Here is a 56,089-nt window from a genome sequence, read left to right as displayed (position 1 = left end):
ATCCGGTATTGACAATGCTCGCATGCGTTGGCGGGAGGCGGCGAGCATGGTGTCGTCCATGCCGCTGCGCTTGAGCGCCAGATATTCCTCTTGAGGCGCGAGCCAGTCCGGCACAAACAGCGACGCAATCGGCGCACCCTTGGCGACACGTTGCATCGGTGCGTTGGCATACAAGCGGTCGATATAACCCGTCACGCGCGACTGAACCACGTCGGCGAGCGACTCATCGAACTGCGTCGTGCCGATAGCCTCGAAGCCGGTTGCCACGTCGACGCGGCGTGCGGTCGCGTATCGAATGCCGAGGTTTTGCTGGAGACCCGGATCGATCTTGATACCCGTTGCACCACTTCCACTTTCGTCCGCGAATACGGGTTCCAGTTGCATGTCCATGAAGGGCGACTTGCCGGGTTTATCGAAGTGCTGGTTCGGCTTCATTGGGTCGTGCCAATAAAGCACTTTGCGACCATCCACTTTTTCGCCGCCTGGCGATGCTGTCGCCGTAGTCGTTGTTGCATCGGCGCGGTGGGTTCCGGCCACGTATCCCAAGGCAAGCAACGCTGCCGCCGCGAGGACAGCGAGACTCATGTGTTTCTTGTTCATCGTTTTCTCACTGTCAGTAGGTCATGGAAGGCGGCACGACCTGGTACTCGAGTTGAGCCCAGGTGAGCGATACGTCGCGTTGGAGATCGAGCACCTGCAATCGCGCATCGAGCACGGCGCGCCTGGCGGCGAAGGTGTCCGCCAGCGATCCGGTGCCGGCTCTATAAGCCGCGGTCGATAGCTGCAAGCGCTGGTCTGCTGCCGGCACGAGCGATGCGGTCAGGTTGGCGATGCGTTCGCGCCCACTGGTCAATGTCGCGGACAAGTTGCGGATATCGGCATCGACCTGCCGCTGCGCGTCTTCGTACATCAAACGCGCCTTGGTGCCCAACTCGGCTTTTTCGGCGGTATCGCGGTCTTGCCGGTCTCGTCTGTTCAGCGGAATGGGAATGCTGACGCCGACCGACACCATGTTCGAGTACTGACCGCCCCGCTGCTGGTACGCGACTTCCCAGGTCCAGTTCGGGCTGCGGTTGCTTTGGGCGACTGCGGTGCCGGCATCGGCAACGGCTATTTCCGACGAGGCATTGATCAGCGCAGGCTCGACACGCCGAAGCTCCTCGGGCGGCAGCGATGCAACCACGGAGTGCGGCGCGGGCGGCTCGCCCGAGACATCGGCAACGGGTGCTGCCGTCCATCGCGACAAGCCGATAAGCGCCGTCTGAAGCGATTGCTGCGCCTTGAGCAATTGATCCCGCGTCTGCGCGAGCATGAGCTGCGCTTGAGTCACATCGACGGCACTGGCTTTAGCGCTCCGATAAGACGCCTGCGTCGCCGACAACTCGTGCGCCATGTGATCGACCAGTTCCTGCTGCAGCAAAAGCGCCTTCTTGGCGTAAGCCGCGGTGAGCCACGCGGTTGCAGTCTGCTCACGCACATTGACTAGCTGAGCGAGATAACCGGAGCGTTCGCGGTCCACTTCCTGATTAGCCAACTCGGTACGCAGACGCCGTTTTTCCGGCGACACCCATTCCTGTTCGATGCCGATACGCCGCATCGTCATGAAATCCTGGCCGATGGTGAACGCCTGCGAACCATTAATGGGCAGGTTATCCACGCCGGCTTTGAGCATCGGGTCGGGTAACTGCCCCGCTCGAACAGCGGCCTGCGAGCTTGCGCGAACAGACGACTGCGCCGCCTGCATGGAAGCGGAGCGGTCGGTCGCGGATAACAGAGCGGCGTCCAGCGTCAGAGCGCTTTCCTGCGCCTTAACTGCTGCGCCGCCGCCAAGCAGGAATAGAAGTACGGCAAGCGCGGGCGCACGCGTGTATCCGCGCCGGGATACCGGCGCGGTAATAGATGAATGCATTTCTCAACCCCAAACGGTCGATTCCATAGGGAATCACGTCCTGGATGCAGGACGACCTCACCGCTAAAGCGGCGAACCTGTGGCGAAGGGAGTTAGAGCGTGCGAGGGGGTTTCCACAAGCCGTCAGGCTCGCGGACAAACAGCGACTGGATGTAGTGAAAGAACATCGGCCGATAGGCGCCGGCAGTCCGGGTGATGCCGGGTGCGGACACCGGAATGGTCATGCAACCCATCTGGCATTGCACGGTCATCTTGCACAACGAGTCCTTCGACTTGCCGTCCTGACCGGGCGTTGTTGCCATCGATTCGCAGCCGGGCATGGACTCGGACATCGCGCTACCGGAGTCCGCTGTCATGGACTGCATGGGACATTGTCCGGCCGAGCCGCTAGCTGCCAGCCCCGCAAGGGGCAGCACCGCGCAAAGCCACAAGACGAACAAGGTACGCAGGATTTTCACGACGGCAAGTATAGCTCAGCGCTTAATTCTGCATATAGCCCTAAGTTCCCGGCCTAAGCGCTTAGGCGTTGAATACCGGTTTAGCGGCGGAAGCGGTGACCGCGTCTTGCGGTTTTTGCGAGCACGCTTAGCCGCGCGGCGAAGCGCGCCTTCCGCTTTGTTCCACGCTTTGTTCCACGCTTTGTTCCAATTAAGCTTGACGTCGGGACGAGCCGAATAGTGCGTCGCGATTGTGTCCGCTAGCGCTCCAGGTCCGGGGTCGGCGGAAGGATCGAGCTGGGCGCCAAAAGCGGGTAGCGCCAGCTTTCTATGGCGTGAGCACGGACCGCGCATGGAGATCCGGCTGCATGACGGGCGGTCGGGGCAGGCGGTTGGCTTTGCTTGAGGGGGTGCGCGCTGAAAGCGAAAACCGCCTCACGCACACTCCCGGTCACGCTCCTGATGACGCGCACGAACCGCATGCTGATAGACTTTTGCACGCTCAGCCGCGACCAATTCACGCTTGTCTTTCAAGGTTGCGCTCTTGAACCTCGGATCACCCAAGGTGGTGGGCGTCGGGACTCGCTGCCTGGTCCTGTTGATGATCGACGAACTGGGGAAACCCATGTTCCTCCAGATCAAGGAGGCACGGCCATCGGTGATCGAACAGTATTTCGATGCCGAGAGACTGGACCATGCCGGCGAACGTGTGGTACGCGGCCAGCGGGTGATGCAGGCAGCCAGCGACATCTTCCTTGGCTGGGCGACCGGACCCTCGGGACGCCATTTCTATTTCCGGCAACTGCGGGACATGAAGCTGTCGGCAAACATTGAATTTTTCGATATCGACGTACTGGAGGGCTACGCCCGGCTGTGCGGCTGGATACTGGCGCGCGCTCATGCAAAAGCGAGCGGCAAGGCTATCGAGATCAGTTCCTATCTGGGCCAGGGTACTCAGTTTGCCGAAGCGCTGGTCGCCTATTCGAAGGACTACGCGGAACAGGTCGAACGCGATTTCGACCTGTTCACTCAAGCCGTCCGGACAGGCCGGTTAGTCGCGCGGACTGACGAGGATATGGTCGCAGACTTCCACGTTTGATCGCCCGGCAAGTCCGATACCAACCCGTACTTTAAGGACGCTTGATGCACATTCGCTCATGCACATACGGTCGCCGCGGCTGGCTTCAACTAGTCGCTTGTACTGTATTCCTAAGCTATACCGCGGGTTCTTATGCTGCGAACCTCGGCTTTCTGATGAACACGCCGATCAGTTATATGAAAGAGCGCGATTTGCAGCAGCTCAATGGTGCTGCGCGAACGGCTCTGGAATCGAAACAGGACAGCGAGGCGCTTGACTGGAACAACGACGGGACCGGAAATCCCGTTCACGTTGCGGGCACGATAACGCCCCCAGATACAAAGAAGGATGGTGACTGGAGTTGCCGGACACTTGCCATTGTCGCTAAGGCGAAAGGTTAGACGCAGACATGGTCGCCGACCGCATGCAAGGACGGCGGCCCGAATAGCAAATGGCAACTGCTTAAGCAGTGAAGCTCGGCGCGCCAAGAGCATCGCGCGCGGCAACGGCAACTAGACCGCGGATTTGAACCGCGCACGCAAGCAAAAGAGTGAGCGCAGATGACATCGATTTTTAAAATCTTTGACCTACACTAAATGCGTGTCTGAAGGACCTTTTTACAAGCGAAATCCATCGTGCAAAAGGCGACGTGTTAGCTGCACTGCAGCATGGATTTGCAGAGGTAAACCGCCCAAATCCACGGCATGGCGCGTTCATGCTGGGTGGGCGGGTGAGGCCTGCTGACGACGTCGGTAGAACCTATAAACCGTAAGCTAAAACTCCAACAGGATCGTATATAAAAAGGCGAAACATCTCGTTTGACGCAATGTCAGTTAGAGCAGTCTGGCCAATTCGTATTGAAACCGTTAGGCAAACTTGGATAGCACATCATGCGATTACAACAACGTCTCGCTGCGGAAATGTTTGGCACGTTCTGGCTAGTTCTTGGCGGTTGTGGAAGTGCGGTTCTCGCAGCTAAATTTCCTGGTACCGGAATTGGATTTGCAGGCGTCGCGCTCGCGTTCGGATTGACAGTCCTGACCATGGCCTACGCGCTTGGACATATATCGGGTTGCCATCTGAATCCGGCGGTCAGCGTGGGCCTTACCGTCGCGGGCCGCTTTCCTGTCAAAGACCTGGTGCCCTATATCGTGGCGCAGGTCATTGGCGCGATCATTGGCGCATTCGTGCTTTATCTCATCGCTTCGGGCGTGCCTGGATTCGACGCAGCCGCCAGTGGATTTGCCTCCAACGGATACGGCGCGCGTTCACCCGGCGGTTATTCGATGACAGCCGCCCTGATCTGCGAAGTCGTGATGACGTTCTTCTTCCTGATGGTCATTCTCGGTACAACCGATGGACGCGCCATCTCAGGTTTCGCGCCGCTCGCCATCGGCCTTTGCCTGACGCTGATTCACCTGATATCGATCCCGGTGACCAATACGTCGGTGAATCCCGCACGCTCGACCGGCCCGGCGCTTTTCGCCGGTGGCGCGGCGCTCGGACAACTCTGGCTTTTCTGGGTGGCGCCGATCATTGGCGCGGCTATTGCCGGCGCTTTGTATCCGCGCCTCTTTCCGGACAAGGTCGAGGCGATTGCCCCGGCCCCTCTTGCCATCGATGCCCCCTGAGCGCGTGGGCGCCCCGCAGCGCCCTCACCGCGTCTGCCGCACAAAAAACGAATGGCCCGCCTAGGCGGGCCATTCGGTCATGCTATCAAGCCGTGCTGTAACGAATTACAGCGGCTGGATGTTCGATGCTTGCAGACCCTTCGGGCCTTGCTTCGCTTCGTAGCTTACTTTCTGGTTTTCCTGCAGTGTCTTGAAGCCTTCCGAGCGGATCTCAGAGAAATGCGCGAAAAGGTCATCACCGCCGCCGTCCGGCGTAATGAATCCAAAGCCCTTCGCATCATTAAACCACTTCACAATACCTGTTGCCATTTGCTGATTTTCCTAGAAGAGACGTAATTCCGTTTTGGTAGCGCCACCAGCCGTCAATCGGCCAAGCGTTGCTGCCTCCTTTTACCACGCGAAAATGACAGTCGGCAATTGGATTCTGCCCGATGTTTCCAAAACAGAGCTCCAAAAACCTGCGCGTACATGGTGCAGAGACGCTTGACGTTCACCGTGCGGAAGCACAGATAATAAATAAAACATTTGGTAAGACAAAGAAAAAAATCTATTTTTAGCAAGCATTGAGGGTCCTGAGAGCGCCAGATCGATGAAAAAAGTGCTGGATATCGACATTTGCAGCGCCGTTATTGTCTCGGAAGCGCTATCTGGTACGGCCGATGCGGCATGCAGTTCGACTGCGCCGACGACAGGAACAAACGTGGTTTGCACCGGAGCTGGCATTCTTCCGGTCGCGGCGGTGGCCGGTTCGAGCGCAGTCAGCATCGGAATCGATTCCACGGTCGCCGCCGCCCTGTCCCGCTCGAGCGCGCCGGTTGCATTCAGCGTCGTGCGCGCGAGCACCATCGCGAATAGCGGCGGTTGACGTTCACCGGCGGCGGCGGGTCCGGAACCAACCGCGGCGCCGTCCTGCTCGGCACGGGCGATGCAAACCAGCTGACGAATGCATCGACGGGAAAAATCACCACGACCGGCGCCTACAACGACGGTTTGGCCGCCAACGGCAGCGGCAATACCCTGGTCAATAACGGCACCATCGCCACATCCGGGCCGAACGCCTACGGCATGTCGGCGGCCTGGGGGCAGACAAATGTAGGGCAGTTGAACAATACGCTGACGAATACCGGCTCCGTTTCCACGTCGGCAAGCAACGCCCGCGCGGCGTCGATCATCGGCGGCAGCGGGACGATCAACAACAGCGGGAGTTTATCGACGTCAGGGGCGAGCAGCCCCACGGCCTACCTGCAGGGCAACAACGACACGCTGATCAACACCGGCACCATCACCGCAACCGGCACGGATTCGGACGCGGTCTTCTCGAATACTGCGGGCTCCAGTTTTGCGGCAACTATCGAAAATCGTGCCGGGGGCCAGGTTTTCAGTCAAAACGCGGCGGCCGTCAGAACCCTGAACGGTGCCAGCACGGTCATCAACGCCGGTCTTTTGCAATCGGGCGGCGGCACGGCAGTTTCCATGGGCAACGGCGCCAACACGTTGATTCTTCAGACGGGCTCGCAAATCATCGGGGCCGCTGACGGCGGTGGCGGCCCGGGCTTAAGTACGGTGATTCTCCAGGGAACCGGTACTGCATCGAATCCGTTCAGCCGATTCAAGACTTTGCGCCTGTCCGGCAACGCCTGGACATTCAGCGGCACGGGCGACTTCAATCTCGCGGAAGTACAGACCGGCACGCTGAACCTGACCGGCCTGTTCGCGCCGACGACGTTCGCCTTGGTCGATGCCGCCGGCACGCTTTAGGCGACCGCGCAAAACATGCCGTCCACGGTCACCGATAACGGGCTGGTGCGGTTTGCACAATCCACCGATGGCAGCTACACCGGCACCCTTTCAGGCGCTGGCGCCGTGGAGAAAGACGGCGCCGGCACGCTCACGCTCGCCCCGGCTGCCGCTGGCGGCAATACCTACTCCGGCGGAACGACGGTCAAAGCGGGTACGTTGGCTATCGCAGCCGATAGCGCGCTCGGTGCGCCGACGGGCGGCCTCACGCTCGATGGCGGTACGCTCAGCCTCAACAACGCACTGGATCTGGCGGCAACGCGTTCCATCGTGCTTGGTGTGGCGGGCGGTGTTATCGATACACAGACCTTCGATACAACCGTGGCGCAAGGCATCTCAGGTGCGGGTTCACTGACCAAGCTCGGCACCGGGCAACTGCTGCTGCAAGCGCCCACAACCTTCACCGGCGGGACGACGGTCAGCGCGGGTACGCTCGCGGTTGGTGATATATCACATTTCAGCGCGACGCTCGGCGGCGGCGGCCCCGTTTCGGCGGCGGCCCCGTTTCGGTGGCGGCCCGTTTCGGTGGCGGCCGGAGCGAATCTTGGCAGGTATGGAAGCGTAGTCGGCGATGTGACGAACAACGGCACTATTTTTGCGGCTAACGCGCTTCCGGGCTTCGCATCGTCTGCATCCGGGACATTTAACGTGCAAGGCCAGCTCACCAATAACGGACTCGCCCAGATCGCCGGGACGGGCGTGGGCAATCGGCTTGTGGTCGCGGGGAATTACGTCGGGCAGAACGCCAGGGTCGCGCTCAATACGGTTGTCGGCGCCGATAATTCCGCGTCGGACCGGCTCGTTATCAGCGGTGGCAATGCCAGTGGGTCCAGCACGTTGCTGGTGACAAACGTTGGTGGCACGGGGGCTACGACCGCCGCCGATGGCATACAGGTGGTGCAAGCGACGAATGGCGCGACCACCGCCGTTGGCTCGTTTTCGCTCCCTGCGTCCATCGAGGCAGGGGCGTATTCGTACTATCTCGCCAAAGGCGGCGTGACGGCCGGGACGAGCGAAAGCTGGTATCTGCGCAATACGGTGGCTGCGGCGCCCGCGGTCGCGCCGACACCACCCAGCGCTCCAGCGGGTCCGACAACGCCCGGGACGCCAGTTGGAACAGCGCCTGGGGCGCCGACGGGTACTTCACCGGGCACGCCTAGCGGCACGTCGCCCGGCGTGCCCACGTCTCCGGGCACACCGCCCGAGACAGGGGCTAATACTTAATACCGGCCCGATTGCCGCCGCCGGTTCTCCGCCCTTGCCCGCGCCGCCGCCGGCCGGTTCCGCGCCGATTCCCCTTTACCGCCCGGAAGTGGCGCTTTACGCCGCCATTCCAATGGTCGTCAGGCAAATCGGCATCGAACAAATCGATAACTTCCACGACCGTCAAGGCGACCAGTCATTGCTCACCGGGACAGGTGCGCTGCCGGTCGCGTGGGGACGCGTCTGGGGCGGACATTCGGTGACGAGCCAGGACGGCGCCGCCAATCCCGAGTTCGATGGCTCGATCTTCGGCGTGCAAATCGGCCATGACCTCTACTCGGATACGACTGCATCGGGTCATCGAAACCACTACGGATTGTTCCTTGGCTTCGCCCGGGCGGTCGGCGATGTCAATGGTTTTGCGCTGGGTTTCCCCAACGTCGATGTCGGCCATCTGGCGGTGAACTCCTATAGCCTTGGGGGATACTGGACGCATGTCGGCCCGTCGGGCTGGTACACGGACGCGGTGCTGATGGGGTCGTCCATCACGGTGGACCCGTTATCGCGTCAGGGAACCGGAGCGGGGACGCATGGCACGGCGGTGACGGGCTCCATCGAGGGCGGCTTTCCTATCGCGCTTGGCGCAGCATGGGTCGTCGAGCCGCAAGCGCAAATCATCTGGCAGAACCTGTCCCTCAACGACTTCAACGATGGCGTGTCCTCTGTGTCGTTCGACAACGGCAACACCTACATCGGCCGCTTAGACGTGAGGGCGCAACGCACGTTCAGCGGTGCGGGAATGACCTGGCGACCGTACGCGCGCGTCAGCATCCTGCGGGCATTCGGCGAGAGTGGCAGCACAACCTTCGGTGGAACAACCGTGATCCCGGGCAGTATCGGACAGACGGCGGGGCAATTGAATGTGGGGCTGGTTGCCCAGGTCACGCGCTCAGGCAGTGCGTTCATCACGGCGAGCTATCTGACGAATCTGGGCGGATCCCGTCAACGGACGATAGGCGGCAATGCGGGCGTTCGATGGAAGTGGTAAATGAGCCTTAGTGAGCCTTAGTGAGCCTTAGCGCTTTCGGCCACTTGTGGCCACGCGATCTAACCTCACCTGACGCCGGAAGGCCGGCGTCAGGCTCGATGCTCAAGACACGATTACTTCGATGCAGCCGTGACCGGCGTGCCGGTGAAGTGCAAACCATCGAGGTGCTTGGCAGCGTCATCCGGCGACTCCAGCGACGGGACGATGCGTCCCACCAGAAGGCCAAGGCCGACGCTGGTTTTCACGTATTTCGTCTCGCCGGCATCAAGATGGAACGACACCGACTTCTCGGTTTCCGTGGAGGTGGATACGACGTACTGGCCTGCGGGTTCATCGACGAAGAAAAATCCGCCGGGTTGCGACTTGCCGACCACTTGATCATTCAACTTGATTTCCGGCTGGATCGCTGCGCCGAACATTGAACCCGAGCGATAGAAATACACACGGCCTTGTGCTTCCTTCATGGTCGGAATGCTTGACGCGACGTCTTTGTATTCCGGTCCGCTCGCGCACCCTGACGCGGTGACGGCGACGAATGCACAAACTGCCAAGGCGCGAAAAAGCTTAGTCATTGATACCCTCGATTGTTATTGGTTGAGATGGTGCCAAAGGCGAAAAGCGAGATTCACCGGGCAAATAGAAGCCCACCACTGCGTTCTGGCTAACCACCAGATAGGCCTCGTGAACCTGGCGGCCTTCTATGGTCAGCACAGTACCGACAGGTTGCAGGACCAACCCTTGAGGAACCTGTCCCACCGGTCGCCAGAGAGAGCCGCTTGCCAGCCGTCGTGAATAACCCGTCGACAGCTTCAACACGACGTTTTGCGCGAGCCGCATGCGCGGTTGCGTCGAGGTGAGCGGCGAGAGTTGTGCACTCTGAACCGGTATCGATGGAGCGCAAGCGGATAAAGCGAGTGCAGCCGCCAAAGCGGCTGCCGGGACGTGAGATCTGAACAAGGTGTCGGATTCCTTTTATTGTTGCCGGCGACGGTTTATCGGCAAGGAATCCGCAGACTTTAGGTTAATAGACTGAAGAAATGGAGCGTCAGGGTCTTGCTCGACCATACGGTCGAGCAAGACCCCGCGAGGTTGCGCGTTTGTTATTGCTGAGCGCGTTTCGGGGCGTTGCAGTCGGGCGTGCCGTTACTCTTGAGAAGCGGTGTAATGCCCTGGCTTTCTGCGATCAGATAACGGCAGCCTGTTTCGTGATCCGTTTCCACCTGGAGGTTGATGTCCTCGGTGGTCTCGCGAGTGAACCGCGAAGAGTAGGCATTGGCGGGCGGCTTCGGTTCAGCGTTCTGAGCATGTGCGCTGTATCCAACCAACGTTGCCAGCAATACGAGTAGCCACTTCATTCTTTGCACTCCGTGAGTCTTAGCGATAAAGCACCCTAGTGTACGAGTGAATCGGGAATGGTAAAGCGCCGGGGCGTTTCGGCACCGACGCCTGGAGGGGATAAGCCGACGAGCTCGGGCCCGTCGACTTATCCCCCGGCGGTCCTACTTCGTACCGCGCTCGCGCAAATAGTTCTCAAGTATTTGCAGGACGTCCGGCATATTCCGTCGTCCCAGGCCGATACGGACATGCGCGTTGCCGTGATCGAGCAGCGTGCTGGGAAGCAGAAGCACGCCTGTTCGCTCAAGGACTTCGGCACAGAAACGCTCAGCGCCTCCGCGCCTCAGACGCGGGAAGGCAACCGTCCCTGCCGACGGCCGGCGCCATTCCAGAATCTCGTGATGCCGTGCGAAGAAAGTATCGAGCACGGCGAGGTTGTTTCTGATGATCGACATATTGCGTTCGATCAACGCAGTGGTGTTACGCACCGCGATGGCCGCAAGATACTCGCTGGGCGCGCTATTGCTGATGGTCAGGTAGTCCTTGAACGCGCTCATGCCCGCGAGCACATCGCGATCCCTGGTGGCGACCCAACCCACGCGAAGGCCGGCCAATCCATGCGACTTCGATAGCGCCCCCAGCGATATCGCCTTCTCATACAGATCGCACGCCGCAGGCAAACGCTCGGCGGTCTCATGCTCGAGCCCTCGATAGACTTCATCGCTGAAGAGCCACAAGCCGCGTTGCCGGGCGAAGTCGACGACCGCATCGAACTTCTCCCGATCAGGCAGATAACCGGTCGGATTGTGCGGAGCGCAGATCAGCACGGCCTTCGTTTCCGGGCGGACGAGCTTTTCCAGTTCGTCGGGATCCAGCGCCCAATTCTCAGATTCTCGTGCTAGCCACGGCGACACCGACACACCAATCGCTTCAGCGATCGAATAGTGTGACTGGTAACCAGGCATGTGGACGATCAGATGATCGCCAGCCTTGAGCATGGAGTTGACGAACGAGAAGATCGCTTCCTGAGCGCCGGTGTGCACAATCAGATTGTCGATATCGATTGATTCGTACAACGTCGCAAGTTCTCGCCGAAGCTCAGGCGCACCCGGATATTCGGTGTATCCCAACCATGTGCGGCCCAGACCTTCCATCGATCCCGGCTCGAACGCAAGCAGGTCCGCGATCGACAGGGATTCCGGGTCGGAACTGCACATCAAATAACGAGCAGTGAATTCGTGAGCGGCGAAATAACGCTCGAGTTGAAATGGAACTGGATTCATGATTTTTTGCGTAAGACTGAAGCGATGAGCCGACCGGCTGGACTGGCGATACCAACAGGCGTAGTCTGCCCCTCGTCTTCACATAAAAGAAGCTAACTTTCCTAATGCGAGTTAAATTTTACTAATGTTAGATTACGCCTTGCTCGATGCCCTCGGAGCGGTCGTTCGCCTCGGCTCGTTCGATCGCGCCGCGCGCGAACTCAACGTGACTCCATCGGCAGTTTCACAGCGAGTGAAACTGCTGGAGGAAAGAGTCGGAAGCGTGTTGGTCAAGCGCGGCCAGCCGTGTATTGCCACGCCGCCAGGCGCGCTGCTTTGCCGCCACATCGAACGCGTGCAGCGCCTCGAAACCGAACTCGGCGGCCAGTTACCGACCCTGCCGGGCATGCTTGCCGAGTCGTGGCCTACCTTGCGCGTGGCGGTCAACGACGACAGCGTCGGCACCTGGTTCATCGATGCGATCTCCGGCTTCTGCGCCGAACGGGAAATGCTGCTCGACCTGGTTATCGAAGATCAGGAATACACGGCGCAGCAACTCCGCGAAGGCAGCGTACAAGGCGCCGTCACCACCCAGGCCGAGCCGGTGCAGGGTTGTCGCTCGACCAAGCTCGGACGCATGCGATATCTGCCTGTCTGCTCACCTGCGTTCTTCGATCGTCACTTCACCGCAGGGGTCACGCGCGATGCACTGCGCCACGCGCCACGCGTCGACTTCACCCCGAAGGATCAGATGCAGAAGCGCTTCATGCGACGCATCACACGCGCGGAACTTGATCCGCCACGGCACCTCATTCCGCACGTAGCGGGTTTTGTGCGCGCGTGTCTTTCCGGAATGGGCTGGGGCATGTGTCCCACGCAGACGATCGGATCGATGCTCATATCCGGCGAGCTGGTTGAAATGGTGCCGGGTACACATATCGACGTCGATCTGTATTGGCAAAGCTGGCGGCTCTCCATCGGCTGGCTCGATGACTTCAGGGCCATGCTCCAGCAGCGCGCGACAGCGTTTCTCGACTGACTGACTCGCTGATCACGTCATGGCGCCTTTGCATCGGTTCACGTAAAAGCGCGATGCAGTCAGGCCATCTATCATGTCTCTCAACTGCGAAGGGCTCGCGCCGACGAGCTGGCGGCATCCAGGGAGGATGGCTGACATGAAAAAGCTCATCAACGACGTCGCCGAGGTCGTGCCCGAGATGCTGAACGGACTCGCCGCGCGCAATCCGGGCTTGTCGTTGCTGCAGGGCAGCATGATCATCGTGCGCGCCGATGCCGAGGCGGCAGCGGCGCGCGACGATTAAGCAATTAAAAAGGAGACGATAAAAATGGATCTGAATCTACGCGGCAAGGTGGCGGTATTGACGGGCGCGAGCGTGGGCATCGGGCTGGCTGTGGCTGAAGCATTCGCTGCGGAAGGCGCGAACCTGCTGCTCGCCGCACGACAGGAAGAGCGGCTGACCGAAGCTGCTACGCGCATCGCGCGGGAGTTTGGCGTGACGGCTGTGGCGGTCGCTTGCGACGTCGCTACGGCTGCTGGCGTCGACAAGATCGTTGCTGCTGCGAGCGCGAATTTCGGCGGCGCCGATATCCTCTTCAACAACGCCGGCACGGGCAGCAACGAAACCATCATGGAGGCGCCCGATGAGAAGTGGCAGTCCTACTGGGACCTTCATGTGATGGCCGCCGTGCGCCTCGCGCGCGGTCTTGTACCCTTGATGAAAGCACGTGGCGGTGGCGCGATCCTGAACAACGCGTCGATCTGCGCGACGCAGCCGCTCGGCTACGAGCCCATCTACAACGTGACAAAAGCTGCGTTGATGATGTTGTCGAAGAATCTGGCAAGTGAGCTCATCAAGGACAACATCCGCGTCAACACAATCAATCCAGGGCTTGTGCTGACGCCCGACTGGATCAAGACGGCCAAGGAACTGACGCGCGATTCGGGAGGCGACTGGGAAGCCCATTTGCAACACGTCGCCGACGAACACGCGCCTATCCGCCGCTTCGCCACGCCTGCCGAGCTCGCAAGCTTTATAGTCTTCCTGTGTTCGGAGCGTGCGAGTTATAGCGTGGGATCGACTTATTTCGTCGATGGCGGAATGCTGAAGACTGTGTGAAGTTCGCGGCCTCTGCAATCAGCCGTCTTTGCGGCTTACCGGCAACGCATTCGCCCGCCTGATCTCGCGAATGAGCGCGCTATGGTCGAGATCGCCGTCGCCGTGATCGACCATGGAAGCGAACAGCGCGTCCACGATGTGCCCCACCGGTAGCTCCAGTCCGAGAGACCGTGCCCGCGCCAATGCGGTGCGCGTGTCCTTCAACTGATACTTCGCGGCGCCGCCGGGCGCGAACGTTTCGTCGATCATGCGTTGCCCGTGCATGCGCAGGATGGGCGAATCGGCGAACCCGCCAGCAAGGGCTTCGATGACCTTTGCCGGATCCGCGCCGCCGCGTTCCGCGAACAGCAACGCCTCGGCAACGGTAGCAATGGTGCTTGCCACAATCAGCTGATTCGCGAGCTTCGTCTGCTGCCCTGTTCCAACGGGGCCGACGCGCACCGGACGGCCCATCGCGCCGAGTAATTCGCGGGCGGACTCGAAGGTGTCGGGGTCGCCGCCTGCCATGATTGCAAGCGTTCCATCGATGGCTCCTCGCTGGCCGCCCGACACCGGCGCGTCGATATATCGAACGCCGCGCTGCGCGCTTATTCGCGCCTGTTCGACAGAGGTCTCCACGGGGATCGAGCTCATCACGATCAACGTTGCGTCGGGTGCGAGCGCCGACAAGACGGCCTTATCGTGGAATAGCACGGCGTCGCAAGTCGGACCGTCGCTCAGCATGCAGATCAGCGTGTTCGCGCCTTGGGCGGCTTCTGCGGGCGTATCGCAGGCTGTTGCCCCTTTTTCTGCCAGCGCGGAGGTCTTCTCCTTCGAGCGGTTCCAGACCCGCACGCGATACCCGGCCGCGAGCAGATTACGCGCCATCGGCTCGCCCATCAGGCCGGTACCCAGAAATGCAATCACCTCGTTCTTCATGCGTCACCTCGCTGTTCGGTAGTCACTATCGGCATGGTCGCCGATCCCGCACGACGCAGCAACAGCAGCGCGATTCGCGCTGCTTAGAAAGCTTCAACGCGCTTCGACGCGCTTCAGCTTGTCGCGCACAAAGCTATGGATAACTTCGGCATAAGTCATTGAACGCCTGTGGGCGGAATCTTGATAACTCCGGGGTTGTGCGCAAAGCGTGCGAAGTTATCCTTCGGCCGCCCGCGCCTTCCACATTTGATACGTGAGTTACCTGTCCGCTAGAGCGTTGATCCGATGCAAGATAAAGTGCTTATCCACAGAACCGGGCGATGCTTGTTAACTATTACTATGTATACATATCACTTAATTAAAAAACTAAAGGATGCATATGCGTAGCGGATGGAGCCTGCCGCTTTTCGATGCATTGCTTCCTCCACCCTCAAGCGCCAATCCGGTAGAAGGCGATGGCGTTCTGCGAGAAGACTCTTCCGATCGCGAGGTCATCGTAGTCCGCCAATGCGCCGAGCACCGTTTCGACGATCACGCCAAAACTCGCGCTGATCGATGAAACGGGCAAGTTACTTGCGAACATCGCCCGCTCCGTGCCGAAGACCTCAACTGCATCGCGAATCACGCGGCGGTTGCTTTGATCGTCCCATCGGCCGCCCGCGAGACCGAACTCGGAGAGCTTGATGAACACGTTCGGGTGTGCGGCGAGCGCCGCCAGACCCCGTCGCCACCGCGATAGCCCCTCGTCGGAGCGATCCCACGGCAGACCGGTGTGATTAATCGCGATTCGGATGCGCGGGAAGGCAGCGGCAACTTCCGCCGCTTCCGCAAGATGCCAGAACGGTACGCGCAGATCCCACGAAAAGCCGTATCGTTCAAGCGCCGACAATCCTTCAAGCCAAAGGGGATCCTGCATCGTGCCCGCCTGGCCTCGGACGCTTTCCTGTGGTGAACGTGCGGTCACGGGTTTCGACCGGATGCCACGCACCTCGGGATAGCGAGCGTGGGACGCCAGAATATCGTCCCGGTCAGCCTGTATGAACGACACGTGCGGTACGACAACGGATGGCAACCCTGTCCTGTTCCGTACCTCGTGCAACCAGTGTGTTTCGTCGACCTGCTCAGTTCGCGAGCGCTCCGCCTCCACGTGCACGCTCGCGATCACGTTGTAGCCCGACGTGTCGCGCAGGTATTCCGGTGACAGATAGTTGCGACGCAAAGTTTGATACTCACCAAGGAAGAATGCTGCTCCCTGATACTCGTCCTGCAGCCATGGGTAGTGGCCTGCCGCGAGATCCCACAGGTGATGATGAGCGTCGACGATGGCCAGCTTTGTCCGCTCGCGCAGTGAAGGCAAGGTATGCATGATCGTCTACAGATCGCACTTTTTGGGCAGCGTGATTGCGATCGCCCCCGCGAGCACGAGTGCGGCTGCAAGGCTATAGACACCGATGCTCGCGTCGTATTTCTGAATCAGCACGCCAACCAGATAGGGGCCGCAGAAGCCACCAAGATTGCCGAGGGCGTTAATCGCGCCGCGCGCACCACCCGCCACTTCCGCGCTGAAGAGCTTTGGTGGAATGGTCCAGAATACGCCGGCTGCCGCTTGAAGAAAGACGCCGCTGCCGATCAGGAAACAATACGAAACCCAGGGACTGCTCTGAAACCGGACGGAACAGAACATGCAGAGCGCAAACGCGAGGATCGGCCCGACAACGAAAACCTTGCGCCGGCCCAACCGGTCCGAAAGATTCGATACCGCCAGCATGCCGATCATGGTCCCGACATACGGAAGAACAGCGAGCATGCCGACTTTGCCCATGCCGCCGTGCATCAGATTTTTCAGGATCGTCGGTAGCCAGAGGGTGTAGCCGTAGATGCCCATCTGATAGAAGAAATTCAGCCCGATCAGCCGCCACATCACACCATCGCGGAACACCTGGCCGAGAGACGCGCTTTTCGCCCTCGTCTGGCTCACCCGTTCCTGCTCGGCCCGGAGCTCGCGAAGGATATGTTCCCGCTCGGCTTCGGAGATCCATTTCGCGTCGGCGGGGCGATCACTCGCAAGGTTCCACCACGCGAGCAGAAACACCAGCGACAGGACGCCCTCGATGATGAACAAATAGCGCCAGCTCAGCGTCGCAATCAGGAAACCCGACAGCGGCGCGGTGATGATCCCCGCTATCGGTACGAAGAGAATCACGAGTGCGTTGGCGCGTCCGCGTTCCTTGTCCGGGAACCAGTTGCTCACCATGGTCAGCACGACGGGCAGCATGCCGCCTTCGGAGACGCCCAGCAAAAAGCGCAGGACCAGCAGTTGCGTGTCGGTCCTGACAAAGCCGGTAAGCACGGAAAGCACCGCCCACGCCACCAGCGAGCCAGCGATGAATTTCTTTCCGCTCCCATGCACGGCAAGCCGCCCAGCCGGAATCTGCAGAAACAGGTAACCAATAAAGAAGATGCCTCCGGCCAGCCCGGCCATGCTCGAACTCATCCCGAGTTCGGCGCTCATCCCGCCAGGCATGGCGAAGCCGATGTTGACGCGGTCCATATATGAAATGATGCAAGCCATCAGGATCGGCGGAATGATCCGTAGCCAGCGCCTGGCGGGAATGCTCGCCTGCGCGTGTTGCACCGGTGCGGCACTGCTCAACGTATCCATTTTTGCCTCCTTCTCCGCGCCGTCCTGGTTGTTTGTTTCGGGACTGGCGACGCTGTCTGTCGAATTGTCGAGCTGCCGAACTACAGTGCGAGTATTGCGAGTCCGTCGGGCTCCTTGCCGGTCGAAAAACCGTGCCTCAGGGTCAAGCTCGACAGATCCAGGACTCCCACGCTGTTATCGTTCAATGCGACGTAGGCACTCTGCCCGTCCGGATGAATCGAGACAGCGATCGGCTTCGCCACCGTATCGACACGACCCAGCGCTTCGAGCGAGCGGGGATCGAAGACGCGAATGCTGCGCTCGCCGTAATTGACTACCAGCAGCCGGTTGTCCGGCGTGAGGTAGATGCGCGTCGGGTCTTCGCCCGTGCGCACCGTTCGCATGACCTTCATGCTCCCAGTGTCGATCATCGACAGGCTGTGGTCGTCGCGGCTTGCTACGAACAAGACCGTTTCATCGCGATTGAGACAGCAGCCTTCCGGACGCCCTCCCGCATTGACAGCGGCGGGCGGCACGCATGCATCGTAGGGATGCACGCGTGTCACCGTATGAGAGAGCAGGTTGCTGATGTATGCACGCTCGCCGTCCCGTGAGACGACGAAAAGATGGCTCTTGATGCCGCCCGCCGGGACAGCGCGGTCCGGCACTTGCCGCGCGTGCGGGTCTTCGAATACCAGAAGCGTATTGCCGTGCTCGCTCAGGGCGTACACGCGATTCCGCGTGTCGATCTGCAAGCCATGGATGCGTGAGTAAGGCTCGCAATCGAGTGTCAGCACGTGCTCGCCACGCGCGATGTCGATCACAAACACCTCGTGGCCGCCAGCGCCGGCGTGCGCGAAGGTCTGAACCCCATAGTGGCCGACATAGCCAAAACGGCCTTCTCGATCCACGACGAATTCGTGTGGATATTGCGGTAACGCAACGCTGAAGCGTTGTTGGCCGGTGGTGAGATCGTAGCCACTGAATGCGTGGCCGAATTTTTCTACCAGAACTGCGGTGAGTCTTGGTTGCATGCTGTCTCCTGACACTGCTTGGATATTGTTGTAATGGGCGCGGAACGGGGAAGATCAAAAACATTCGCCGATGACAGCGCCACCGATTGAGCGAAGTATCGGGAAATTCGACATGACCGGCCATTGAATAATTTGGATGCAGCGATTCCCTGCGGTTATCGCTCGCCACGCATGCACGGGCGCAACCTGCACGGCCGGTCTTGACCTGCTCCGACAACACGTGGACTCTCGGTATTTAACATATGTTGTAATTTATATTGATATGGCAACATATGGTTATCGGTGCTGCGAAGCGCTATTGATAACCAATGGAAAGACTGAGGAATGCCATGAACCGGTACACAATGCTCGCAGCCGCCGCGATGGCCGCTGTGTCCACGGGCGCCTTCGCGCAGGATGCTCAACCCACCTTGGCCAAGATCCAGGCCACCAATACGGTTGCAATCGGGCACCGGGAAACTTCGGTCCCCTTCTCCTACATCGATGCCAACAATGAGGTCATCGGTTTTTCGCAAGATATCTGCAACAAGGTGATCGATGCGGTGAAAGCGAAGATCAAGAAACCCGATCTCAAGGTGCGTTTCATCCCGGTCACGTCGCAGAATCGGATTGCGTTGGTGCAGAACGGCACGGTCGATCTTGAATGCGGCGTCACTACGAACCTGAAAGCGCGTCAGGCTCAGGTCGCCTTTTCCGACACCTTCTTTGTTGCGACGACTCGTCTGCTGACGCGCAAGGACTCGGGCATCAAGGACTTCCCAGACCTCGCCGGCAAGACGGTGGTCACCAATCAGGGAACAACGTCCGAGCGAATTCTCCGCAAGATGAACGAGGAGAAAAAGATGAACATGCAGATCATCAGCGCGAAGGACTATGGCGAGGGCCGTCTGACACTGGAAACCGGCCGTGCGGTCGCATACATGATGGACGATGTGCTTCTGGCTGGTACGCGCTCGCTGACGACCAATCCCTCGGACTATGTGCTGGTCGGCACGCCGCAGTCTTCCGAAGCCTATGGTTTCATGCTGAGAAAAGACGATCCGGAGTTCAAGAAGCTGGTGGATGACGCCATGAGCGAAGTCATGAAGGGACCGGAAATCAAAACCATGTACGCCAAGTGGTTCATGAAGCCGGTGCCGCCGAAAAACATCAGCTTTGATTTCCCGATGAGTGATGCCCTTCAAAAGCTGTACGCCAATCCGAACGACACCGCTTTCGAGTGAATATTCGTAGCGCGTAAAGAAGCCACCTTCGAGGTGAGGTGGCTTCTTTTATTTGGAGCGCGTTATTCCGGGAACGGTAATGTGGTCTGCCCTTCGGCGCGCATGCCGAACGTGTTCAGGGTCATCGCGACCAACGCGTAGTAACCGAGCAATCCGACCAGATTGATGACAACCGCATGCTCGAAGCGCGCAACGGCTGCTGCGAACGTCTTATCCGATACGCGCCTGGTTTCGTATAACTCCGTTGCGAATTCATAGATGAGCGCGTCGTCGGCGTCGTCGAACGTGGGACGCTCGCCTCGCTGAATGGCGTCGGCAACTGCCTTCGGAACCCCTGCGTCCAATGCGATGGGATAGTGGATGAACCACTCCCCTTGGGATTGCCAACGTGCGGCTGTGACGAGAATAGCCAGCTCGGACAAGCGCAGTGACAGACCCGTCTTGTATCGACAAAACGCGCCAAGCCGTTGAGCATGGTCCGCCAATTCCGGGCTGTGAATCCACCCGAGGAACGGACCGTTCAGGTTGCCGCGCGGACCGCTCAAGATACTTTGAAGAACGCTCTTCTGTTCGTCAGTAGCATGAGCGATGTCGAAATTTGGAAGACGATTGGTCATAGGTTATCCAGGGTTTAATTGTCACTCTTAACGGCGAGCGCGCCGATTGACGTCAATGCCCCGTCTATCGCGTCGGCAAGGCGTGCGCCGATCTCATCGATTTGTCTTGCCGTCGTGATGAACGGCGGAGCCAGAAGTACATGGTCGCCCGCCACGCCGTCGACCGTGCCGCCCATCGGATACACCATCAGTCCGCGCTTCATCGCTTCGCTCTTGATCACTGCGTGCAGTTTTTTGATCGGATCGAATGGCCGCTTTGACGCGCGGTCCTGAACCAGCTCGACACCGATAAACAAGCCTCGGCCACGAATATCGCCGATGAACGGATGCTTCGCATAATGCGCGCGAAGCAATCCACGAAGCTGCTCGCCTCTTGCCTGCACATTGTCCAGCAGCTTCTCGTCCGCGATGACGCGCTGGACTTCCAGCGCTGCCGCACAAGCCGTCGCGTGGCCAATGTAGGTATGCCCGTGCTGGAAGAAACCGGAGCCATCGACAATGGTGTTGTAGATCTCGTCACTGACCAGCGTCGCTCCAATCGCCTGATAGCCGGCGCCCAGGCCCTTCGCGATCGTCAGGAGGTCCGGAGCTACCCCGTCCTCGGCGCAGGCGTACAGGTGGCCGGTACGCCCCATTCCGGACATGATTTCGTCAAGGATCAGCAATACGCCGTACTGGTTGCACACCGCGCGAATTTTCTTGAAGTATTCGCGCACCGGCGGCACTGCGCCGGCCGTTGCGCCCACGACCGTCTCGGCGACGAACGCCGCAACCGTGTCGCCACCGAGCTCAAGAATCTTTGATTCGAGCTCGTCCGCTAATCGCTGCGCAAAAGCTTCCTCGGTTTCGTCGGCACGCTGCTCGCGATATGCGTAGCACGGACTCACATGGTGCGCTTCAATGAGGATAGGAAGAAAGGGCTCACGCCGCCACGCGTTTCCACCGATGGCAAGCGCTCCGAGCGTATTGCCGTGATAACTCTGGCGACGAGCGATGAAATGACGCCGCTGCCCCTGACCCTTTTCGACGAAATATTGCCGGGCGAGTTTGAGGGCGGCTTCTATCGCCTCGGAGCCGCCGGATGTGAAGTACACGTGCCCCAAGCCTGTGGGCGCGTCCGCGACCAAGCGGTCGGACAATTCTTCCGCGACGGTCGTCGAAAAGAAAGAAGTGTGAGCGTAGGGAAGCTGCTGAGCCTGCCGCTTGATGGCGTCGATGACCCGCTGATTGCTGTGGCCCAGACACGATACGGCGGCACCGCCCGACGCGTCGATGTAGCGCTTACCTTCCGAGTCGATGAGCTCGATTCCGTCGCCAGCGACTGCAATAGGGAGTTTGGCTCGCGGGGCGCGATGAAAAACGGTTGTCATTCCGACCTCGACGTTGATGACGACGCCCGGGCGCTCGTCTCTTGGAGAATAGGGTTCTGAGCCGGCGTTCGCCTTGTTGACGACGCCCTCCTCCAGCATGGAGGTCAGGTGACGACAACATCACGCCCAGTAACATGCGATGCGTTATTCTCCATCGTTACAACATATGTTGTCAACACGGATATTACCGGCTTTAGAACGCGTCGATGAATTCTTTATGGCTGGGAGAACCGGGCGCACGTTGACGCAACGGCGGGGGCTTTCCACCTCCGCGCGCTGCAACGCGGCTTACGACGAGTAAGCGCCCTTTGCATGGAGCGCGGATTCGGCTTCTTCCAGCAATTTGACGGCCGATCGCCCTTCGAGCGCAAGCAGATGCGCTACCAGCGACTCTACTATCGCCGACGCTGCGACGAGCGACGGAAAAAACGAGGGGCTTTCGTGCGAAAAGATGAGGACATGGTCGGCGTTAAGGGCCAGGGGTGACACGGCGCTGTCGGTGATGGCGACGAGCTTGCAGCCCTGCTCTTTTGCCGCTTGAGCGACCCGCACGGCTTCGGCTGAATATGGGGCGAAGCTTGTTACGACTGTGGCATGCCCTTTGGCCATACCGCGCAACTGCATTTCCAGCGTCCCGGCCTCGCCGTTGACCAAACTCACCGAGGACCTGAATAGCCGATAGCCGTAGACAAGGCTGAACGCGACCGGATAACACGAGCGGAATCCCGCAACGTGGACATGCGGCGCTTTGCGCAGCATCTTCGCGACCTCGACGATCTTCATGCCGTTCTGCGCGAACGTGACTTCGAGGTTGTGGCTTTGCGCGATCGCGAGTTCTTGATCCAATGACTCACCCGAGCCACCTTTGACTAGTGTGCGCGCTTTGGACGTGAGCGCTTCCGGCCGGGTACGAACGCGCGCGACGAAGATTTCCCGAAGCTCGTTCCAGCCAGGGAAACCCAGTTGCTGCGATAACCGCACGAGGGCCGCCGGTTGAACGTTGGCTCGTTCGGCGACCTTTCGCATTGAAAGAACCGCGACCTCGTCGGGGAAGTTCAGCAGGAACCCGGCGCCCGCCTGGAATTGCGGGCTGAGTTCGGGAAACTTCGCGCGTATCGATGCAACCAGGTCTTCGAAATTGGACGACACGAAACAAGCCTCGTAGGTTGACAACATTTGTAGTTTAACGAGGTTGCTGGAACGGAGGGCTGTTGTGGGAGGATGAAGGTCCGATGACCGTCGTTTCTCAGACGGTGTCAGCTTCTGCTTCCGGCCATATAACCTCGGAAACAGATAGTCGCCTTTGCGGCGTTGATCGGCGGCGATCAGATGCTCATGGTAAGCAGTCTGGCCGCGAGCGAAGCCGCGCATCGGAGACCATAATCCTTGCGTCAGTCCGAGGTCATGACGACTATTGTGGCGAGTTTTTGTGCGGAGAATTCAGCCAAAAAATCAATAAAATACAGATAGATAGCCGATTCATGGCGAATCTTATGGCGGATCTTTCGGCGTGAAGACCAACTGCGTTGGCGCGTCGCAACGCAAATAGGAAGTACTTGTGTCATCGGCTTTATCGGCCGCCTGACACAAGTACTTCCATTCGCCAACTCTTACGGACCGCGCGCTTGCTGCGACGCAACCAGATCCCCGCGAGCCGAGCAATGCTTACCAATTATTTCAAACCCTAAAGAGTTTGGCATGCCGGTCGTTAACACGTTGCGCTTGCCGCGCGAGAAACGACTGGTGACCGCGAACATCCGATAACCGATGCCAATTCGCGATGCGGTCGTGACCGACGGATATCCGGGATGTTCGTTAAGCAAGCTGATTCTTCGCAAACTTGAAAAGTCGACTTCCACCTTCCAAGGGGGCGTGCTCATATCAATCGACTTCGGTGTCTTCATGCCAAACATTGCTCGTTTGCTTCGTCTATTCCCAGCAGAGCTTGCGCTCGACGTGGGCACTGCCAATACACGTATTTATGTACGCGGATCGGGTCTGGTCCTGGACGAGGCATCCGTCATTTGCGTTCACCAACCGGATCCGCTAGTCGCTGGAGCAAGACCCACGCAATCGGTGGGAGCCAAGGCAAGGGAGATGCTTGAGCGTTTGCCGCGGCATATCGAAGCCATCTGTCCGATCCGGGGCGGTGTTATTTCGCATTTTGGGGCGAGTCAGGAAATGATCCGGCACTTCTTCGGTCTTGCACATCAAGGTCGGCGGCTTTCGGCGGCACCTCGAATCACGATCACCGTCCCAAGCGGCGCCACTCCGGTCGAGCGGCGCGCATTTAGAGAGGCGGTGCACGGGGCCGGTGCATCGCGCGTCTCGCTTCTGGCGCGGCCCATAGCTGCGGCACTCGGTGCCGGGCTTACGATTTCCGATGCGATTGGCTGCATGGTCGTCGACGTCGGTGCCGGGACGACGGAAATCGGCGTCATCGCTCTGGGTAACGTGGTGCATTGCCTGTCTGCACGAGTGGGAGGCAACAGCTTTGACGAGGCAATTATCAACTACGTCCGACGTACACATGGACTGCTTATTGGGGAACACACAGCACAAAAAGTGAAGATGGCGATCGGAGGCGCGATGCCCAGGGAGACGGAATGTCACGTGAAAATCACCGGGCGTCACTTGTCGGAAGGGGTGCCGCGGACCTCGCTGCTATCGAGCCACGAAGTGTTGGAGGCGCTTACCGATCCATTGGCAAAGATCGTCTCTTTGCTGAAAAAAGCGCTCGAGAGTACGCCTCCAGAGTTGGCGTCTGACATTGCCGACCGGGGCCTCATCCTTACGGGAGGAGGCGCCCTTTTGCATGATCTCGATCGCCGCCTTCGCGAGGAAACGGGTTTGCCTGTGGTCTTGGCGGATGCTCCGATGACATGTGTTGTGCGCGGCACGGGCATGGCAATGGAGACGCTTGCCACGCATTTCTTTGAGTGAAAGAAGCCCGTTGGAAAAGCGCGGCGAACGAGCAGATGATTTGTATCAGAAGCAGAACATAAACATAGAGGCGGATCCATGAATATGAGAATGTTTAAAACAATAATAATCGTTTCGAGTCTGGTTGCATCGGGTGCTCACGCACAGACTACGGGTCCTGTAGCATCCGACGCTGCAGACAAAACCGCAACGCCGTCGTCGTTGCCAGCGGCGGCTCTCACGATCGGAGATGTGCCGGTTGACCCTTCTGCGGGAACGGCTGCCATCTTTAAAGGTCTCGAGGAGCGCGGCAGTATTACCGGGCTTCGGTCATCAAGCTCGGGGGACTATCGCGCTGATCTGTCATTCTTCAAGGAAGGCCTGACTTACTACGTTGTACTTGCCCAGAACAATGCGTACTGGCGCGTGATCGCAACGGCAAGCAAGCAACGCGCTGAAGCGGTGTACGCGAGGTTTGTCGCACTCACCGTGCGACTGTCGAGCGAACAACGTCGACAGATCGAACTGGAGGCGACGAATGCCGCGACCGAGCGCTCGATGTTGCAGGCACAGCGGCAAATTCAACGGTTGCGGGCGGATTCCGATATCGCAAAAGCTCAGCAAGACGAAGTTACAACGCGACTGGAAGAAGTGTCTGAACAAGTGAAAGCGCTTCAATCCCGAAATCAGGATGCGCAGAATCAACTCACTCAAGCGACGCGTCAGGTTGCAGCGCTTCAGGCCTTGGTTGATTCGGACCTCCCCGGAAAACGACCGCCGCGGCACGGTAAGAAACGAAGCGCCCTCACTGCGAAAAGCGCTGCTCGCACGCATGCCGTACCCGGCACAGTTCCCTCCGCCAGTTAAGCTTCGACCGCTTCGGGCCACGATTCAAGGCGATTCCGGCAGACCTTGATCGCGCTACGGCTGGTCGGCCCGATCGGCGAAGTTATCGACTTTATTGCCGGGCAGTCGCACGTGCGGCTGCCCGAAGCAGTTGAGGATCAGGAGCGCAGGTTGAGGGAGGCTGACTCGGAGCCAATCGAAGGGGAATTGCGCCGCGTTGGGCAGCTGCGCAATGCTCTCTATAGCGCGATCATTGTCTTCGACTGCATCATCGATGGTCACACCCCGTTTGCGACCAAACACCACCAGTTCGTGACAATAAAGTTGAGAACTGCAGCCCCTGCGGTAGAAGGCTCGCGTCGATCTAAGTATCGCAACGTCTTGCTTTAGAGTTGCGAACAGCGCGGGTTCAATCTGCTCCATCTGCTTCCCTGAAACAATAAAGTTGAGAACAGGATACCGCAGGCTTGTGGCATACGAACGACCTGTGTCGAGTGGATCTGATTGTCGCTTCGCGACCCACCGGCGCCATTAGCGTCGAATCAGCAGATGACCGCTTCCAACGCAGGTTGAGACGGTGACAGTCGGCGCCGGCTAATTCGCCTTCTCGAACCGCACCACCGTCAGTAGTGGGGCCGTCCCCTTTTCGATAGTGCGACGCTCAGCTCAGTTTCGGCCAAATGTATCTCGTGGAGGCCGGAATAATCGGCCGACTTCTCCTAACGCCAGACCTAAAGGGCATAAGAGCGTTGCTGTAACGCCCTTACTCGCGTTTCCGCTTCGGAAATCTCGCTTTATCTTCTTTTGGTCTTAATGGACAATTTTTTATTATTAACGGTTATGACATATTACTGTCATATTTACTTAGGACAAACCTAACGACAAAAGAAAAATGGCTAAAACAACTATTGTGGCAACCATCGGGCCAGCATCTGACAACCGTTCAACCCTGTTGGCTTTACACCGTGCGGGCATGACCGTCGCACGGCTAAACGGGTCACATAGCAGTCTGGACTGGCATAAAGCCACCATTGCTCTTATCCGGGAAACGCTTCCCGAACTACCGATCCTCTTAGATATACCCGGACGCAAAATCCGAACAATTCAACTGCGCGTGGAACCCTCATTTCACGTTGGTGATCGTGTGATCCTCACGACCGACCTGTCCCACGACGGTAGCGAGAAAGTACCTGTTAACTACGATCAATTTCATTCGAAAATTCGTGTAGGAGTACGTATCTATGCGGATGATGGCACGCTGTCGTTCCTAGTCGAGGAAGTGAGTGGGAGGGACGTAAAAGTTGTCGCCGAAACGGCGGGAACACTCAAAAGCCGGAAGGGGATTAACGTTCCAGAGATCGACCTTGGGCAAGAATTGGTAACGCTACGCGATCGAGAGATGATCACGTTCGCCAAGAGCACCGGAGTCGATTTTGTTGGCATTAGTTTTGTAGAGTCTTCCCAGCACGTAGAAGCGATTCGTAGCCTCATCGATGCTGCCACGCCTCAAATCGTAGCCAAGGTCGAAAACCAGGGTGGACTCGACCATCTTGATGAGATTGCCAAGGCAACGGACATCATCATGATCGATCGTGGTGATCTTTCGGTTGAAACCAGCATCGACCACGTATCGATCTATCAAAAAAAGATCATCTCTCAGGCCCAACAATATGGAAAACCTGTAATCGTCGCGACCGAACTGCTTCACAGCATGATCGAGAGTCCACTGCCGACCAAGGCCGAGATCAGCGACGTGACGAATTCGGTTATCGACGGTGCGTCTGCAGTAATGCTTTCTGGGGAGACGGCCGTCGGCAAATTTCCTGTAGAAGCCGTTGCTCGTCTGCGCAGCATCGTGACCTTGGCAGAAGCACACAGGCACGCGTCAGCTCCGGCACTCGCGAACACAGCTGCCAGCCATAACGACCTGCGAGCCGCAACGCAAGCACTGGCCCGCACTCTTCCCATCTCGAAGATCGTGGTGCTGTCGCGAACAGGCTATGCCGCACGGCTCGTCTCTATGGCACAAATTCAGCAGCCAATCATTGCAGTTGGCAACGACACGGCTCTTGTGCGCTCCTGGAACTTATTGCCCGGCACGGTCGGGGTCCATTTGCCGCATGTGAACATAATTGCTGACAGCGCGGGCACCATCGCACTCGAAGCATTGTGGATCTCTGGTCACATCACACAGAGCGACGTTGTCCTCGTAGTCCTGGCGACCACTAACGACGCCGACGCGTCACTGAGTTTTCTCCAGACCGTGCGCGTGGGCCAACTTGCAGAGCAACAAGCTTGGCCAATTGCTGAGCGACTGGAGGCGGCATAGCATGCACGACGTCTATCAGCTCTCGATAATCATCGCCTTGCTGGCGGTAGTCCAATCCATTTTTGGGATGGGCATCCTTGTGTTCGGTACTCCGACGTTGTTGCTCCTCGGATTCGACTTTACGACGGTGCTCGGCCTCTTGCTTCCTTCGTCGATGGCGATCTCCTCGATCCAGGTGTGGTCAGGGCGCAATCTTCCATTGCCGGCGCGAGAAAGGGTCAACATGAAGATCTGCGCGCTTATCGTCGTGGCGTCGCTGGCGATACTGATGTACACGAATCTTAAGGCACGGGCCGATATTCTTATCGGCCTCACTATGCTGAGCGCTGCGGTAATCCGCTACTCCCGACGACTGCAGACGCGTTTGCAGGGGTTCGTGCGGCGCCGAGGCCGCGCCTACGTGGGCGTGATGGGACTTGTCCACGGGCTAACCAACATGGGCGGCGCTTTGCTCGCCGTCTACGCGGTAAATGGCTACAGCGAGAAGGACCAGGTGCGCTTGGCCATCGCCCGCTACTACTTGATGTTTGGCGCCATCCAACTGTGCACGCTCGCAGTCCTGAGACGATCCGCATTGAGCTGGGAAGGTTTCGGAATCGCACCGATTGCGGTCATCGTTTACTTTTCAGTCGGCAACCTTCTATTCAAACGCGTGGGTGCACCGTTGTATGAACGCGCCATGACCGCGTTTATCGGTGCCTACGGTGCGGTTGTGTTGGTTAAGACGTTCATTTAACGGAGAGCGCCATGCAAAGTGTCTTTACAGCGCTCATCCCGATCTTTGCCCTCATTCTCTTGGGTTTTGTCCTTCGCCAACGACGAATGCTGGCCGATGAGTTTTGGCTACCGTGCGAAACGCTCAACTACTACTATATGTTTCCGGCGTTGATGTTCAGCCAGGTAGCGAAAGCGAACTTGACGCAGTTCCCGATTCGCCCCATAGCCATTGCGATTCTCGGAGCGGTCGGAACCGGCGCACTGGTGCTGTACGCTTGGCGCATCTGGAGCAAGCAATCGGGCGCAGTTTTTTCCTCTGTGATTCAAGGCGCACTGCGACCAAACACCTACGTGGGCGTCGCCGCAGCTGCGGCGATGTATGGAAGCGTTGGTCTGACATTGACGTCGATCAGCATTGCGGTCGCAATCCCGTTGCTTAACGTGGCATCGATCATCATTCTGATGCATTACGGGAGCGGCGGTGCCCCAACGAGCCGGCAAATCATTAGCGCGTTGCTGAAGAATCCCGTGATCATGGCGGTGTTGCTTGGCGCGCTCTTCAATGTCAGCGGTCTTGCACTGCCAAGCACCCTTTCGAACATTCTTTCAATTCTCGGAGCTGCTTCATTGCCATTGGGTCTCCTCGCCGTCGGTGCCGGGCTTGATATGAAAGCGGCAAAAGACGCCCGAGGGCCTGTTCTGCAGTCGTCGTTTATCAAACTATTGCTCGTCCCGCTGTTTACTCTCTGGATAGGTGTGAGTCTCGGAATCCACGGCCCGGCGCTGACGACAATCGTTTTGTTCAACTCGCTGCCATGCACCCCGTCCGCGTACATTATGGCGAAGCTATTAGGCGGGGATCACCGGTTATCGGCGGGAATCATTACCGTTCAGACGGCGCTGGCGGCAATCACTATGCCACTCGTGCTATTCATTTCGCATCGGTAAAACAGTGTGCTAACCGGTCCCGGCAAGGGACAAGGTGGCATGTCCTTTCGCTGTCGCTGCTGCGTTTAAAAGCAACGCGAGATTGTCTCGACCCAATTAAACCGTAATCAACAAAGGGGATCGCCCTGTCGTTGTACCTACCATCTAACTGCGTGCTTTTGTCGTAAATGATATGAACAAGAACTCTGACGGAACAGGACATGCGTCGCGCGCAAGTGTCGAAGGGTTAACCGAATTGGCAGCCTATTTAACCGATCTCGTGTCGCGCGGAACGTTAGATGCAAGCTTTGCCCACAGGCTTGTGCGAGAAGTGAGGACAGAGGCTGGCCCAAGTGAAGTCGACAACGAGCCGGGTTGGATCGAGCTGCAACATGCTTTAAGCTGTCTTGATGCGGAGGTAAACAAGGCAAGGGCCGATGGTTTTATTCGAGCACTAGCTAGGCTGCGCGAAGCTGACCAAATGCTAAAAGGAGGTTGATCAACGTCGCTCACCGGCCGGCTGCGATGGCCCATTCGTGCCTGTCTCTGAACGGCGACGGAGGATACGTCGCGGCGCTCCGACGTGGTTGGGAATGAAACACCGTTCGTCCGCGTCAACGAGGCCTCATTGACTTCACTCGCAAGCTCCGCTTTTTTCCCCAATTTAACCGGGCAAAGTTAAGGGAATATTTCACTTTCCGTCACTTGCGCCGATCTGCGCGTTCCACTCTCTTCGCGGAAAAATCGCTTAAATCCAAGGATAGGCTTTTCAGGAATCGTGGCAATGAGCAGCTTTGAACGGATCGGGGCATCCTGCCACGTAGGCAGAACAATCGTCAGTTTCGCACCCTGGCGGGCGACATTTCAAGCGGCTGCCGATAGCAATTGTCCTTGGCGGCATTGACTACCTCTGGAAGTCTTATGCCCGCGAGTATGGACGTCCGCAATGGGCCAATGAGCTGCCATTCCGTGCGGTTCGGTGACTGTCGCTTCATGGCCGGCCCCTGCCTTACAGAGACAGGAACGCGGCGATGACCAATGCAGCAGCTCCGACGATGGATGCCACAGCGCCGACCCAGTTTCCGAAATAGACAAGGCCACCCAGGCCGGCACCGCCTGAGGACAAACCTCGCTCGCCAGTCAGTGCGGCCAGCGGAGTGGAGACGCAAAACCCGTACGCCGACACAATGAACGCGATGACGATCACCCAGGCCAGCGCCGTCGAGACAGTCATTGAGGGCAGCAAGGCGGCCACAGCCAGCATCAACGTTGCGCCGATCGGCAGGCTCAGGTGCGCCACGCGCCAGGAGTTCACGATATTCGGTGGCGCACCGCGCTTGATTGCATTAGCGTAAGGGCCGCCGAGCAGCAAGCCGAAGAGAAGGACTATCGATCCGTGGAGTACAAGATGACGCGCGGCGGTGTGCATGCGGTTCAAGACGGCGTGTAGCGGGCCGGTGGCCGCGCAAGAATTTAGAAGGGAAGTCCTATTGTGGTGCCACTTGTCTCAGTCTTTTGCTAGTGCGTCGTCAGATCCTTTGTTCGCGACATCGAAAACATTCAATATCACTTGTGCGTTAATTAGATACGCAACAACGCCCCTGATTATCGATGATTCCGGGTGCCGCGTCGACTGACCGTAACTGGCCGGACCCGGTCCGATGGCGAACGGCGGGAGTCAACCCTGAACGACCTTCATGGTCTCCAGCGGCGGTCCGTCGCGAAACGCAGATCGCATCCCGCATAGGGGCGATTCTTCAACGAACTCACTGCCGGAAGTGCCTGAAAAAGCTACGAATGTCGGCCGCGAGGAGTTCAGGTTCTTCCATTGCCGCGAAATGGCCACCACGCGGCATGTCGGTCCATTGCGCGACATTGAACGTTCGTTCCAGCCATACGCGTGGCGGGTGGTTAATCTCTTTCGGAAAGTGCGCAAAGCCGACCGGCGGTAATACACGTTGTCCAGTGGCGAAGCGCATGGGTTGAAGCCTGTTTTCCCAGTACATTTGAATTGCTGTACCAATGCTCTGGGTGTACCAGTAGAGCGATAAGTTGGTGAGCAGCTCATCTTTTGAAAATCTGCGCTCGATAACGCCCTCGCAATCGCTCCACGCGCGAAACTTCTCGCTGATCCACGCAGCCAGCCCCGCCGGCGAGTCGTTAAGCGACGCGGCTAACGTCCTCGGCCTCGTGCTGTGCATATGCGCATAACCGCCCTCGAGCGCAGCCCACTCACCCTTCTCTCGAAGGAAGTTTTGTTCTGCGACGGTAAGCGGCGAATCAGCGGCGTCGATTGCGGGTGCGTACGATCCCGGCAGAAAGTTGAGATGAATTCCATCGACTACCTGTGAGTGCTGCAAGGCGAGCGCGACCGACACCCCCGCGCCCAGGTCACCACCCTGAGCGCCAAATCGCTCGTACCCAAGACCTCGCATCAGCGATGCCCACAGATCGGCGACCTGAAACGCGGAAGTGCCAGGGGTGGCAGGCGCCGGCGAAAACGCAAAGCCCGGCAGTGAAGGAATAACGACGTCGAAGGCATCGTTCGGGTCCGCACCGAATGCAGCCGGGTCGCACAACCGATCAGCCAACGCATGAAATTCGAAGAACGATCCGGGCCAACCATGCGTGATGACCACCGGATAGGGCCGGGGTCCAACGCCACGCCGATGAACGAAGTGCACGCGCTGACCGTTCACGTCGGCCATGAATTGAGGTTGCTGGTTCAGACCGCGTTCCGCAGCCCGCCAATCAAAACTGTCGGCCCAGTACTTCACCAATTCGCGCAACCATGTGGTGTCTGTGCCTTGTTGCCACGACTCGGACGGAGTCGTGGATGCCCACCGGCTGTCGCGCAAACGCCGGCGCAAGTCGTCGATCTCAACATCGGACACGGAAATCTGAAATGGTTCGATATTCATAGCACCTCCTCTGGAAGGGTGCAGTCGATTCTCCACGATCTAACTGGCGGCGTCGAACGCCCACAATTGGCCGGGCTTGGTCTGATGACGAAGTTCCGTAGACCCGGAGCCGTCATTCGGGGCATCATGTCGGCAACGGCCGCTTTCCAGTTCCGAATGGACATCCGTCCGCATTACATGGCCGCTGTGACTTTGCCGTGATGTGCCGTTATTTGAACTTGACGAGATCCTTGAAGATCAGTTCAGCCCAGGTATTGCCCCTGGCCTGGACGAGCGAGCCGCCATCCTTGAGCGGCCCTAGCGCAATCGGCGCGAAACCGAGTTGTTCGGCCAGAACCGCGACCGGCGCCACCGCATTTTCGTCATCGCTCGACAAAAACACGACGCGGCTGCCGCTTTTCACGCTCGGATCAGCGGCCAGAACGGCAGCGGGCAGGTGGTTAAAGCCCTTTACGAACCTGGCGCCGGTAAACGCTTTGGCGACAACTGCGGACGACGGCTGACCTTCCAGCTCTTCAACCGGAACACCGAAAGCATTTGTCGTGTCGATGATCGTCTTGCCCTGCCAGGTTGTGATCTGCTTCGCGACTTCGCGATGTTCCCAAAACGGAACCGCCAGGAAGATCGTGTCGGACGCGATTGCATCCTGCAGCGTCCTGGGGACAACGGTGGGGCCGATCGCTCGTGCCTGCTGCATGAACCTCTCGGGAGGGCACCGGCTGGCGACGGTCACATCGATGTTCTTTCTTGCAAACGCTCGGGCGAGTGCCTGGCCTACCGCGCCAAATCCAATAATCGAATAGCTCATGCGAACCCTCCATTCAGGGGACGTTTTGATCAACCACGGGCCCATGTCAATTGGTAACCAGTCGCGCGGGACCGTTGCCCGCGTTAGGCGGTTCGCTGCGCGCGATGCGCCCCGCGAGCCACGGCAGACACGCGGAGCCGAGCGCCATCACCGCCGTTTGCAGCGACGGCAGCGCGAGCAGACGTGACAATACCCGCTGGACAATCACCGAAATCAATCCCGTTTATTGATAAGGATTCCATATTTATCGACACAACTCGGATCATCTTCGTCAAGTTGACAGGGCCCCCACGCGCTTTTCGGCGCGATTTCAGATGGCCGAGGTGCCGCCGTCGACATACAACTCCACCCCATTCACGAAGCTCGAATCGTCTGAAGCAAGAAACAGCGCGACCGTCGCAATTTCCTCAGGATGACCCATCTTTCCCCGCGGGACCAGGGATTCGAAGTACCGCTTCGTCTCCTCGTCGAAAAGTTGCTCCTGAATCGGTGTGGCGATCTGCCCCGGGCTCAGCACGTTCACCCGGATATTCCTGCCCTTGAGTTCGTTGAGCCACGCGCGTGCGAATGAGTGCAACGCCGCCTTGCTCGCCGCATACACGCTGAAACCAGGAAAACCTTTCACCGAAGCAATTGACCCGGTCATGAAGATCGATCCGCCATCGTTGAACAGCGGCAACGCCTTCTGAACCGTAAACAGCGTGCCGCGCGCATTCAGGCCGAAGGCCGCATCGAAGTGCTGCTCGGTAATCTCGCCCAGTGGGACGGCTTCGCCCGTGCCGGCGCTCGCGAACAGGATGTCGATCTTGCCCTTTTCCCGCTTGACTGTATCGAACAGGCGGTCGAGGTCGTCGAGATTGGCCGCGTCGCCGCGCACGCCGGTCACGTTCCGGCCAATCAGCTTGACGGCCTCGTCGAGCGCCTCCTGCCTCCGGCCCGTGATGAAACATAGGCGCCTTCTTCAACGAACCGCTCGGCGCTCGCCAGCGCCATGCCGCTCGATCCACCCGTGATGACTGCAACCTTACCCTCAAGCTTTCCCATGACATCTCCTTTCGTGGTGTCGGACAGCGTCTCTGTTCCCATTTGCACAAATGCGCTGTATCTTATGGATCACTGATCCAGATCCCGATTGAAATATATGGATCACTGATCCATTTGTTAAGAAAATCCATGCGAGCCGACGCCAGAAAAAATTACAGCCATCTCCTTGCAGTCGCGCGTGACGTCGTCACCGAACATGGTGCCGATGCGTCCATGCGAGATATCGCCCGCCGGGCCGATGTCGGGTTGGCCACACTGTTGCGCCATTTCCCGACGCGAGAAGCCTTGTTCGATGCGTTGCTGCGTACGAATCTGGACGCACTGACGCAGAAGGCAGGCGAACTCGAAACGTCGAATCCACCTGACGAATCGCTCGTGTCCTGGTTTCGCGAAGGGGTGGCATTCGTTCACAGCTATAGCGGCGTTGTTGCCTTGATGGCGAGCGCCCACGCGGACCCGGACTCCGCGCTTTACGCTTCATGTACAGCGGTACACTCAGCGGGCGCGCGACTACTGCTCCGTGCTCAGGCTGAGGGAACGGCGCGCGCCGATATGGATGGGCTCGACCTGTTCGCCCTGATGTCGGCGCTCGGCTGGCTCGTCGACCAACCCTCGTTCGCGCCACGGGCCGATCATCTCTTTCACGTTATCGCGAGCGCCATCCTGACAAATCGGTCGAGCGACGATGTCAAGAAGGCGACGTAGCAGAGTGCGGCTGGTCGAGTCGGGAATTTTGAGCGGCTGTTGACGAAGGCGATGAGACGTTGAAGCGGCTGAGCTGTCGTACTGCCCAGCGATCGCACATGGCCGCACTCTGCCTTCTGCCGTCGGCTCACTTCGACCCACCACAGCCATAAAGACGAGACGGATGAGCGTCCGCTTCCTGTGGGAAATGCGCCCTCGATCAACGATGTCCGTCAGAGGAATCGCCCACGCATTTAGAGAATGCTTACCTTGGCGGATAACGCTTACGCGGCAAGGGGACAACACGCTTGGATGCGACTGACGAGTCTTGAGCACCGCCCCTCAATTCGGCGTTCGTCTGGCGAAGGATTTTGACGGCAGAGGTTAAGGCGAGTATCGACATGATTGCGGCGATGGCCAGATCCGGCCATCCTGCTCCTGTTCCGAACACGCCCAATGCGGCCAAAAGAACGGCGACATTCCCTAATGCGTCATTGCGCGTGCAAAGCCAGACGCTGCGCATGTTGCTATCGCCGTCGCGGTAGGTGAACAGAAGCAGCGCAACAACGCAGTTTGCGATGAACGCGCTCAAACCGACGATACCCATCGTTGGTGCGCTGGGCACAACTTCTGAGGTCAGATTCCAGATCGCAAGGCCAATCACCCAAACGCCAAACGCCCCCATCGAAAACGCTTTGATCCGCGACGCGTTAGCGCGCACGGTTACGCTCAACCCAAGCACCAGAAGACTGATACCGTAGTTCGCGGCGTCGCCCAAAAAGTCTAACGAGTCGGCCAGCAACGACACGGAACCGCCGCGCATACCGGACAGGACCTCGACGACAAACATCGCTAAGTTGATCGCAAGGGCAACCCAGAGTATTCCCCGATACCGACCCCGACGGGCACTCGACTGCCCTTCACAGTGATTACAGCAGCCTCCAGCCATGGTCCATCCGACACGAGATTGGTCAAAGTAATATGCTGAACCCTGTAGCCACTACAGAGTCAAGCAATGAGCGCCACTTACTCGATTGGTACGTTGAGCCACCTGTCCGGCGTGAATATCGAAACAATCCGTTATTACGAACGGGTGGAACTGTTGCCCGCGCCGGTGCGCGGCAATAATGGGTATAGGCGCTACGATGCCGCCGCCGTGCAGCGACTGGCGTTCGTGCGCCGAGGCCGCGAACTCGGCTTCACCGTGGACGAAATTCGAAGACTGCTGGAACTGGCCAACCATCCCGAGCACCCCTGTGCCGGCGCGGACGAGATGGTGGTTGAACATCTGGCGGATATTGAAGGCAAGATTCGTGACCTTCGACGAATGCGTAAAGCCCTCCGCGAACTCGCGCTCTGTCATAGTCAGACGGCGGCGCACTGCCGACTAATACAAGCACTAGGATCACGGGGCAGTGATTGACACCAAATCGGGCCGAAGTGGGACGCTTACGAATGGCCGCTGCGACATGAACTACAGCCATTCCCGGTGGTCGTGCAAACGGCTCTTGATGACCGGACCCGGGCCGATGCCAAACTTCCGAAGTCGACCCTAGGCGACGATCACCCGCGATCACTGACGGTATGAAACGCAAACACAATTGGTCACATCAGAGCAGCTTCTTTTCAAACCGGCGGTGGGCGTATGGCTCAGCGTTGAACGCATCGACTTCAACGTATCCGGATCGCCGATCGCCGTTAGAGCGCGTTCACCTCGATCAGAGGATCGTCGCTGAGCCCTGGCGCGGCGCGCAACGTCGTATTTCTGCACCGCTGCCGGCTGAGAGCAGGATCAGTTGAACAAAACTAGACCTGATGATCGAGTCCCACGATACCGTCAATGTGCCGTGTCGCCGTCGCGAACCCCACGCCGGCGTGCTGATGCAGCGTTTGTTTCAACCCAGTGAGGCCCGACGAGGCAAGGGCAAACGGATGCGGCGTCATCCGCGAAATCAACCGCCGCAGCGAACCACGCTCACGATGCAGGCACATCTGTCTCGTTGGACGCGTCAGCATTGTGATCGGACAGGATAGCGACGCGCTCCCGTTCAAGAGATCTCCGTCGTTCGAACCGAAAGGCAGCGTGGCAGGGATATCGCGGTTCGTGCAGGTCAGGTCGATGCCAATCTTTCGGCTGCCCCGTAATGTCGGGCTGCCGTCGATGCCGACCAGCGACAGCAAGGTTTCACTCGCTGACCGGTCCGTCGTGAACTGGCCACTCCCGCTTGTCAGCCAGTACGGGTCGAAATGGCGATGCGATCTACCGTGACGCAGCGCGTGGTAGGGCGGCATGTCGGTCTCTGTCGTGCCCGCAGCACCCTGCTCCGTTACGTACACGCGATCGATCGAATAGACTTCTGCCGTCGATGCTTGCAACGATTGCGGCACCACCGGATATGCTGAATAGTTTCAAGGTCGATGTCGTCAGCTTTTCCAGCGCGCGTGCGGCCTGCGAGTCCGCCGGGATATTACGAACGACCAGATGAAGTGTGAGTTCCTGGGAAGGACCGGCTGCTCGCGCGAGCGCGGCAAGGTCGACGTCCACAAAATTGAACTTGTCCGGAAAAGCGAAATAGTCGAGCAGCAGACGAAACCCAGGAGGTGATCCGTCAGCATCGCCAATAAGAGCCTCGCTATCTGCAAAGCCTGCCGCATGCACCGGAATTCCCGACAGCGCTTTCCAGGTGCCTCGACTATCGGCTTCAACGAAAGCCGAGGCCGCGTGCATCAGCAAAGTGTCCGTAAGCGCTCCAACCAGCGGGAGCTGCCCATGGAGGTGGAGTCGCGTCGTGCCCGTTGTTCGTGACCCCGGCGTGCCGGATTCTGTTGCAGATGCGAACGTGATCGATATCAGGCCCGTCGCGTCGGAGGGCAGTCGTGCCATAGGGGGCGTGACCTCAAGGACGAGAGCAAGAAGTCAATGTTCGAAAGGACGTTGGCAAAGCTAGGGCCATTGCAAAGTGGAGAGATTTACGCGTTTGAGCCCGCCTTAGTTTCCGGCGGTCGCATGACGGTGGATCACCTCAAGAAAATCAATGCCGATATACATTTGACGATTCTGCGTCAACTTTCGCCTCCGCGTATTCCTTTCGGCATACCTAAGAGTTGAACTCGTTGGCGGAAAGCCCCGATGCTGTCTGAGTGGCTGTGGGTAGCTATTGTTCTCCGTGTAGCCCCTCCTTCAGGAGGCCATATTTTCACCAGTGCTCGCGGAGATAGACCCAACAAATCTGAGCATAGTCCCGTGGCTCGCTACGGTACACCGTAGCGAGCCACAGTCAAGAGCAACCAAGCATAGATCAATCAAAGCAAATCGAAGGATCGCTTTCTGGCAATTAAGGGTAAGCGCTCACAGCACCTGCGGGTTTCGGCTCTTCGAGTTGGCCGGTTGGTCGCGGCGGCGAGCAACCCCAAGCGTCAAACGGCACTGGTGGCGACATCGAATCAATTGATGCCATACACAACAACCGCCCCGTCGTAGGTTGGCAAATACAACATGCCGTTCGCGACGACCGGAACACCAAACTTGTTGAACGTGAATTGATGATTCCAGTCTTGTGAATCCCATAGCTTCACCATCTGGCCATTCGCAAACCGTGTGGCGGCATACGCGATGAGGCGGCCCGCTGACAGCTTGCGATTGGCGTCCCCATAGGGCACACATGCCCAAAGAATCGCGGTGCTATCCTGAGCCCCGTTGCTGCTTACAGTCAGCATGCCACCCGGCATTCCACCGGCTGTTTTCGGGTCGGCTTGCGGAGAAGCGACCTCTACGGTTCGTGCAAGAAACACGCAAGCGTCCCGCTTCAATTGCCACGCCCTCCCATTCTCGTTCTCGCCCCAGTTGAAGAGCATCGGCCCGAACTCAGTACTGTCAAAGCGAATGGGCGCGCCGTGCTGATGGTGCGTGTGCGCATCATGAAGTACGTTGAGGGTCTCTATCCGGTCCGGTGCGGGATCAAGTTCAGGGGGGAAATAGGTGAGGAAAATCGGGGGAAACGCCAGTTTCCCATAGTTGGCTTGGTTAGCGACCGGCTGTAGATCGTTGGGCCTGGTCTTACCCATTTGCGTCGCTTTCATCGCATACAAAACGCCATCTTTCCCCGCGCAAAGAAGCAAGCCGAAGGGCGCGGCCTGAACGACACCGCCGGAACCGAGATCCATGTCAGACCAGTCGTCTGATGGCTGATTGGATTGCAACTGGTTTTGTTGAAAGAGATGCGAGACTTTTCTGAAACTGCTGGCGTCAGGCAGTGCGTGCGCTTCCGGCTGACCGCCAGTACGCAGAGCGTCGGTCCACGGCGTCCACCAGTCGATGATGCTGAACTGCGCGGCGTGACCATTGAGTGCGGGCGTGTAACGCAGGCGAATGACGCTTTCTCCAAAGTCGGTTATGCCGTCGAATGCGCCATTGCCAGTCGCGAACACGAGATCGCCATCTTGCATCACAGTGGGGCCGGTGCCGGCCATCCAAATCCCGGCGCCGCTCTTGCGAGCGGTTGTACACCAGCTCGCCGATATTTTCCACGACGCCAGATCGACCGCCACAATCCACCCCCGCGCCGTGCCTGACGTTTCGCGCACGGTGCCAAACGGTATCATCAAGGCTCCGTTCGAGACCCCTAATGCCGCGCGCTGCTTTCGCTCCGCAGCGTCGAACTTGATATCGGCCAAGCCGTGACCTGGCGAAAAAATTGCACCTTCAAGCGAAATCTTCGGGTGCCGGTCGAGGCCGTTGGCAACGTTGATCGCGAACACGAAATGTTGCGCATGATCAGGTTTCCCATCGGCGCTGATCCATGCGCATCCGTACATCACGCCGTCGTGTATGACCGGAGTCGATACGATGCCCCAATGGTCGTTGACCATGTGTGTGTCGATTGCCGGATTGCTGCGTATAGGTTCGCCAATCTGGCGTTTCCAGACGAGGGTACCTCCCCGGGTCTCGAAAGCGTAGACCCAGTTGCCCATGGTCGCGAGCAGCACGAGGTCGTGCACTTGGCCGTCCGGAAGTTTCACCCCTGGCGCGATAAGCGGCGATGCGTCGCACCCGCGTTTGTCATCGGGCGTTTCTAGTCGGAACAAGCGCTTGATTCCACGCGTCCCGACCGCTTGGGCCGTGAGCACCGACTCCTGAATGTTGGCGCCGGAGCGGCTGAAATTGTATGCACGTGTGCTAACCGCAACATTCATTGCATCTCTCCGGTCATGCGATCAGAAGGCCAATCAACGAAGCTCCGCACAAACTTAGCGCAACCAGTGAGCGCTTACGCGGATGCGCCAGCCGCAATATTTGTTCTGCGCAGAGATAGCCAACACCGGCCATCGCAAAGCTCGCTGCACCAGCCGTAAATGCATCGGCGGAGCTACCGGGCGAAAGCAGGTTGTCGACGCTCATTAGCGCAAGCAGCATCAGCACGCGGAGGGCTCTGCGCCACAGCATGCCGAGCAGTCCGCAGGTGAAGACGGAGACGAAGAAAATAATGCCAATCTCGCTGCCGTAGGCCGCCAATAAGGTTGCCAACGCGTCGAACGTTCCGCATAGCGTCGCAAAGGCAAGCACGGAGCCGCGCGTTCTCTCCACAGAACGATAGGCCATCCCCACCAACAGGCTGTCGATGCTGCATTGGAAGCAGAGAGTCGCGCTGATCATGTGGCCTCCGGCCATATAGGTGTTCGCTCACATACGTGTTCTGTTGGCGGGTACGAAGTGTCATGCACGCCTTCGTCAGGCCTATGTAGGCTCGATTTATTCAGCCACCGGGCTGCTTCGTAATTGTGAGACCTGCGTAGCGAAGCAGCTTGTCCATTGATGCACGGCCGTCGCCCCAGATCGGATGCCAGTCCGCTGGCGCGCTGTTGACAACTGAGTCTGGATCCGACTGAAGCAGACCGTAAAAGACCTCGCCGACGATTCGTCCCCCAACCGCGCCGAGCTGGGTGCCGCCACAAATTCCGGCCGTCTGCCCGTCCTTTGGATCGAAGCCGAGAAATTCTTCCTCGGTAAGCATGGCTTTGTCGCTTCCTCTGCTCTCCCACAGTCTCATCAAGGGTGCCTGCGCTTCGGCCAGTACATAGAACCAGAGGGGCGTGTCGCCATCGAAGTAGTTGCCGACCGTATCGAGATCCGCAAACCGGACGAACTCAAATCCCTTGACCTTATCTTTACTCACCGCCTTTCGCACACCGATCTCATGCGGTTCGAGCTTAACGGCACCAATTTCGTCAGCGACTTTTTCACCACTCGGCAGACGATAAACGCGGCCCCGGAGGAGGTTGAGCAACGCGAGCGATGGACCCCGAGCCTTACGCACTTCTACCGGTATTTCATGGTTGTCCGCTACACTCGGCGGCAGGTCCGCGAGCGGATCCACGAGCGTCGTATCAATCTTGTACGCATATTGCATGCGTACTTTTCCTTCGCCACCGTCCCCTTTCGACACATTGGTCATATCATCGTTATGAACTCGTCGCGTACCCGGCAACAAGGCGTCGCCCGTTGGGAAGAAACGGCCCCAATCATCTATGACATGTTCGGGCGGCAAGGGATCGAAGCCGACCAGGCTCATTGCCGGCATGTTGGCACTATGACCTGATATGAATATCGGCAACGCCGTTCCATTATTCTTTCCGGGCACGCCGTTTAACCGATAGCCCGTGCGTACACCCGAGTGCCCATACCGGTAGGCGGCTGCGACGAACTCGCGAGGCAGGTTGGTACGAAGCTCATTTTTATAAAGCTTGTACCCGTCGTCATTCCCCAGTTTGTTATTCCCTACATCGGCCTTCAACGCCGCGAGCACCTCAGCATTGATGATGCGCGGCAGAAAATCCTCGGTAAGTATCCTTTGGTATGCCCACCTGACTTGTTGCTGCGCAGCCTCGAACAATGAGAGGCCTGATGGCAACGGCTTGTCTTTCAACTCCCTGGCCACCTTATTGTGAAACAAGATGAACGCATGCTGGATCTGATTGACGATCGAGTTCTCGTCATTGCGCTTATCGCCAATGATCGCTCGGCCGTTGCTCGAGCGCAAAAGATCGTAATCGGGAGGGACGCCGTTCGGTGGATAGGGTGACTTGTCTCCAAGCAACAGCGTCGCGCCATCCGCCGCGTACATATATGGCCGGTCGCCTGGTCCGGTTCCGTAAAGGCAATCGAGGTCGAACCGCGGCGTGCGAAGATTGGTCGGCGCTCGATCCGGATTTTGACTCGCATCCTCGGGGTTGAGCGTCGACGTGACATCGAGAGTCAGGTCGTGATCCACGAACTGCCCAAAATACGTGTAGCCAGCAGGCACAAACAAGTTTTCCTCGGCATCTGGTCCATCGTCGACCGTATCACCGGAACGCAGCGCCATCTGGGTCGCAATGGCAGCTAGTTTGGCGGGGTCGTAATCCGTCCCCTCCTCTTTGATCAGACGCGTGAAGGTCTTCGGGTCGCGCCTTCCGATCTCGCCGTGCCCTTCATTCAATTCGTTATCCATATTAATGTCTCCTTTAATTGATTCTAAACAGGATCGGTACTCGCGGCGCACTCGATATGCGGGCGATTACTGATGGTCATGTGGCACGTCTTGCTTGTATGGCGCGACCGGCATTAGGAAAATGAGGGAAGCTCGCACATATATTTTGGTGCCGAGCGCACGAAGTTGCTGCAATGGCAGCTGATGTACGGATTCGACGAAGCGCGGCAGGTACGCAATGTTTTTGGCGTTTAACCCGTTACCACGCGAATGCACATGAACACCTGGAACAGCAGGTCGTTATGGCGTAATGCGCAACAATGAGGGTGCGCTGCTAGATGTCGCGCTCTCATTTGGCAGCGCAATCGTTTGCTCTTCTGTGTGGCAGCACACACAACGATAAAACTAGTTGTTTCGGGCGGAGTTAAGTAGTTGCCTGAAGCTTCCGATCAGCTTGCGGAACATACAGCCATTTTCCAAACACCGGATGTGGCCGCAAAGCAGACATTTCTTCGATGACAGCGGCGTGGCGCTCTTACGATGTGCACGCCAGCAAGCCGTTCCGCGGGTCGTCGCGATCGGCTACAACCAAACACAAGTATGCATTCGCTGAAATTGGAGCCGGACGGTCGCCGTTGCTGCGCGGCGAACGTCCGGTCAGCGATAGTTAGCGGACAGGCCAACGCTGATGGGCGAGTGGCGGCTCCGGCCGAAAAACTGCCGATCCAAGCAAGTATTCGCGACCAACTTGTCGCTTGCCCATTGCGATCCCAGAGGGCGAGCGGCGGTACGGGCCACAGTTCGCAACTTTATTGTCACGAACCACTCACCAAGCTAGTCGTGACAGCCCTCACTCCACCGTCACACTCTTCGCCAAATTCCTGGGCTTATCCACATCCGTCCCTCTCGCACAAGCCGTGTGATAAGCCAGCAACTGCAGCGGCACGACATGAAGAATCGGTGACAGCAAGCCATAATGCTCAGGCATCCGAATCACGTGAATTCCGTCCTCACTAACGATCCGCGTATCGGCATCGGCGAAAACGTATAGCTCGCCGCCGCGCGCCCTCACCTCTTGCATATTCGACTTCAGCTTCTCCAGCAGCGTGTCATTAGGCGCCACCGTCACCACCGGCATAGCCTCAGTCACCAACGCCAACGGCCCATGCTTCAACTCCCCGGCCGGATAAGCCTCCGCGTGAATATACGAAATCTCCTTGAGCTTCAAAGCGCCTTCCAGCGCGATCGGATAATGCAGCCCACGTCCGAGAAACAGCGCATTCTCCTTGCGTGAAAACTCTTCGGACCACGCGATAATCTGCGGCTCCAGCGCCAGCACGCTGTTCAGCGCCGCCGGCAAATGCCGCAACTGCGTCAGGTAATCGGTTTCCTGCTTTTCGGTCACATGCCCGCGCAGCGTCCCAAGCGTCACGGCCAGCACGAACATCCCAACCAACTGCGTCGTAAATGCCTTAGTCGAAGCCACACCAATCTCAGTCCCCGCATGCGTCAGAAACGCGAGCTTCGTCAACCGGACCATCGCACTGGAAGCCATATTGCAAACTGCCAGCGTATGTTTATGCCCCAGCGCCTGCGCATGCTTCAACGCGGCCAGCGTGTCCGCGGTCTCGCCCGACTGCGAAATCACCACGACCAAAGCCCGTGGATTCGGCACCGATTCGCGATACCGGTACTCACTCGCAATCTCCACCTGCGTCGGAATCTTCGCAACCGATTCAAGCCAGTACTTCGCGGTCATGCCCGCATACGAACTCGTGCCGCAAGCAAGAATGAGCACGCTGTCGATATCGGCGAAAGCTTCAGCCGCGTCCGCCCCGAACAACTCGGCGGTGAAACGATCGGTTTGAGGAATCGTGTCGGTGATGGCGCGCGGCTGCTCGAAGATTTCCTTCTGCATGAAATGCCGATACGGCCCAAGCTCAACCGCGCCGCCATACGCCGCGACCACACGCACTTCGCGCTCGGCGGGCAAACCATCGCGATCGACAATCTTCACGCCGTCCAGCGTGATCTCGACCACATCGCCCTCATCGAGGAACGCAAAACGATCGGTGCTGCCGGCGAGCGCGAGCGCATCGGAGGCGAGGAAATTCTCGCCATCGCCCACGCCCACCACCAGCGGCGACCCCTGCCGCGCGCCGACCACGGTATGCGGCTGATCCTTGTGGATCACAGCAATGGCATAAGCGCCATGCAGCTCCTTCACGGCTTCGCGCACGGTCTGGAACAGGTCGCCGCGATACATGCTGTGGATCAAATGCGCGATGACCTCGGTATCGGTCTGCGAGACAAACTCGTAGCCCTTCCCGCGCAACATGGTCCGCAACGTCTCATAGTTCTCGATGATGCCGTTATGCACCAGCGCCAGTTCGTTACGCGAAAAAATAGGATGCGCGTTGTCCGTGACAGGCGCGCCGTGGGTCGCCCAGCGCGTGTGTGCGATGCCGGTTGCGCCTTCCAGCTGGGTATCGCGGACCTGATCGGCGAGATCGGCCACGCGCGCGACGCTGCGCGCGCGCTTCGGTTCGCCATCGGCAATCACGGCCACGCCGCAAGAATCGTAGCCGCGATATTCAAGCCGCCGCAGACCTTCGACCAGCACCGATACGATGTTACGTTGCGCAACCGCGCCGACAATTCCGCACATGGCGTCGTCCTTTTCAAATTATTTTGAAGCACTCGAATCGGGCCGCGCTCGCCGCCAGGGCGCGCGTTCAAGCACACGAGCCGTCTTTATTGTTCAGGCTTTCTTTTTTGTCGGCCGTACGTAACCGCTCTTACTGACCTGAGTTTTTTCGTTGAGCACGAGCTGGTCTTCCGCGACATCCTTCCAAACCGTCGTCCCGGCAGCAATAGACGCGCCACGCCCCACGCGCACCGGCGCGACGAGTTGCGTATCGGAGCCGACGAACACGTCGTCTTCGATCACCGTGCGGAATTTGTTCGCACCGTCGTAATTACACGTGATCGTGCCCGCGCCGATATTCACTCGCGCCCCAATATCCGAGTCGCCGATATAGCTCAAATGATTCGCCTTCGATCCCCGCCCGAACACCGCGTTCTTCACTTCGACGAAGTTGCCCACATGCGCTTCGTCGCCGAGCACAGCGCCCGGCCGCAAGCGCGCATACGGTCCGAGCACGACATTCGCGCCGGTCTTGCCACCGTCGATATGCGTGAACGCATCAATCCGCGTGCCCGCGCCAATCGATGCATCGCGGATCACACAGTTCGGGCCAACGGTCACGTTATCCGCCAGCGTCACGTCACCTTCGAAGACGCAATTCACGTCGATGGACACATCGCGCCCGCAGGTCAGCGTGCCGCGCACATCGATGCGAGCAGGGTCCAGCAGCGTCACCCCAGCAACCAGCAAAGCCTCCGCGACATTGCCTTGATAAATCCGTTCGAGTTCGGCGAGTTGCTGCTTGCTGTTCACGCCGAGCGTTTCCCACTCTTCGTCCGGTTGCGACGTGACGACTTCGATACCGGCTTCGAGCGCACGCTCGACGACATCGGTGAGATAAAACTCACCCTGCACGTTGTCGTTTTTCAGCGATGCCAGCCATTCGCCAAGCTGCGCTGTCGGTGTAATGACAATGCCGGTATTGATCTCGGCAATTTTCAGTTGATCGGCATTGGCGTCTTTCTGCTCGACAATGCGCTGCACCGCGCCCGTCGGATCCCGCACGATGCGGCCATACCCGGTCGGATCGTCCAGCGTGACCGTCAGGACGCCGTAGCGGCCACCAGAAGCGGCATCAGCGAGGCGTTGCAGTGTGCTGACGCGGGTAAGCGGCACATCGCCGTAAAGAATGAGCGTAGGCACGGAAGGGTCGAGCAGCGCCAGCGCCTGCTGAACCGCGTGGCCAGTGCCTAGCTGCTGCTCCTGCACGGCGAACTGGACATCGGGTGCGCCGACCGCTTTTTGAACCTGTTCCGCGCCATGTCCGATCACGACGACAAGCCGCGTGGGCTTGAGCGCGCGTGCAACGTCGAGCACATGGGAGAGGAGCGGCCGGCCAGCCAGGGGATGTAGGACTTTCGGCAAGGCGGAACGCATGCGCTTGCCCATGCCTGCCGCCAAAATAACAATGTTCATGGCGTCAGCTTCGTTGAAGTGTTTGGAGACGCCAATATAGCACGCGCGGGTGGTGGGAAAAACCCGGCGCGGCCTTGCTGAGCAACGATCCTGCGGGGATTAGCCAAGTTTTTTCCGCCGTGCGCCAGCGCCAAATCAAGCGTGGAAACGCTGGTAACCAGGCGGCGTCTGTCTTGACGGACCGTGATGCAAGCCCTCAAATATCGTCGAACTGAACGATCGAAATGGTCTGCGACGCCATTTCCGTCGAACACGGATCTTCGTCGAACGCGATATCCCCGGCCGGGTCCGCCTCACCCGTCGCGCGCAATCCGGCAAACGGAAACAGCCCGTGATCCATCAAATGCGACGGCACCACGTGCCCGAGCGCATTGAACATGTTCTCCACGCGGCCCGGGAAGCGCTTATCCCAATCGCGGATCAGCGCCTTCATTTCCGCGCGCTTCAGGTTCGGCTGGCTGCCGCACAAATTGCACGGAATAATCGGAAACTCACGCAACTCGGCAAACCGCTCCAAATCCGTTTCCTTCACATAAGCGAGCGGCCGGATCACGATATTCTTGCCATCGTCGGATTGCAGTTTCGGGGGCATGCCCTTCAGCTTGCCGCCGTAAAACATGTTCAGCAGCAGCGTTTGCAGAATGTCGTCGCGATGATGGCCAAGTGCGATTTTCGTCGCGCCGAGCTCACCGGCCACGCGATACAAGATCCCGCGCCGCAGCCTCGAACACAGCGAGCACGTCGTCTTGCCCTCCGGCACCAGCCGCTTGACGATGCTGTACGTATCCTGATTCTCGATATGAAACGGGATATCAAGTTTGCTCAAATACTCGGGCAGCACATGCTCCGGAAATCCCGGTTGCTTCTGATCGAGATTCACGGCCACGATGTCGAAATTGATCGGCGCGCGTTCGCGCAAACGCATCAGGAGTTCGAGCATCGCGTACGAGTCCTTGCCGCCGGACAGGCAAACCATGACCTTGTCGCCTTCCTCGATCATGTTGTAATCCGTGACCGCCTCGCCAACCTGGCGCGCAAGCCGCTTGAACAGCTTGTTGTTGTCGTAGGCCTGCTTCTGCTCGCGGCGCGTCATTGGCTCGCGCGTTTTCGGGGCTGCCTCCAGCACAACCGGCGCTTCCGTTAGCGAACTCATGCTGCCACCTCTTTGATGCGAAAGACTTCGACGCCCACGGCATCGCAGTCGGGATAAACGTCGGGCTTTTCCGTCGATACCACCACCGCCCGCACATTCGGATGCTCGAGCAGCGCGGCGGCGACGTCGTCGCAGAGTGTTTCCTGCAAGTGGATATGCCCTTTACCCACGCGCGCGGCGATGGTCGCGCGCATGAAATCGTAGTCGACGACTTCGCGCAACTTGTCCTCAACCGGCGTCGATAAAGCCAGCGGCACGAACAACTCCACGTTGATCACCACACGCTGCTCGCCCTGTTTTTCGAAATCGTGCACACCAATGTTGATGCGCACTTCGTAATTGCGCAGAAAAAGCCGGCGGCAATCGGCGAGCCGGGGATGCGAAAGTGCGGCGAGCATGGTGATGTCCTGGTGATTCTGATTAACTTACTAAGAGCGGTCGCCTGGAGCGCGGCCCGCAGTCAAAAACATGATGTCGCGCGGCGACGGCACGAGATGTTGCCCGCCATCGACCACCAGCGTCGTGCCCGTCACGCCCGGCGCGTCCGCCAGATAACAAGCGGCAGCGGCGACATCTTCCACACGCGAAGCCCGGCCCAGCGGCGTTACCCGATGCGCGGCCTCGAATTCCGCGAGCGTCATGTCGGCGGATGGCAGCGTGAGGCCCGGCGCGAGCCCCACCACGCGCAACTTCGGCGCGAGCGCCTGAGCCAGCGCAACCGTGGCGTTTTCCAGCGCCGCTTTGGTGAGCGTGTACGACAGGTAATCGGGATTCATGTTGTACAGCTTCTGGTCGAGCACGTTGATGACGCAGCCGCGCAGGGTTTCATCGTCGTCGGCGGCGTCCGGCGTGGCGTCGTACAGTGCACGCGCCAATGCCAGCGGCGCGCCGACGTTGATCGCCATCATCTCCAGCAGGCGCGGGTAGCTGAAGTCCCGCGCGGTGTCCTCGACAAAACTCGACGCGTTGTTCACCACGCAATGCAGACCACCCAATGCGTCGATACACGCCGGCACCAGCTTCGCGACGTCGCTTTCCACGCCGAGATCCGCGTGCAGCGCGACAGCGCGGCGGCCGAGAGCGCGGATCGACTGGACGACTTCCTGGGCCGCCCCTTCGGAGCCGCCGAAATGCACAGCGACGTCCCAGCCGCGCGCGGCAAAACCGAGCGCCAGCCCGCGGCCAATGCGTTTTGCCGCGCCGGTGACCAGCACCACGCGGGTTTTCGGCGCGGAAGAATCTGGAGAAGTGGACAGAGAAACGCTCATTTACAATGCCGGAATGAATCCAAAAGCTCACGAATCCGACAGTTTACCTGCTCCCGGCCCCGACGCGCTCGCGCAATCCGAGGCGCTGACAGAACGCATTCGTGCGGAAATCGCGTCGGCGGGCGGCTGGCTGCCGTTCAGCCGGTATATGGAACTCGCGCTTTACGCGCCCGGCCTCGGTTATTACAGCGGCGGCGCAATGAAATTCGGCAAACGCGGCGACGACGGCAGCGACTTCGTCACCGCGCCGGAAATGTCGCCGCTGTTCTCGACCACGCTCGCGCGGCCGGTCGCGCAGGCGTTGCGGGAAAGCGGCACGTGCGATTTGATGGAGTTCGGCGCGGGCACGGGGAAGCTCGCCGCCGGTTTGCTGAACGCTTTAAAAGCGCTAGACGTCCCCTTCGATAGCTACGCAATAGTGGATCTGTCGGGCGAATTACAGGAGCGCCAGCGCGCGACGATTGAGGCCGAGGCGCCCGAACTCGCGTCGAAGGTGAAATGGCTTAGCGCGTTGCCCGAGCATTTCGAAGGCGTCGTGATCGGCAACGAAGTGCTCGATGCCATGCCCGTGCGGCTGGTCGTGCGTAAACTCGGCGCGTGGCATGAGCGCGGCGTGTCGTGGATCACCGACCGTTTTGCCTTCGTTGACAAACCGCTATTAGCCGCGCTGGACGACCCTTTGCTGGCCGAGATAGACGAGACGATCGATGAAGTCAACGACGAGCCGTTCATCGAATATGTGAGCGAAACGCATGAAGCGGCACTGGCGTTCACGCGCACAATCTGCACGATGCTCACGCGCGGCGCGGCGTTTTTCATCGATTACGGGTTTCCGCGGCGCGAGTTCTATCACGCTCAACGCGCGCAAGGCACGCTGATGTGTCACTACCGGCACCGCGCGCACGGCGATCCGTTTTTGTATCCCGGGCTGCAGGACATCACGGCGCACGTGGAGTTTTCGGGGATCGCGGAAGCGGGCACGGAAGCGGGCGCGGATCTGCTCGGATTTACATCGCAGGCGCGTTTTCTGATGAACGCCGGCATCACAGATGCACTCTCCGATCTCGATCCTTCAGACGTGCGACGCTTCCTGCCCGCGGCAAATGCCGTTCAGAAGTTGTTATCGGAGGCAGAAATGGGCGAGTTGTTCAAGGTGATCGCGTTTTCGCGCGGTATCGACGACACGCTTGCGGCGTTCTCGTCCGGCGACCGCTCACATACCTTATGAAATCATGATCCGCTGGGTACTCACCACGTTCATCGCGTTGTCGATTCTCTCGGCGTGTTTGCCGTGGATGAAAAAACTCGGCGTTGGCAGGCTGCCCGGGGACTTCACGCTGCGGATGTTCGGACGCGAGTATCCGTTCCCGTTCATGTCGACTATCTTGCTTTCGATTGTGTTGTCTTTGCTCGCGCGAATGCTTTAATTCAAAGCACCGCTTCCACCGCCGCCACGCGCGCCGCGTGAACCGCGTCCTTGATCTTCCCCGGCTGGTGCGCATACTGCTGCGCGACGGCGCCGGCATCGACTGAACGGGCAGCCACCAGCGCTTCGCGCAAACGCTCGGCTTGAGGGTACGGTTGCTGGCTCATCCCGAGCCGGCCACGGGCATCGGAGACACAGGCTTGTATTGCTTCTGCAAAGCGCGCGGGCTTGCGCAACGCGTCGCAGCGTTCCAGCAAGCGCACCAGCGCAGCCGCCCCAAACTCCATCACGCGATGAATATTGCCGTGCTCCCGCGCCACCAGCATCGCTAAATCGCGACATTCGTTCGGCACGCGCAACCGCTCGCACAACGGCTTCAGCAGATCGACGCTACGCCCTTCATGGCCGATGTGGCGCGGCAAAATATCCTCGGACGTGGTCGCCTTGCCGAGATCGTGCGTCAGCGCGGCGAAGCGCACCGGCAACGCAAAGCCATGCGCGGCGGCGTAATCCAGCACCATCATCACGTGCACGCCGGTATCGACTTCCGGGTGATAGTCGGCGCGTTGCGGCACGCCCCACAGCGAATCCACCTCCGGCAGAATCCGCACGAGCGCGCCGCATTCGCGCAGCACGTCGAACATCCGCGAAGGCGTTTTTTCCATCAACCCGCGCGACACTTCCTGCCACACGCGCTCGGGCACAAGCGCATCGACTTCGCCGTCCGCGACCATGCGCTTCATCAGCGCGAGCGTCTCGTCGGCGATAGTGAAATCCGCGAACCGCGCCGCAAACCGAGCGACCCGCAGAATCCGCACCGGATCTTCGATGAACGCCTCGCCCACATGCCGGAACACACGCGCTTCGAGATCGGCGCGGCCATTGAACGGGTCGATCACGGGACCGGTCAGTTCGCCGTCTGGACGCACTTCGCGGGCCATCGCGTTGACGGTCAGATCGCGGCGCGCAAGATCCTCTTCCAGCGTCACGTCGGGTGCGTAGAAAAACTGAAAACCGTGATATCCCGCCGATGTCTTCCGCTCGGTCCGCGCAAGCGCGTATTCCTCGTGCGTTTGCGGATGCAAAAACACGGGGAAATCCTTGCCGACCGGTTTAAAGCCTTGCGCTGTCATCTGCTCGGGTGTCGCGCCGACCACGACGTAATCGCGGTCCTGAACCGGCAGGCCGAGCATTTCATCGCGGATGGCACCGCCCACGGCATAGATGTTCATCGTTCTTTCCGTGCGCCTTCTATCCACTCGGCCACCACCGGGAACGCCGTGACGCTTGCGCAATAAGCCCGCGCCGTTTCGCTCAGCTTCGGCGAGTAGGAATTGAAGCGCATGACGACTGGCGCGAACATCGCATCGGCGATACCGAATTCATTGCCGAACAAGAACGGGCCACCGTGCGCGGTCAGGCAATTGCGCCAGATCAGATCGATCCGCTTCACGTTCGCCAGCGCGCCCGCCGTCAGCTCCTGGCCGAACGCTTGACGCTGGATATTCATCGACATTTGCTCGCGCAGATCGGCGAAACCGGCGTGCATTTCCGCGCTGATGCTACGGGCGTGCGACCGCGCGGCGGCGTCACGCGGCCACATGGCGTGCTGCGGGAATAGTTCGGCCAACGTCTCCATGATCGCAAGCGATTCCCACACGGCATCGCCGGCATCGGTCACGAGGCACGGCACTTTCCCCGAGGGCGAATGCGCGAGGATATTCGCCGTGGAATCCGGCTGCGCGAGGCGGATCATGATTTCCTCGAAAGGAATGCCAAAGTGCTTGAGCACGAGCCACGGCCGCATGGACCACGACGATACATTCTTGTCACCAATAACGAGTTTCATCGCGAATATTCAAGGTTGAATAGCTAGCAAAAAATCAACGCCCGGCGGAGGCGCGAAACGTATTGAAGCGCGAACGCGTAGACGATCCCGTGAGATACATCGGCGCGATAGCTTCGATGCTCGCCGGTTCGATGCCGAGTTCCGGGGCCATCGGACCGCTTGCCACCGCGGGCGTTTTCATGGAATCGAGATTATCGCGCGACATCATGGGTTCGCCGGGAGCGAGTTCCAGCGACATTGCCTGAAGACGGCCAAGACTGTCGGGCAAACGGATAATCCGCGCGTGTTTGCCGATCGCCGCGCCGCTGAATCGCACCAGTTCTTCGAGCGTGTACACCGTCGGCCCGGCAAGCTCATACACACGACCGCTGGCCGCATCGAGATCAAGCACGTTAGCAAACGCCTTGGCAACATCCCCGACAAAAATCGGCTGCATCTTCGCTTGCGAACACGCGAGCGGAATCACCGGGAAGATCCGTTCGAGGAACGCAAACTGGTTCAGGAAGTTGTCCTCGGGGCCGAACACCACGGACGGACGAAAGATGGTCGTCGCCAGATTCGATTCGCGCACGGCCTTTTCGCCGTCGCCTTTCGAGCGCAAATACATGCTCGGCCCGTTCGAATCCGCGCCGATCGCGCTCATATGAATCAGACGGCGTACGCCCTTCGCCTGGCACGCGGCCACGATCTTGTTCGGCAACTCGACGTGCGCCTTGGCGAATTGCGGACCGTAAGGAACACCGCGCTTGCCTTGAAGGATACCGACCAGATTGATCACGGCATCGGCTTGGGAGACGAAGGCGGCGAGTTGGGCGGGATCGTAGACGTTGGCTTCGATCACATCCACGGGCAGCAGTGTCAAATGCGCCGCGTTCTCGCGGCGCCGCGTGGCGATCCGCACGTTCTTGCCGAGCTCGACAAGCGCATTCACCAGATGACTGCCGATAAACCCCGATCCGCCGATCAACGCAATGGTTTGATGTCGCATGTTCGCCTTTATAAGTGGCGGCGCGCGAAAGCGTCAGGGCGGCGGTGCCGCGCGTGGCTTCCGGCTAACCGTGTCGACCGGAAAAGCGAAACGCGCGGCGAGTCTCGTTGCAGAACGCTTACGGCGCGATGTAACCGAGCCGCGCTTTCAGCGATTGCGGACGGCCTTCGAACAGCGCCGCGTAATACACGGTGTTCGAGAGCACGTTCTTGACGTAATCGCGGGTTTCGGTGAATGGAATGGTTTCAGCAAAAATCGCGCCCTCTACCGGCGCGCCGAGCGTGGACCGCCACTGCGTGGGGCGTCCCGGACCGGCGTTGTAACCGGCGGTTGCCAGCACGGCGGAATCGTCGAACTGGTTGTAGACCATCGCCAGATAATTCGTGCCGAGCAGGATATTCGTATCGAGGTCGTTCATCTGCTCACGCGATATAGGTCCGATGCCGATCTTCTTCGCCACGAGTTGCGCGGTGCCGGGCATCAGTTGCATCAGGCCGCCCGCGCCCACTTCCGACTTCGCGTTGATGATGAAACGCGATTCCTGGCGAATCAGGCCGTATGCCCATTCGATATCAAGTCCCGTGTTCTTCGACTCACGCTCGACCACATCGCGATACGGCGCCAGATACCGCAACGAAAAATCGTGCTCAGTCTTGGTTTTATCGGCGGTGTTCACTGCGCGATCGAACAATTCGATCCGCTTTGCGTACAGCGCGGCGGCGATCAATTGCCGATCCGTCATGGTGCGCAACGGCCAGTTCCATTCGCGGTTGCCTTCGAGCCGCAGGTTCATGGCGTAGAACTTTTGCGACAGCGCGAAACCCGGGACCGCTTGAGCCTGGGCAATTTCGGCGTCGGTGACGGCCGTGCGCGGCGGCACCGTGATCTTCTGCCCGATTTCTTCAGACGCCAACTGACCGTAAAAGTTGAACTGATCCGCAATGCTCGTGAATTCCTGAGCGGCCGTGGCGGTATCGCCGGCTTGCTTCAGTGCGCGTGCGTGCCAGTAGACCCATGCGGGCTGATTGCGCAGATTGGGCGGCATTTGTTCGACCGACCAGCGCACCATGGTCCAGTCGCCGGCAAGCAACGCGCTGCGCGTGCGCCACTCGTAGGCGGGATTCGACAGCGTTGCATTCACCGAGAGCCGATACCAGTCGACTGCGCCCGGCATGCGCTTCACTGCTGCCTGATAAGCAATCGTGCCCCAGCCGATAGCCCGCTCCGATGGCGTCAGCGCCGGCGCAACCGAACTGAACGATGCTGCGGCCATGGCCGGATCGTTGCGCGCCATGCGCGTGATGGCGACGAGCGCCAGTTGATGCGACGACGAGTCGCGACCGACGCCGCGTGCGAGATACAGCGGCGGTGTGTTGGCGGCGGTGTCGAAGGCAGTTTGATCCGGGCGCACCTGGCCGAGCGCGTCCGCGATCTTGCTGCCGGTGTTCGTGTAGTTCTGCTCGTAGGCGAGACGGATCTGCTGCCAGACATCGTCCGATGTGAATTGCTGCGCGACTGCCAGTGCGTTGATCAGGTCGACGCAACCATCGCCGTACCATTTTGGATCGACGAGCAATGCGCGTGCGGCGTCCGCCACGTTTTCTCCGCGCGACGCACGCGCTTCGAGCGCGTAGCATTTCACCTGCGTGTCGTCGTTCAGCACGAAGCGCGAGTATTGATCGAGGAAATTGCGCCAGTCGTGACGCGCGCCAAGCACGGTCAGATAGTCGTTGCGCATCCGGTCGGCGATAGCCTGGCCGTCGTAGCGCTGCAGGAATGCGAGGACCGGTTCATCGGGTGCGTCTAATCGCGCATGGCCCGGTGAATCGAAGAGTTGCGGCTTGATAGTGAAGTATTCGATATAACCCGGCGCCGGATAATTCGGAATTTGCGCGGCGAGTTGCATGGCGCGGCCAGCGTCGTTATTGCGCGCGGCTTCACGCAACTGAATGAAGATGCGGTCCTCAGGCGAGAGCGAATAATCGGCTGACGGACGCACGGCGGAAGCGGTACTGCATCCGATCAGTGTGATCGCAGCAAGCGCGGTTGCGGCTGCGAGATATACTCGTTTGAGACGTTTTGACATCGTTATTTCTGGAGCGCGAAGTGATGCAAAGCATAGCACGCAACCCTCTGCTGGAAACCAAAAGCGCACTGCGTGCAAACCTGCTCGCAACCCGCGAAGCACAAGGCGTTCGGGCCGATCAGGAAGCACGTGGTGAAGCTCTGGCGCGGCGTCTGATGCAGGAGGTCGCGCGATATCCCAAAGCGTCATGTATCGGCTTTTATTGGCCGGTTGCCGGAGAGTTCGATGCGCGTGATGCGCTGGCTGTCTGGCTGGCGCTGGATGCATCGCGAGGAGCGGCGTTGCCGGTGGTGATTGCGCCTCGGGCGCCGCTGGTTTTTCATGCGTGGCAGCCGAGCGTGGCGATGAAGAAAGGCCGCTATGGCATTTCTGTGCCAGAAGAAGAGCGTGTGGTTGTGCCCGATTTGCTGCTGATCCCGTGTGTGGGTTTCGATGCCGATCGGTATCGGCTGGGATATGGCGGCGGGTATTACGACCGCACGTTGGCCGATTGGCCGGGGGGAAGGCCGCCGGCTACGATCGGGGTGGCTTATGAATCCGCGAAATGCGATGCCCTGCCGAGGGGGAAATTTGATTTGCCGCTCGGGGCGATTGTGACTGAATCAGCAGTGTATTAGTCCAGTGGGTTGGTCGTTCGCACTTTGGGGGTTTGGGTTTTGGCCGCGCTGGTGGTCTGGGTTGATGCCGAACGTGGTGGTTTCGGGGTTAGCGGTCAGAGTGGGTGCCGGGGTGGTGCTTTCGGCCTTAGTGGTCTGCGTGAGTTAGCTGATTTCTTTGTCACTATTAGCCACTGTGCGTGGTGGCACGTCATTTCTTTTTCCAACAACGGCGAAAATGAAACGAAGCAAAGAAAGCGCTTTCCAACCAAGGGCGAGTTAGTGTCCCTAGCGT

The 56,089-nt window shown here is 59.0% G+C and carries 55 protein-coding genes and 4 pseudogenes (1 of these 59 cut by a window edge); 23 read left to right on the top strand and 36 right to left on the bottom strand.

Going from position 1 to position 56,089, the window contains the following annotated elements; genetic code table 11:
* From M0D69_RS09820 to M0D69_RS09810, 3 genes are all read right to left on the bottom strand, one after another.
* Nucleotides 1–600, bottom strand: partial view of an efflux RND transporter periplasmic adaptor subunit gene (locus tag M0D69_RS09820; protein WP_301781832.1) — the start only. It extends 888 nt beyond the left edge of the window; only the first 600 of its 1,488 coding nucleotides appear in the window; it begins with the start codon at nt 598–600; its stop codon lies off the left edge, out of view.
* 13 nt (nt 601–613) lie between these two features.
* Complete coding sequence (locus M0D69_RS09815; protein ID WP_301781831.1) at nt 614–1,909, bottom strand: TolC family protein; 1,296 nt, start codon at nt 1,907–1,909, stop codon at nt 614–616.
* Between the two features lie 92 nt (nt 1,910–2,001).
* Nucleotides 2,002–2,274 carry a hypothetical protein gene (locus tag M0D69_RS09810; protein WP_301781830.1) on the bottom strand — a complete coding sequence of 91 codons (273 nt, stop codon included), beginning with the start codon at nt 2,272–2,274 and terminating at the stop codon, nt 2,002–2,004.
* 646 nt (nt 2,275–2,920) lie between these two features.
* On the opposite strand from M0D69_RS09810, the pseudogene M0D69_RS09805 reads away from it, so the two are divergent.
* The 3 genes and pseudogenes from M0D69_RS09805 to aqpZ all read left to right on the top strand — a co-directional run.
* Nucleotides 2,921–3,445, top strand: a pseudogene (locus tag M0D69_RS09805) (DUF2252 family protein); the annotation flags it as partial.
* A 155-nt stretch (nt 3,446–3,600) separates the two neighbouring features.
* Nucleotides 3,601–3,825 carry a hypothetical protein gene (locus tag M0D69_RS09800; RefSeq protein WP_301781829.1) on the top strand — a complete coding sequence of 75 codons (225 nt, stop codon included), beginning with the start codon at nt 3,601–3,603 and terminating at the stop codon, nt 3,823–3,825.
* Between the two features lie 489 nt (nt 3,826–4,314).
* Nucleotides 4,315–5,055, top strand: coding sequence for an aquaporin Z (gene aqpZ / locus M0D69_RS09795; RefSeq protein ID WP_301781828.1), 741 nt, complete (start codon nt 4,315–4,317; stop codon nt 5,053–5,055).
* A 105-nt stretch (nt 5,056–5,160) separates the two neighbouring features.
* On the opposite strand, the gene M0D69_RS09790 is transcribed toward aqpZ, so the two are convergent.
* Nucleotides 5,161–5,364 (bottom strand): cold-shock protein, encoded by a 204-nt coding sequence (locus M0D69_RS09790; RefSeq protein WP_031362205.1) that lies wholly within the window; start codon nt 5,362–5,364, stop codon nt 5,161–5,163.
* Between the two features lie 81 nt (nt 5,365–5,445).
* Nucleotides 5,446–5,901: a hypothetical protein gene (locus tag M0D69_RS09785; RefSeq protein ID WP_301781827.1), complete on the bottom strand. Its 456-nt coding sequence runs from the start codon at nt 5,899–5,901 to the stop codon at nt 5,446–5,448.
* A 15-nt stretch (nt 5,902–5,916) separates the two neighbouring features.
* Between M0D69_RS09785 and M0D69_RS09780 the strand changes: the two genes are divergently transcribed.
* The 3 genes from M0D69_RS09780 to M0D69_RS09770 are packed head-to-tail and all read left to right on the top strand — an operon-like array spanning nt 5,917 to nt 9,103.
* On the top strand, nt 5,917–6,813 hold the full coding sequence (locus M0D69_RS09780) for a hypothetical protein (protein WP_301781826.1): 897 nt from the start codon (nt 5,917–5,919) through the stop codon (nt 6,811–6,813).
* 15 nt (nt 6,814–6,828) lie between these two features.
* Entirely contained in the window at nt 6,829–8,076 is a 1,248-nt protein-coding gene (locus tag M0D69_RS09775) for an autotransporter-associated beta strand repeat-containing protein (protein ID WP_301781825.1), read from the top strand.
* 34 nt (nt 8,077–8,110) lie between these two features.
* Nucleotides 8,111–9,103, top strand: coding sequence for an autotransporter outer membrane beta-barrel domain-containing protein (locus M0D69_RS09770; RefSeq protein ID WP_301781824.1), 993 nt, complete (start codon nt 8,111–8,113; stop codon nt 9,101–9,103).
* A gap of 113 nt (nt 9,104–9,216) precedes the next feature.
* Here M0D69_RS09770 and M0D69_RS09765 read toward each other — a convergent pair whose 3' ends face one another.
* The 4 genes from M0D69_RS09765 to M0D69_RS09750 all read right to left on the bottom strand — a co-directional run bounded on the left by M0D69_RS09765 (nt 9,217) and on the right by M0D69_RS09750 (nt 11,721).
* A complete protein-coding gene (locus M0D69_RS09765; protein ID WP_301781823.1) occupies nt 9,217–9,675 on the bottom strand; it encodes a DUF2846 domain-containing protein in 459 nt (152 codons plus the stop codon).
* Complete coding sequence (locus tag M0D69_RS09760; protein ID WP_301781822.1) at nt 9,668–10,060, bottom strand: hypothetical protein; 393 nt, start codon at nt 10,058–10,060, stop codon at nt 9,668–9,670. Before M0D69_RS09760 ends, M0D69_RS09765 begins: the two co-directional genes overlap by 8 nt.
* 143 nt (nt 10,061–10,203) lie before the next feature.
* Nucleotides 10,204–10,458, bottom strand: coding sequence for a DUF6440 family protein (locus tag M0D69_RS09755; RefSeq protein ID WP_301781821.1), 255 nt, complete (start codon nt 10,456–10,458; stop codon nt 10,204–10,206).
* Between the two features lie 144 nt (nt 10,459–10,602).
* Nucleotides 10,603–11,721, bottom strand: coding sequence for an aminotransferase class I/II-fold pyridoxal phosphate-dependent enzyme (locus M0D69_RS09750; RefSeq protein ID WP_301781820.1), 1,119 nt, complete (start codon nt 11,719–11,721; stop codon nt 10,603–10,605).
* A 124-nt stretch (nt 11,722–11,845) separates the two neighbouring features.
* Here M0D69_RS09750 and M0D69_RS09745 point away from each other — a divergent pair, with 124 nt between their 5' ends.
* The 3 genes from M0D69_RS09745 to M0D69_RS09735 all read left to right on the top strand — a co-directional run bounded on the left by M0D69_RS09745 (nt 11,846) and on the right by M0D69_RS09735 (nt 13,838).
* Nucleotides 11,846–12,739 carry a LysR family transcriptional regulator ArgP gene (locus M0D69_RS09745; protein WP_301781819.1) on the top strand — a complete coding sequence of 298 codons (894 nt, stop codon included), beginning with the start codon at nt 11,846–11,848 and terminating at the stop codon, nt 12,737–12,739.
* Between the two features lie 136 nt (nt 12,740–12,875).
* Complete coding sequence (locus M0D69_RS09740) at nt 12,876–13,022, top strand: hypothetical protein (protein ID WP_301781818.1); 147 nt, start codon at nt 12,876–12,878, stop codon at nt 13,020–13,022.
* Between the two features lie 24 nt (nt 13,023–13,046).
* The gene (locus tag M0D69_RS09735) at nt 13,047–13,838 is read left to right on the top strand and encodes an SDR family NAD(P)-dependent oxidoreductase (protein ID WP_301781817.1); all 792 of its coding nucleotides are present in this window, start codon (nt 13,047–13,049) and stop codon (nt 13,836–13,838) included.
* Between the two features lie 18 nt (nt 13,839–13,856).
* Here the strand turns inward: M0D69_RS09735 and M0D69_RS09730 are convergent, their stop codons facing one another.
* From M0D69_RS09730 to M0D69_RS09715, 4 genes are all read right to left on the bottom strand, one after another.
* The gene (locus tag M0D69_RS09730; protein WP_301781816.1) at nt 13,857–14,756 is read right to left on the bottom strand and encodes an NAD(P)-dependent oxidoreductase; all 900 of its coding nucleotides are present in this window, start codon (nt 14,754–14,756) and stop codon (nt 13,857–13,859) included.
* A 430-nt stretch (nt 14,757–15,186) separates the two neighbouring features.
* Nucleotides 15,187–16,122, bottom strand: coding sequence for an amidohydrolase (locus M0D69_RS09725; protein WP_301781815.1), 936 nt, complete (start codon nt 16,120–16,122; stop codon nt 15,187–15,189).
* 6 nt (nt 16,123–16,128) lie between these two features.
* Nucleotides 16,129–17,418 carry an MFS transporter gene (locus M0D69_RS09720; protein WP_301781814.1) on the bottom strand — a complete coding sequence of 430 codons (1,290 nt, stop codon included), beginning with the start codon at nt 17,416–17,418 and terminating at the stop codon, nt 16,129–16,131.
* Nucleotides 17,419–17,498: 80 nt separating this feature from the next.
* A complete protein-coding gene (locus tag M0D69_RS09715; RefSeq protein WP_301781813.1) occupies nt 17,499–18,431 on the bottom strand; it encodes a YncE family protein in 933 nt (310 codons plus the stop codon).
* Between the two features lie 329 nt (nt 18,432–18,760).
* On the opposite strand from M0D69_RS09715, the gene M0D69_RS09710 reads away from it, so the two are divergent.
* The gene (locus M0D69_RS09710) at nt 18,761–19,654 is read left to right on the top strand and encodes a glutamate/aspartate ABC transporter substrate-binding protein (RefSeq protein WP_301781812.1); all 894 of its coding nucleotides are present in this window, start codon (nt 18,761–18,763) and stop codon (nt 19,652–19,654) included.
* Nucleotides 19,655–19,716: 62 nt separating this feature from the next.
* Here M0D69_RS09710 and M0D69_RS09705 read toward each other — a convergent pair whose 3' ends face one another.
* The 3 genes from M0D69_RS09705 to M0D69_RS09695 all read right to left on the bottom strand — a co-directional run bounded on the left by M0D69_RS09705 (nt 19,717) and on the right by M0D69_RS09695 (nt 22,790).
* On the bottom strand, nt 19,717–20,271 hold the full coding sequence (locus M0D69_RS09705) for a carboxymuconolactone decarboxylase family protein (protein WP_301781811.1): 555 nt from the start codon (nt 20,269–20,271) through the stop codon (nt 19,717–19,719).
* A gap of 14 nt (nt 20,272–20,285) precedes the next feature.
* Nucleotides 20,286–21,641 (bottom strand): aspartate aminotransferase family protein, encoded by a 1,356-nt coding sequence (locus M0D69_RS09700; RefSeq protein WP_301781810.1) that lies wholly within the window; start codon nt 21,639–21,641, stop codon nt 20,286–20,288.
* A 288-nt stretch (nt 21,642–21,929) separates the two neighbouring features.
* Nucleotides 21,930–22,790, bottom strand: coding sequence for a MurR/RpiR family transcriptional regulator (locus M0D69_RS09695; RefSeq protein ID WP_301781809.1), 861 nt, complete (start codon nt 22,788–22,790; stop codon nt 21,930–21,932).
* A gap of 753 nt (nt 22,791–23,543) precedes the next feature.
* Here M0D69_RS09695 and M0D69_RS09690 point away from each other — a divergent pair.
* Both M0D69_RS09690 and M0D69_RS09685 read left to right on the top strand, forming a co-directional pair.
* Entirely contained in the window at nt 23,544–24,584 is a 1,041-nt protein-coding gene (locus tag M0D69_RS09690) for a rod shape-determining protein (RefSeq protein ID WP_301781924.1), read from the top strand.
* A gap of 90 nt (nt 24,585–24,674) precedes the next feature.
* Nucleotides 24,675–25,430: a DUF2968 domain-containing protein gene (locus tag M0D69_RS09685; protein ID WP_301781808.1), complete on the top strand. Its 756-nt coding sequence runs from the start codon at nt 24,675–24,677 to the stop codon at nt 25,428–25,430.
* A 54-nt stretch (nt 25,431–25,484) separates the two neighbouring features.
* Here the strand turns inward: M0D69_RS09685 and M0D69_RS09680 are convergent, their stop codons facing one another.
* Entirely contained in the window at nt 25,485–25,832 is a 348-nt protein-coding gene (locus M0D69_RS09680) for a hypothetical protein (protein WP_301781807.1), read from the bottom strand.
* 469 nt (nt 25,833–26,301) lie between these two features.
* On the opposite strand from M0D69_RS09680, the gene pyk reads away from it, so the two are divergent.
* The 4 genes from pyk (at nt 26,302) to M0D69_RS09660 (ending at nt 29,881) form a co-directional block, all read left to right on the top strand.
* Entirely contained in the window at nt 26,302–27,738 is a 1,437-nt protein-coding gene (gene pyk, locus M0D69_RS09675) for a pyruvate kinase (protein WP_301781806.1), read from the top strand.
* Nucleotide 27,739: 1 nt separating this feature from the next.
* The gene (locus M0D69_RS09670) at nt 27,740–28,474 is read left to right on the top strand and encodes a TSUP family transporter (RefSeq protein WP_301781805.1); all 735 of its coding nucleotides are present in this window, start codon (nt 27,740–27,742) and stop codon (nt 28,472–28,474) included.
* An 11-nt stretch (nt 28,475–28,485) separates the two neighbouring features.
* Nucleotides 28,486–29,403, top strand: a complete 918-nt coding sequence (locus M0D69_RS09665; protein WP_301781804.1) for an AEC family transporter — start codon at nt 28,486–28,488, stop codon at nt 29,401–29,403.
* A 172-nt stretch (nt 29,404–29,575) separates the two neighbouring features.
* Complete coding sequence (locus tag M0D69_RS09660) at nt 29,576–29,881, top strand: hypothetical protein (protein WP_301781803.1); 306 nt, start codon at nt 29,576–29,578, stop codon at nt 29,879–29,881.
* A gap of 510 nt (nt 29,882–30,391) precedes the next feature.
* On the opposite strand, the gene M0D69_RS09655 is transcribed toward M0D69_RS09660, so the two are convergent.
* The 5 genes and pseudogenes from M0D69_RS09655 to M0D69_RS09635 all read right to left on the bottom strand — a co-directional run bounded on the left by M0D69_RS09655 (nt 30,392) and on the right by M0D69_RS09635 (nt 34,155).
* The gene (locus tag M0D69_RS09655; RefSeq protein ID WP_047845111.1) at nt 30,392–30,811 is read right to left on the bottom strand and encodes a hypothetical protein; all 420 of its coding nucleotides are present in this window, start codon (nt 30,809–30,811) and stop codon (nt 30,392–30,394) included.
* A 337-nt stretch (nt 30,812–31,148) separates the two neighbouring features.
* Nucleotides 31,149–32,303: an epoxide hydrolase family protein gene (locus M0D69_RS09650; protein WP_301781802.1), complete on the bottom strand. Its 1,155-nt coding sequence runs from the start codon at nt 32,301–32,303 to the stop codon at nt 31,149–31,151.
* 208 nt (nt 32,304–32,511) lie between these two features.
* Entirely contained in the window at nt 32,512–33,111 is a 600-nt protein-coding gene (locus tag M0D69_RS09645) for an NADPH-dependent F420 reductase (RefSeq protein WP_301781801.1), read from the bottom strand.
* Nucleotides 33,112–33,157: 46 nt separating this feature from the next.
* A complete protein-coding gene (locus M0D69_RS09640) occupies nt 33,158–33,301 on the bottom strand; it encodes a hypothetical protein (RefSeq protein ID WP_301781800.1) in 144 nt (47 codons plus the stop codon).
* 120 nt (nt 33,302–33,421) lie between these two features.
* Nucleotides 33,422–34,155, bottom strand: a pseudogene (locus M0D69_RS09635) (SDR family NAD(P)-dependent oxidoreductase).
* A 129-nt stretch (nt 34,156–34,284) separates the two neighbouring features.
* Between M0D69_RS09635 and M0D69_RS09630 the strand changes: the two are divergent.
* Entirely contained in the window at nt 34,285–34,860 is a 576-nt protein-coding gene (locus M0D69_RS09630) for a TetR/AcrR family transcriptional regulator (RefSeq protein WP_301781799.1), read from the top strand.
* Nucleotides 34,861–35,104: 244 nt separating this feature from the next.
* Here the strand turns inward: M0D69_RS09630 and M0D69_RS09625 are convergent, their stop codons facing one another.
* Nucleotides 35,105–35,788 carry a cation transporter gene (locus M0D69_RS09625; protein WP_301781798.1) on the bottom strand — a complete coding sequence of 228 codons (684 nt, stop codon included), beginning with the start codon at nt 35,786–35,788 and terminating at the stop codon, nt 35,105–35,107.
* Nucleotides 35,789–35,854: 66 nt separating this feature from the next.
* Between M0D69_RS09625 and M0D69_RS09620 the strand changes: the two genes are divergently transcribed.
* Entirely contained in the window at nt 35,855–36,262 is a 408-nt protein-coding gene (locus M0D69_RS09620; protein ID WP_301781797.1) for a helix-turn-helix domain-containing protein, read from the top strand.
* A gap of 383 nt (nt 36,263–36,645) precedes the next feature.
* Here the strand turns inward: M0D69_RS09620 and M0D69_RS09615 are convergent.
* Nucleotides 36,646–37,723 (bottom strand): annotated as a pseudogene (locus M0D69_RS09615) (type VI secretion system baseplate subunit TssF).
* An 18-nt stretch (nt 37,724–37,741) separates the two neighbouring features.
* Between M0D69_RS09615 and M0D69_RS09610 the strand changes: the two are divergent.
* Nucleotides 37,742–37,948: pseudogene (locus tag M0D69_RS09610) on the top strand (T6SS immunity protein Tdi1 domain-containing protein); the annotation flags it as partial.
* A 335-nt stretch (nt 37,949–38,283) separates the two neighbouring features.
* Here M0D69_RS09610 and M0D69_RS09605 read toward each other — a convergent pair.
* The 8 genes from M0D69_RS09605 to M0D69_RS09570 form a co-directional block, all read right to left on the bottom strand.
* Entirely contained in the window at nt 38,284–40,032 is a 1,749-nt protein-coding gene (locus tag M0D69_RS09605) for a hypothetical protein (RefSeq protein WP_301781796.1), read from the bottom strand.
* Nucleotides 40,033–40,045: 13 nt separating this feature from the next.
* On the bottom strand, nt 40,046–40,492 hold the full coding sequence (locus M0D69_RS09600; protein WP_301781795.1) for a hypothetical protein: 447 nt from the start codon (nt 40,490–40,492) through the stop codon (nt 40,046–40,048).
* 100 nt (nt 40,493–40,592) lie between these two features.
* On the bottom strand, nt 40,593–42,326 hold the full coding sequence (locus M0D69_RS09595; RefSeq protein ID WP_301781794.1) for a peroxidase family protein: 1,734 nt from the start codon (nt 42,324–42,326) through the stop codon (nt 40,593–40,595).
* Between the two features lie 829 nt (nt 42,327–43,155).
* Nucleotides 43,156–44,973, bottom strand: a complete 1,818-nt coding sequence (gene glmS, locus M0D69_RS09590; RefSeq protein WP_301781793.1) for a glutamine--fructose-6-phosphate transaminase (isomerizing) — start codon at nt 44,971–44,973, stop codon at nt 43,156–43,158.
* A gap of 93 nt (nt 44,974–45,066) precedes the next feature.
* Complete coding sequence (gene glmU, locus M0D69_RS09585) at nt 45,067–46,428, bottom strand: bifunctional UDP-N-acetylglucosamine diphosphorylase/glucosamine-1-phosphate N-acetyltransferase GlmU (RefSeq protein ID WP_301781792.1); 1,362 nt, start codon at nt 46,426–46,428, stop codon at nt 45,067–45,069.
* A 196-nt stretch (nt 46,429–46,624) separates the two neighbouring features.
* Nucleotides 46,625–47,581 carry a tRNA 2-thiocytidine(32) synthetase TtcA gene (ttcA, locus tag M0D69_RS09580; RefSeq protein WP_301781791.1) on the bottom strand — a complete coding sequence of 319 codons (957 nt, stop codon included), beginning with the start codon at nt 47,579–47,581 and terminating at the stop codon, nt 46,625–46,627.
* Entirely contained in the window at nt 47,578–47,979 is a 402-nt protein-coding gene (locus M0D69_RS09575) for a dihydroneopterin aldolase (protein WP_301781790.1), read from the bottom strand. Before M0D69_RS09575 ends, ttcA begins: the two co-directional genes overlap by 4 nt.
* Before the next feature lie 30 nt (nt 47,980–48,009).
* Nucleotides 48,010–48,849 (bottom strand): SDR family oxidoreductase, encoded by an 840-nt coding sequence (locus M0D69_RS09570; RefSeq protein WP_301781789.1) that lies wholly within the window; start codon nt 48,847–48,849, stop codon nt 48,010–48,012.
* Between the two features lie 13 nt (nt 48,850–48,862).
* Between M0D69_RS09570 and M0D69_RS09565 the strand changes: the two genes are divergently transcribed.
* Together M0D69_RS09565 and M0D69_RS09560 are read left to right on the top strand one after the other, a co-directional pair.
* Nucleotides 48,863–50,077, top strand: coding sequence for a class I SAM-dependent methyltransferase (locus M0D69_RS09565; protein WP_301781788.1), 1,215 nt, complete (start codon nt 48,863–48,865; stop codon nt 50,075–50,077).
* Nucleotides 50,078–50,081: 4 nt separating this feature from the next.
* Nucleotides 50,082–50,276, top strand: coding sequence for a DUF2905 domain-containing protein (locus M0D69_RS09560; RefSeq protein ID WP_301781787.1), 195 nt, complete (start codon nt 50,082–50,084; stop codon nt 50,274–50,276).
* Between the two features lies 1 nt (nt 50,277).
* Here the strand turns inward: M0D69_RS09560 and M0D69_RS09555 are convergent, their stop codons facing one another.
* From M0D69_RS09555 to M0D69_RS09540, 4 genes are all read right to left on the bottom strand, one after another.
* Complete coding sequence (locus M0D69_RS09555; RefSeq protein ID WP_301781786.1) at nt 50,278–51,507, bottom strand: multifunctional CCA addition/repair protein; 1,230 nt, start codon at nt 51,505–51,507, stop codon at nt 50,278–50,280.
* Entirely contained in the window at nt 51,504–52,124 is a 621-nt protein-coding gene (locus M0D69_RS09550) for a glutathione S-transferase family protein (RefSeq protein ID WP_301781785.1), read from the bottom strand. The genes M0D69_RS09555 and M0D69_RS09550 overlap by 4 nt, the downstream gene beginning before the upstream one ends.
* Nucleotides 52,125–52,158: 34 nt before the next feature.
* Entirely contained in the window at nt 52,159–53,112 is a 954-nt protein-coding gene (locus M0D69_RS09545; protein ID WP_301781784.1) for a complex I NDUFA9 subunit family protein, read from the bottom strand.
* Nucleotides 53,113–53,230: 118 nt separating this feature from the next.
* Nucleotides 53,231–55,198 carry a lytic transglycosylase domain-containing protein gene (locus M0D69_RS09540; RefSeq protein WP_301781783.1) on the bottom strand — a complete coding sequence of 656 codons (1,968 nt, stop codon included), beginning with the start codon at nt 55,196–55,198 and terminating at the stop codon, nt 53,231–53,233.
* Between the two features lie 23 nt (nt 55,199–55,221).
* On the opposite strand from M0D69_RS09540, the gene M0D69_RS09535 reads away from it, so the two are divergent.
* Together M0D69_RS09535 and M0D69_RS09530 are read left to right on the top strand one after the other, a co-directional pair.
* The gene (locus M0D69_RS09535) at nt 55,222–55,815 is read left to right on the top strand and encodes a 5-formyltetrahydrofolate cyclo-ligase (protein WP_301781782.1); all 594 of its coding nucleotides are present in this window, start codon (nt 55,222–55,224) and stop codon (nt 55,813–55,815) included.
* Nucleotides 55,816–55,854: 39 nt separating this feature from the next.
* Nucleotides 55,855–56,089: hypothetical protein (locus M0D69_RS09530; RefSeq protein ID WP_301781781.1), on the top strand; the 235-nt coding region annotated here is incomplete at its 3' end.

Source organism: Caballeronia sp. SEWSISQ10-4 2 (assembly GCF_030464885.1).
In the GTDB taxonomy this organism is placed as follows: Bacteria; Pseudomonadota; Gammaproteobacteria; order Burkholderiales; family Burkholderiaceae; genus Caballeronia.
Note: the sequence above shows the minus strand (reverse complement) of the source record. Positions and strands in the feature narration are given on the sequence as shown.

Excerpts from the sequence above, each read along its gene's own strand:
- M0D69_RS09815 (WP_301781831.1), bottom strand. The coding sequence starts at position 1,909 with ATGCATTCATCTATTACCGCGCCGGTATCCCGGCGCGGATACACGCGT.
- M0D69_RS09735 (WP_301781817.1), top strand. The coding sequence starts at position 13,047 with ATGGATCTGAATCTACGCGGCAAGGTGGCGGTATTGACGGGCGCGAGC.
- M0D69_RS09625 (WP_301781798.1), bottom strand. The coding sequence starts at position 35,788 with ATGGCTGGAGGCTGCTGTAATCACTGTGAAGGGCAGTCGAGTGCCCGT.
- M0D69_RS09700 (WP_301781810.1), bottom strand. The coding sequence starts at position 21,641 with ATGACAACCGTTTTTCATCGCGCCCCGCGAGCCAAACTCCCTATTGCA.
- M0D69_RS09545 (WP_301781784.1), bottom strand. The coding sequence starts at position 53,112 with ATGCGACATCAAACCATTGCGTTGATCGGCGGATCGGGGTTTATCGGC.
- M0D69_RS09765 (WP_301781823.1), bottom strand. The coding sequence starts at position 9,675 with ATGACTAAGCTTTTTCGCGCCTTGGCAGTTTGTGCATTCGTCGCCGTC.
- M0D69_RS09560 (WP_301781787.1), top strand. The coding sequence starts at position 50,082 with ATGATCCGCTGGGTACTCACCACGTTCATCGCGTTGTCGATTCTCTCG.
- M0D69_RS09555 (WP_301781786.1), bottom strand. The coding sequence starts at position 51,507 with ATGAACATCTATGCCGTGGGCGGTGCCATCCGCGATGAAATGCTCGGC.
- M0D69_RS09620 (WP_301781797.1), top strand. The coding sequence starts at position 35,855 with ATGAGCGCCACTTACTCGATTGGTACGTTGAGCCACCTGTCCGGCGTG.
- aqpZ (WP_301781828.1), top strand. The coding sequence starts at position 4,315 with ATGCGATTACAACAACGTCTCGCTGCGGAAATGTTTGGCACGTTCTGG.
- M0D69_RS09750 (WP_301781820.1), bottom strand. The coding sequence starts at position 11,721 with ATGAATCCAGTTCCATTTCAACTCGAGCGTTATTTCGCCGCTCACGAA.
- M0D69_RS09650 (WP_301781802.1), bottom strand. The coding sequence starts at position 32,303 with ATGAATATCGAACCATTTCAGATTTCCGTGTCCGATGTTGAGATCGAC.
- M0D69_RS09680 (WP_301781807.1), bottom strand. The coding sequence starts at position 25,832 with ATGGAGCAGATTGAACCCGCGCTGTTCGCAACTCTAAAGCAAGACGTT.
- M0D69_RS09655 (WP_047845111.1), bottom strand. The coding sequence starts at position 30,811 with ATGCACACCGCCGCGCGTCATCTTGTACTCCACGGATCGATAGTCCTT.
- M0D69_RS09565 (WP_301781788.1), top strand. The coding sequence starts at position 48,863 with ATGAATCCAAAAGCTCACGAATCCGACAGTTTACCTGCTCCCGGCCCC.
- M0D69_RS09605 (WP_301781796.1), bottom strand. The coding sequence starts at position 40,032 with ATGAATGTTGCGGTTAGCACACGTGCATACAATTTCAGCCGCTCCGGC.
- M0D69_RS09800 (WP_301781829.1), top strand. The coding sequence starts at position 3,601 with ATGAACACGCCGATCAGTTATATGAAAGAGCGCGATTTGCAGCAGCTC.
- M0D69_RS09785 (WP_301781827.1), bottom strand. The coding sequence starts at position 5,901 with ATGGTGCTCGCGCGCACGACGCTGAATGCAACCGGCGCGCTCGAGCGG.
- glmS (WP_301781793.1), bottom strand. The coding sequence starts at position 44,973 with ATGTGCGGAATTGTCGGCGCGGTTGCGCAACGTAACATCGTATCGGTG.
- M0D69_RS09630 (WP_301781799.1), top strand. The coding sequence starts at position 34,285 with ATGCGAGCCGACGCCAGAAAAAATTACAGCCATCTCCTTGCAGTCGCG.
- M0D69_RS09660 (WP_301781803.1), top strand. The coding sequence starts at position 29,576 with ATGAACAAGAACTCTGACGGAACAGGACATGCGTCGCGCGCAAGTGTC.
- M0D69_RS09745 (WP_301781819.1), top strand. The coding sequence starts at position 11,846 with ATGTTAGATTACGCCTTGCTCGATGCCCTCGGAGCGGTCGTTCGCCTC.
- M0D69_RS09740 (WP_301781818.1), top strand. The coding sequence starts at position 12,876 with ATGAAAAAGCTCATCAACGACGTCGCCGAGGTCGTGCCCGAGATGCTG.
- M0D69_RS09810 (WP_301781830.1), bottom strand. The coding sequence starts at position 2,274 with ATGCAGTCCATGACAGCGGACTCCGGTAGCGCGATGTCCGAGTCCATG.
- M0D69_RS09540 (WP_301781783.1), bottom strand. The coding sequence starts at position 55,198 with ATGTCAAAACGTCTCAAACGAGTATATCTCGCAGCCGCAACCGCGCTT.
- glmU (WP_301781792.1), bottom strand. The coding sequence starts at position 46,428 with ATGAACATTGTTATTTTGGCGGCAGGCATGGGCAAGCGCATGCGTTCC.
- M0D69_RS09550 (WP_301781785.1), bottom strand. The coding sequence starts at position 52,124 with ATGAAACTCGTTATTGGTGACAAGAATGTATCGTCGTGGTCCATGCGG.
- M0D69_RS09665 (WP_301781804.1), top strand. The coding sequence starts at position 28,486 with ATGCAAAGTGTCTTTACAGCGCTCATCCCGATCTTTGCCCTCATTCTC.
- M0D69_RS09720 (WP_301781814.1), bottom strand. The coding sequence starts at position 17,418 with ATGGATACGTTGAGCAGTGCCGCACCGGTGCAACACGCGCAGGCGAGC.
- M0D69_RS09535 (WP_301781782.1), top strand. The coding sequence starts at position 55,222 with ATGCAAAGCATAGCACGCAACCCTCTGCTGGAAACCAAAAGCGCACTG.
- M0D69_RS09670 (WP_301781805.1), top strand. The coding sequence starts at position 27,740 with ATGCACGACGTCTATCAGCTCTCGATAATCATCGCCTTGCTGGCGGTA.
- M0D69_RS09595 (WP_301781794.1), bottom strand. The coding sequence starts at position 42,326 with ATGGATAACGAATTGAATGAAGGGCACGGCGAGATCGGAAGGCGCGAC.
- M0D69_RS09755 (WP_301781821.1), bottom strand. The coding sequence starts at position 10,458 with ATGAAGTGGCTACTCGTATTGCTGGCAACGTTGGTTGGATACAGCGCA.
- M0D69_RS09575 (WP_301781790.1), bottom strand. The coding sequence starts at position 47,979 with ATGCTCGCCGCACTTTCGCATCCCCGGCTCGCCGATTGCCGCCGGCTT.
- M0D69_RS09685 (WP_301781808.1), top strand. The coding sequence starts at position 24,675 with ATGTTTAAAACAATAATAATCGTTTCGAGTCTGGTTGCATCGGGTGCT.
- M0D69_RS09600 (WP_301781795.1), bottom strand. The coding sequence starts at position 40,492 with ATGATCAGCGCGACTCTCTGCTTCCAATGCAGCATCGACAGCCTGTTG.
- pyk (WP_301781806.1), top strand. The coding sequence starts at position 26,302 with ATGGCTAAAACAACTATTGTGGCAACCATCGGGCCAGCATCTGACAAC.
- M0D69_RS09705 (WP_301781811.1), bottom strand. The coding sequence starts at position 20,271 with ATGACCAATCGTCTTCCAAATTTCGACATCGCTCATGCTACTGACGAA.
- M0D69_RS09690 (WP_301781924.1), top strand. The coding sequence starts at position 23,544 with ATGCCAAACATTGCTCGTTTGCTTCGTCTATTCCCAGCAGAGCTTGCG.
- M0D69_RS09645 (WP_301781801.1), bottom strand. The coding sequence starts at position 33,111 with ATGAGCTATTCGATTATTGGATTTGGCGCGGTAGGCCAGGCACTCGCC.
- M0D69_RS09710 (WP_301781812.1), top strand. The coding sequence starts at position 18,761 with ATGAACCGGTACACAATGCTCGCAGCCGCCGCGATGGCCGCTGTGTCC.
- ttcA (WP_301781791.1), bottom strand. The coding sequence starts at position 47,581 with ATGAGTTCGCTAACGGAAGCGCCGGTTGTGCTGGAGGCAGCCCCGAAA.
- M0D69_RS09570 (WP_301781789.1), bottom strand. The coding sequence starts at position 48,849 with ATGAGCGTTTCTCTGTCCACTTCTCCAGATTCTTCCGCGCCGAAAACC.
- M0D69_RS09790 (WP_031362205.1), bottom strand. The coding sequence starts at position 5,364 with ATGGCAACAGGTATTGTGAAGTGGTTTAATGATGCGAAGGGCTTTGGA.
- M0D69_RS09725 (WP_301781815.1), bottom strand. The coding sequence starts at position 16,122 with ATGCATACCTTGCCTTCACTGCGCGAGCGGACAAAGCTGGCCATCGTC.
- M0D69_RS09775 (WP_301781825.1), top strand. The coding sequence starts at position 6,829 with ATGCCGTCCACGGTCACCGATAACGGGCTGGTGCGGTTTGCACAATCC.
- M0D69_RS09715 (WP_301781813.1), bottom strand. The coding sequence starts at position 18,431 with ATGCAACCAAGACTCACCGCAGTTCTGGTAGAAAAATTCGGCCACGCA.
- M0D69_RS09730 (WP_301781816.1), bottom strand. The coding sequence starts at position 14,756 with ATGAAGAACGAGGTGATTGCATTTCTGGGTACCGGCCTGATGGGCGAG.